Below are 57671 nucleotides of genomic sequence, written 5' to 3'. Positions count from 1 at the left end.
TTCTGTATCGCATCAAACACTGGTTGCGAGATAACAGCAAAACTGGCAGCCGTAAGAATATTCATGCGCACTATGACTTAGGTAATGCCTTCTATACATTGTGGCTAGATCCCACCATGAGCTACTCTAGCGCCTGGTTTTCAGAGGGTGAGAAACAATCTCTTGCTGATGCCCAGCGCGCCAAAATCAGTCGTATTCTGCAATCTCTTGATACCAAACCGGGTGACCATATTCTAGAAATTGGCTGTGGTTGGGGTGGCGTCATGGAAGAGGCGCTTCGTAGTAATACTGCCATTACCGGCCTCACACTTTCGACAGAGCAAAAGGCATTTGCCGAAGATAGATTGAAAAAAGTTCAATCGCAGGTTGAACATTCAAAACCCTTTGAGGTTCGATTGCAGGACTATCGGGATTGCCAAGAACAATTTGAAGGTATTGCCTCGGTAGAAATGTTTGAAGCGGTTGGGGAAAAGCATTGGCCTGAGTATTTTCAGACTATCGCCAAATGTTTAAAGCCTGGTGGAAAAGCATGCATCCAAACGATCGTGATTGCTGAAGAACTATTTGAGCGCTACTGCCATAACACCGACTTCATTCAGCAATATGTTTTTCCAGGCGGTATGCTGCCCTCCCGAACCAGTTTTAAAGAAAGCGCTGCCAAGGCAGGACTCCAAATTGAAGGAGAATTTGCTTTTGGGGCTGACTACGCTAAAACACTGTGCCTCTGGCGAGACAATTTCAATCAGAAACTCGATGAAGTTCATAGCCTAGGCTTTGATGAGGCTTTTATAAGACTCTGGAATTTCTATCTCATGTATTGCGCAGCCGGATTTGAAGAGCGCAATATTGATGTTGTGCAATTCACCCTAAGCCATCATCCAAAAAATGCATCGCCGGATGCCCTGAGTGCATGAAGCAAAAGGGCATATCTAGCTTCTTAGGTCAACGCGTATGGGTCATTGGGGCCTCGAGCGGGATCGGTGAAGCTTGTGCTAACGCACTAATTAAGGCTGGAGCTAAAGTAGCACTCTCTAGCCGAAGAGAAAAACGACTTAACCCAATCGCATCATTGGGAAATCCTGGGCAAACTTTGGTATTACCATTAGATGTAACCAATGATGCTCAATTAAAAAATAGCTATCAATCGATTTTGAGCGCATGGGGTGGGATTGATTTATTACTGTTTGTATCTGGGGTATATGTGCCACTCCGGGCAGACAACTTTGATATGGCTGTGGCAGAACACACTATCGATGCAAATCTACTAGGCCCAATGAGGGCAGTTGCACTCGTACTGCCTGAGATGCTCAAAGCTCATGCGGGGCATATTGCCATTGTAGGAAGTGTCGCAGGGTATAGCGGCCTTCCCAAGGCCTTGGCATATGGCCCAAGCAAGGCTGCCATCATTAACTTCTGTGAGACGCTCTACTACGACTTACTCCCGCAAGGAGTGTGTGTGCACATGATTTCTCCCGGATTTGTGGCCACTGAAGCAACTGCTCAAAATGATTTTGAGATGCCGGCCTTAATTAGCGCTGAAGAAGCTGCTAATCAAATTTTGAGCGGGCTGGAAAAGGGAGAGTTTGACATTCACTTCCCTAAAAGATTTTCAGGATTCCTAAAATTTCTCAGAATCCTACCTTATCCAATTTATTTCTGGATTGTGCGCCGCTTCGTCAAAATCTAAGCAACGCCCCAAAAGTGATTATTTGTATTTATCTTTACGAATTTTTTCTTCGAGAAAGTCCATTACCGCTATAGCCTTAGCCTTCGTACCAGCAATAGAAGGTGATGTAACGTATTTACCCTGCATCACAATTGTTGGCACACCATCAATGCGATAGGCCTCTGTCATTTGTTTTGCTGCACGAGCTTTTGAAATCACAGCAAAAGATCGATAGCTCGCCAAAAAGGTATTGCGATCAATTCCCTGGGAGGCAACCCAATCGGCAATCTCCGGCTCAGTCAATAAACGCTTGTTCTCTTTATGCATGGCATACATGACTTTCTCATTAAGCGCGTCTCCTTTACCCATTGACTCGAGCGCATAAAACAACTGACTGTGTGGCATAAAGTCATCTCGAAATGCTACTGGCACTCTGCGGAAAACAACATCCTTAGGTTGGCGCTTTACCCAGCTACTGAGCTCAGGCTCAAAGTCATAGCAATGTGGGCAGCCATACCAAAAGAACTCAATCACCTCTACCTTGCCCTTGGTCTCAACGGGTTGAGCAATTGGCAGAATGCGGTAGTCAAACCCCTCTTCAATCTTTTGAGCTTGTGCAGAAACAATTCCGCTTAGACAAAATATTGTCAGCAATGTAAATAGTCTTTTGCTAAATGAAATCATGATTTGCTAGATTTAATTAGAGTTGGTTTAATGCCCATGCTGTTTAATTTATCTCGCACAGAATTACTTTCTTCAGGGCTGTTATAGGGGCCTACGCGGACACGCCATAAGGTATTACCGTCTGCAGTAACCTCGCTTAATTGAGCCTGAATTCCTTGAATTGCTAAATTGGCTTTTTGTGCATCCGCATCAGCTCGCTTTACAAAGGCGCCCACTTGCAAGAAATAAATAGCGTCTGATTTTGCTGTTGGTGCAGGTGCATTTTCAGTCGGCTTCTTGCCGCCAACTAAATCGGCAATTGGGTCAGATGCAACAGGCGCCTGTGATTTTCCTTGCAAAGGCTTATTCAAATCCAATTGTTCGACTGGAGCAGCCGGATCGCCTTCAGCAGGAACTGTAGCAGGCTTAATTGTCAGCGGTAAGTTTGGTGCGCGCACCCCAGGTCTCTCTTGGGGTGTATTTTTGGAAAGGTAGAACGCAATCACGAAGGCAATGCCTAAACCAGCACCCAAGCCCAATACAAAACCCAAGATGGTGCCTCCGTATTGGGAGTTGTTGCCATCAATCTTCATGAAGCCAGTTTGTTGATTCGGTTTTTTCATTATTTCCTCATCTTACATTTTCACTTCATACGCCGCTATTACATCTTAACGGGTGCAGATACCCCTAATACTTTTAACCCATTTTGCAACACTTGGCGGGTTGCCAATAGTAGCGCCAAACGAGCTGCTTTCAGATTCTGATCGTCTACCAATACACGGTCTGCGTTGTAAAAGGTATGGAAATCTCCTGCAAGGTCGCGCAAATAGAAAGCAAGCGCATGAGGGGCTAGTTCAGCCGCAGCATCAGTCAGCACCTCAGGGTACTCAGCCAAACGACGCAATAGATGGTCTGATGCTTTGCTTTGCAATAAAGATAAATCGGCTGAGGCTAAATCAGAAATTTTTCCACCCCACTGTTGCAGGATGGAGTTGATACGCGCATGCGCATACTGAACATAGAACACAGGGTTCTCATCATTTTGCTGCAAGGCCAAATCAATATCGAATACAAATTCAGTATCTGCTTTACGTGAGATCAGGAAAAAACGTACTGCATCACGACCGCGTTGCAAGGCCAATTCCCTCTCTTCGGGCTTCATTTCAGGAGTCACACCACCAGACCATTCCACTAAATCACGCACGGTGACATATGAACCTGCACGTTTAGAAATCTTTACCTCTTCACCATGACGCATCACGGTCACCATCTTGTGCAACACATAATCTGGATAAGTCTTTGGAATATCCCAGCCACGCTTTTGCGCCACGCCTTGTAAGCCAGAGCGGACGCGGGCTATCGTGCCATGGTGATCACTTCCCTGCACATTAATTACTTTATGAAAACCACGATTCCACTTACTGGTGTGATATGCCACATCAGGAACGAAGTAAGTAAAACTACCATCTGACTTGCGCATGACGCGATCTTTATCATCGCCATCCTCTGTAGTTTTTAACCACAATGCGCCCTCAGACTCATAGGTCTTACCAATACTTTGTAAGTCACCGACAATTTGCGCCACACTGCCATCGGCATACAAAGAGGACTCTAGATAGTAGCAATCAAATTGCACGCCGAAGGTTTTTAAATCAATATCTTGTTCATTGCGTAAATAAGCAACTGCAAATTGGCGGATAGCTTCAAGATCTTCTTGATATTGTGAAGAGGCTTTAAAAGCGGCTGCAATTTCGGCAATATATTCACCGTTATAAGCCTGCTCTGGCCAGGCTGCATCGCCAGGCTTTAAGCCATTCAAACGGGCTTGAACCGATAAGGCCAGATTCGCAATTTGCACACCAGCATCGTTGTAATAAAACTCACGATGTACTTTGATTCCCTGGGTGGCTAATAAATTTGCTAGCGCATCGCCAAGTGCAGCTTGTCTGCCATGACCAACATGCAATGGACCCGTTGGATTTGCTGAAACAAATTCAATCATGGCGCTGGCCACTGAAGCACTCCCTTTTGGCAACTCTCCAAAATGAGTGCCTTCCGTCAAGATTTCATTGACTACTGCCGTTTTGGCAGCATTACTTAAGCGGAAATTGATAAATCCAGGTCCCGCTATTTCACATGATGTGATCAGCTGGTCAAATCCGGACTCTTTTTGCAAGCGCTCCACCAAAGCCTGGGCCAGCTCTCTCGGATTGAGCTTCCAAGCCTTAGATAACTGAAGTGCAATATTGCAAGCGACGTCACCGTGATCAACCGCCTTAGGGCGCTCTAAACGAGGTGGTAGTGGCTGGTCGAAGCCGCGCTCCTGAGCTAGGCTCCCAAGCGCACTACTAAGCATCTCAATTAAACGATTTTTATTGGTTAACAACATAGAAGAGTGAGTTTATCAGGTGGTAAGCTATTGAAATGATCTATCAATTTCGCTCAAAAGCTGGTCCAGACGTCATTATGCTGGGGGATTTGGCCAAGCGAATTTTCGATATTTTGGGTCGTCCGCTAGAGCCCCGTGGAATCCTCACGGTTGAGCATCTCCCTGCGCTTATTACAGCTCTAGAGACTGCCATCCTGAAAGACCTTGAAGAGCGCTCTAAAACGCAGGATGAAGCCAAAGAATCTACTGAAAAACCAAAACTGACTGATCGTCTTGGGCAGCGGGCCTATCCATTCCTAGAACTAATGAAGCAGGCTAAAGCTAAAGACGAACCCGTGATGTGGGGCGTTTAATCTATTAAGCTTGCTAGTTGACGACGTATATCTTCGACGGACTCGCTACGACGTTTAGCTAAATCTTCAATCTGATCGACTGAGATTTTCCCCACATTGAAATAGCGCGCATCTGGATGAGCGAGATAAAAACCGCTCACACTAGAAGCGGGGTTCATGGCCATTGACTCAGTTAAGGTCATACCAATATCTTCAGAGCCAATCACTCTTAGTAAATCTTTTTTGACTTCATGAGCCGGGCATGCCGGATATCCTGGTGCAGGACGAATACCACGGTACTCTTCATTGATCATTTGATCATTCGTCAAAATCTCATCTGTGGCATAACCCCACAAATCAGTGCGCACACGGTGATGCATCAGCTCAGCAAACGCTTCAGCCAAGCGATCAGCTAAAGCCTTCAACATAATCGCACTGTAGTCATCATGCTTGGCTTGAAACTCTGCAACTTTCTTCTCTACACCATGGCCGGTTGTCACTGCAAAACAACCGAGGTAGTCAGCGATACCAGAATCTTTTGGAGCAACATAGTCTGCTAAAGAACGGTTAGGTCTGCGCACTCCATCGACCACTGGACGCTCAGCCTGTTGGCGCAAGTTATGCCACACGAATAGTGGATGTTCGCGCGCCTCATCGCTATACAAAACAATATCGTCACCAATCGTATTGGCAGGATAGAAGGCGACTACTGCATCGGCCTGTAACCACTGACCTTTAATCAATTTATCGAGCAATACCTTGGCGTCTTCATACACTTTACGCGCTTCAAGGCCCACAACCTCATCATCCAAAATAGCTGGAAACTTACCAGCGAGATCCCAGGTCTGAAAGAATGGCGTCCAGTCAATATATTTGGCAATATCGCTTAGTGCAAAGTTTTTAAACACGCGACGGCCAATAAATTTTGGTTTTTCTGGAACATAAGAAGACCAATTAATAAGCTCACGATTTTTACGGGCGGCTTCTAAAGAAATTGTTGGGGCTGCCTTCTTATTAGCATGCTGCTCACGAATGCGTACATAGTCATCGCGCAAATCTTGAATAAATTTCTTAGCGCTCTCATCAGAAAGCAAACTTGAAGCAACTGATACTGAGCGAGATGCGTCTGGCACATAAACCACGGGGCCATCATAATGTGGAGCGATCTTCACGGCAGTATGCACACGTGAGGTTGTTGCGCCACCAATCATCAATGGGATCTGACGCTCACGGAAATAATCATCACGCTGCATCTCTTGAGCAACATAAGTCATTTCTTCAAGTGACGGTGTAATCAAACCAGAAAGGCCGACGATATCGGCATTTTCTTCCTTAGCGCGCTTCAGAATTTCGGCACAAGGAACCATGACACCCATATTGGCAACTTCAAAGTTATTACATTGCAAGACCACAGTCACAATATTTTTACCAATATCGTGCACGTCACCTTTCACAGTAGCCATCACGATCTTGCCTTTAGCCTTAGCTTCACCGCCAGCAGCAACATGTTGGCGCTTCTCTTCCTCAATATAAGGAATCAGAATCGCAACTGCTTGCTTCATGACGCGTGCACTCTTGACTACTTGAGGCAAAAACATTTTTCCGGCACCGAATAAATCACCAACGACATTCATGCCATCCATGAGTGGGCCTTCAATTACTTCGATTGGTCTACCGCCTGAGCCCATGATTTCAGCACGCAGCTCTTCTGTATCTTCTTCGATAAACGTAGTGATGCCGTGGACTAGTGCATGCGTTAAGCGCTCACGCACTAGTGCCTCACGCCATGCTAAGTTCTCTACCTGCTTAGCGCCACCGCCTTTAAATTGATCGGCGATATCTAACAAACGCTCAGTTGGTGTTTTGCCATCCTTCTCTTTAAAGCGGTTCAGGACCACGTCCTCAACGCGCTCACGCAGCTCTGGATCTAAATCAGCATAAACGCCCAGCTGACCAGCATTCACAATGCCCATATCCATGCCAGCTTGAATAGCATAATACAAAAACACGGTATGAATAGCTTCGCGCACACGATCATTACCGCGGAATGAGAAGCTCACATTAGAGACGCCACCACTGACTTTAGCACCCGGAAGATTCTCTTTAATCCAACGCGTAGCGTTAATAAAGTCAACCGCATAGTTATCATGCTCTTCAATACCGGTAGCAATCGCAAAAATATTCGGGTCAAAAATAATATCTTCTGCAGGAAAGCCAAGTTCATTCACCAGGATGTCATAGCAACGCTGGCAAATTTCTGTTTTGCGTTTGAATGTATCGGCTTGACCAAGCTCATCGAAGGCCATGACTACAGATGCGGCGCCGTATCGACGAATCAAACGCGCCTGTTGTCTGAAAGGCTCTTCGCCCTCTTTTAAGGAGATTGAATTCACAATCGGCTTACCTTGAATACATTTCAGGCCAGCCTCAATCACACTCCACTTAGATGAGTCGATCATGATTGGAACCCGAGCAATATCAGGCTCGGAAGCAATGAGATTTAAGAAACGCACCATGGCCGCCTCAGAATCTAACATCGCTTCATCCATATTGATGTCAATCACTTGCGCACCATTCTCAACCTGTTGGCGCGCTACTGCGAGTGCATCATCAAATTGATTGTTCAAAATCATGCGAGCAAATGCTTTGGAGCCTGTTACGTTAGTACGCTCACCAATATTCACAAAACCAACATTTGGTGTAACGTTAAATGATTCCAGGCCGGAAAGCTTCATCGCTGGCATTGATTTTTTATCTAGCTTACTCATGCCGCCGCCTCAGAATCTTCGCGATAAAAAGCGCGTGGCTTGCGTTTCGCAACTGCATTGGCAATTGCTCGGATATGATCAGGCGTTGTACCGCAGCAACCACCAACCAAGTTCACCAGTCCATCTTTAGCAAAACCATCGACTAGGCTTGAAGTAATGTCAGGCGTTTCATCAAAGCCGGTATCACTCATCGGATTCGGCAAGCCAGCATTGGGGTAACAAGAAATTGCAGCATCACAAATGCGTGAGAGCTCAGCAATATAAGGGCGCATCAAAGCAGCGCCTAGCGCGCAGTTCAGGCCAAATGTTAGGGGCTTAATGTGGCGCAAGCTATTCCAAAACGCCTCCACTGTTTGACCAGAAAGAATTCGTCCGGAGGCATCGGTTACTGTTCCAGAGATCATTACAGGCAAACGCTCACCCGTTTCTTCAAAGAATTCATCTAACGCAAACAATGCCGCCTTAGCGTTCAACGTATCAAAAATAGTTTCGACTAAAAATAAATCTACGCCGCCTGCAAACAAACCTTCAATCTGTTCACGATAAGAAGCCCGAAGAGCGTCAAAGGTGACGTTACGCGCGCCCGGATCATTGACATCGGGAGAAATACTGGCTGTCTTTGGTGTAGGACCAATTGCTCCAGCAGCAAAACGGGGCTTATCGGCCGTACTATATTTTTCACAAGCTGCGCGAGCAAGTTTTGCGGAAACCTCATTCATCTCGCGCGCAAGTCCAGCCATTTTGTAATCTTCTTGAGCAACTGAGGTGGCGCCAAAAGTATTGGTTTCAATAATGTCGGCACCAGCATCTAAATACTGCTCATGTATCTTGCTAATAATTTGAGGTTGGGTCAAAACCAAGAGCTCGTTATTGCCTTTGATATCTCCAGGATGATCAGCAAATCGGGTGTTACCAGGTAAACCACGGTAGTCAGCCTCAGTCAATTTGTATTGCTGAATCATGGTGCCCATGGCGCCATCCAAAATCAGGATACGCTGCTTCAATAGCTCGGGAAGTGCCTGACCACGGGTGTAAGGCTGGGACATACCATTAGATTGCATTGATTAACCGGGATAAATCTCTAGAATCCCTTATTCTATTGGAAAAGCCACTTTTCATTTAACCCGGAGTAGGTATGTTTGGAACAATTCCAGAATTTAATCAAAGCCTTGAAATGTTTAAAACCATGTGGGGACAGGGTGCCGCAGGTCAAGCTGGGCAATTTCCATTCACCACAGATGCCTCTAAAGCCGCTGGCGGCTTTGCCTCAGCCTTTCCAGGCCTAGACATTGACGAGCTAGAAAAACGCATTAAGGACCTCAAAAGTGTTGAGAATTGGCTCAATTTGAACCTCAACATTCTCAAGTCCACTATTCAAGGCTTAGAAGTACAGCACGCCACGATGATGGCCCTAAAGTCATTTGGAGATGCGGTATCCGCAGCGGGCGCTGCAGCAACAGCACCAAATGAAGAATCAAACACTAAAACAAGCAATGTGAAGGCTAAACCACGGAAAACCTCAACACGCCGTCCTCGCAAAGCCGGCGATCCAACTTACCTCGACGAAGTAGGTAATTCAGATGGGCAATAGCTTCACCCATAGCAAAAGTAAGTTGATGAATATCTAGTTCACGCTTAAATAAAACCGGCACTATCTCTCTAGCATGTGCCGGTTTTTTACATGCGCCAAGCGTGTCTGCCAAACGGTCGTCATGATGCGCCTTCAGCTGTGCAATGCGTGGCTTCATCCCTGTAAATGGTTTGCCATGCGACGGCAATACTAAAGTGTCATCAGGCAGGGATAAGTAATCATCAAGAGAATCCAAATAGAGCCCCAATGGATCAGCATCTGGGTCAGCATCAAAGACACTGACATTCGTTGAGATGCGTGGCAAGAGCATATCTCCGGAAATCAACACTCCTAAGTCTTTGCAAAAAAGTGAGGCATGCTCTGGTGCATGTCCATATCCCATGATGACCTGCCATTTTTTTCTGCCAATCAAAATAGTCTCGCCATCCATAATGCGACGATATTGACGAGGCATACCGGGGACCATATTGCTGTAGTAATTAAAACGTGCCCGAATTTTTTCTAAATCTTCTGGTGCAGTTAAACCATGCTTCTGAAAATGATCTGCAGATCCACCGCCGCCGGCACGTGCCCCAATAGCAGCACCGCCCTCTTTGCAGCTTAGCCACTGGGCAGTTAAAAAATCAGTCATGGAAATCCACAAAGGTGCTTTCCACTTCTCACACAACCATTGGGATAAACCTACGTGGTCTGGATGCATATGTGTCACAAGCACCCTAAGAACAGGTAAACCATCTAACTGAGTCGCAAAAATCTTTTCCCACGAAGCTTTGGTATCTTCATTTGCAATGCCGCAATCCACAATCGTCCATCCAGCAATGCCATCGATTTCATCACGTAAAAGCCAGAGATTGATATGGTCTAAGGCAAATGGCAGCTTCATTCTGAGCCAACGAACCCCTGGCGCAATCTCAATGGTGCTGCCAAGCTCAGGTAGCGCCTCTCCTAATGGATAATGAATAGCACTTTCTGCTTTTGCCTGATTTTGAGTGCTCATGGTCTGAATTTTTTCTATTGAATTGCTATTAGGTTTATTTTGACAACTGTCCCATCACCCTGCATCAATTGGTGCGATATCAATCCTGAAAACGGCTACTGCCGCGGATGCTATCGCACACTTACGGAAATTGCAGATTGGTCTGATCTTTCTAATCCCGAGAAGCTTGAGGTTTGGTCCAAACTGAATTCACGCAAACCTCAAACACCAGAGTAAATTTATAGGCGCTTACTTATTTACATCCACAATTAAGCGACCACGTACATTACCCGCCATTAACTCTTGCGCATACTTCAAAGATTCTTCTAAAGTAATTTCGTGAGAGATTTCATCTAAAGTTTTTAGATCAACTAATTTGCTCAATTGCTCATAAGCAGCGATTCGTTTTGCACGCGGTACGGTTACGCTATTGATGCCATAGAGGGTCACACCACGCAGAATAAATGGTGCAACACTGGATGGGAAATCCATACCTTGAGCAAGCCCGCAAGCTGCCACCGCACCATCGCTCTTTGTTTGTGCACAAGCATTGGCCAGGGTATGACTGCCAACGCTATCGACTACTGCCGCCCAACGCTCTTTTGCTAAAGGCTTGCCTGGGGCAGATAAAGTAGTGCGGTCAATCACTTCAGCTGCACCCAATTTCTTTAAATAATCTGCCTCAGCCATTCGGCCAGTACTAGCGACAACAGTAAAACCGAGCTTACTTAATAAGGTAATAGCAAAACTTCCAACGCCGCCTGCGGCACCAGTCACTAACACCTCGCCATCACTCGGCTTAAGGCCATGTTTTTGCAATGCCATGACACACAGCATGGCGGTGTAACCAGCCGTGCCAATCGCCAATGCTTGCTTAGCCGTAAAGCCTTTAGGAAGTGGAATTAACCAATCAGCCTTGACTCTAGCCTGCTGCGCCAAACCACCCCAATGTCCCTCACCCACTCCCCAGCCATTTAAGAGCACCATCTCTCCCGTCTTGAAGTCTGGGCTAGTACTCTCTACCACCTCACCAGCAAAATCGATTCCTGGAACCATTGGAAAGCTTCTCACCACGGGACCTTTACCAGTGATCGCTAAGCCATCCTTGTAGTTCAGGGTGGAGTAAAGAACCTTAACTCGAACTTCCCCCTCCGGTAGGCTAGCCTCATCAGCCTGTCCCAACTCTGCGCGATAGCCCCGCTCATCCTTATTCACCAATATTGCTCTAAACATGTCTCTTCCTTTTATAACGGGGCATTTTCCCGCAACAAATGCTTAATAGGTTTATCCTAACGAGCATTGCTCATTATGGAGGCTTCCATGAAAAAAATTCTACTATTAACTGCGATTTCTGGCTTGATGCTCACAGGGTGCTATTCGACTCAAATCAATATGTCTATGGGTAATATGCGCTTAATTTCTTCCAGCGCTGATCCACAGGATGTCATGGACTTTGCTAGCAAAGCCTGTAGAAATGATTTCTATGAAGGTGCTAGCTTCTTATCTAAAGCAGGCAAGGAATATCGCTTTAAATGTGTGAAGGCCCAAGATAATGAAATATTAATTCCTATCCCAGGGACAACTATCGCTCCTGCAGCTAAAGTAGAAGCAAAGTAAGCAAAGTTTGATGGCCCCATTTACCTCACAAGAGCTACGCAAAGGATTCGCATCATTTGCTACTGGGGTCACTGTCATTACCTGCATTGATGAAAATCAAGGTCATCACGGAATCACCATCAGCTCATTTAACTCAGTTTCTCTTGAGCCACCCCTCATCCTGTGGAGCCTTAAGAGGCATTCTCGTTTAATGCCTTGGGTAGAGGTGGGAAAGAAACATCTTATCCATGTACTTGAACGCTCACAAGAAAATTTAGCCATGCATTTTGCTACCGTAAAGCAGGAGCAATTTGTCAATGTTGGACATCAGTTAGCTGCTAGCGGGCTTACTCAGATTAATGATTGTGTTGCTTACTATGAATGTGAAACTGTTTCCGTGCATATAGGCGGAGACCACAACATTATTGTTGCCAAAGTGATTAACTTAAAGAATCATCCAGATAAAGAGCCGCTCATTTTTGCTCGCAGTAAATTTGTTGGCCTTGATTTCACAGAAACAAAAATTACTTAAATGGTCTTTAAGGAACTGTCATGATGCGTTTATGGGGTCGTAAAAGTTCTATCAATGTTCAGAAAGTGTTGTGGTGTTTTGCTGAGTTAGGCCTAAAAGAAGGTCAAGACTTTGAACGGATTGATGCTGGACTTCACTTTGGCATCAACCGTACCCCTGAATTCCTAAAAATGAACCCCAACGGCCTTGTGCCTACTTTAATGGTGGGCGATCTCATTCTTTGGGAATCGAATACCATCTTGCGCTTCCTTGCCAAAGAGCATGACAAAAACAAACGGTTCCCAACAGATATTAATGCTCAATACAGCTCCGAAAAGTGGCTAGACTGGCAACTCGGAACAATGTGGCCTGCCTTGCGCGTTGCATTTTTGGGCCTCACTAGAACGCCCGAAGCGGAACGTAATGATGTCGCCATTCAAAAAGCGTATCAAAATACAAATCAATTACTAGGTCTTCTTGATCAAACTCTGAGCACGCAACCGTATTGCTCTGGCAATCAATTTCATATTGGTGATATTGCCCTTGGACTTTCTGTGAGCCGCTGGATTCTCCTGAATAACACTTTCCCAAAGCAAACTGGCGCACGTGCAGATCTCAAAAATATTGATGCATGGCTTAAGCGTTTAGAAAAAGAAACTTACTTTAATGATATTGCTGAAAAAGAGCTCAACATCATTAAATAGGCGATATTGAGCAGTCGTCACTTGCTGCACTTTACTCTTGTTTAAATTTCTTCTGGTGGTGATCAGCACCAATAAAGAGATACATTGCAGGCACGACAAACAAAGTAAATAGCGTGCCAATTGATAGGCCAGTAAAGATCACAATACCCATGGATTGCCGGCCTGCAGCACCTGCGCCAGAGGCAATCACCAAAGGTAATACGCCCAATACCATCGCCGCAGTAGTCATCAAAATTGGCCTTAAACGCACGCTACTTGCCTCAATAATTGCATCGAGTTTGCTGCGACCCGCTTCTTGTAGCTCATTAGCAAATTCAACAATCAAAATACCGTGCTTACTTATCAGGCCCATGAGTGTCACTAAGCCTACCTGGGTATATACGTTTAAGGTAGTAAAGCCCAAGTTAATAAAGATGAGTGCACCAAAAAGGGCAAGCGGCACTGATACCAAGATCACAATCGGATCACGGAAACTTTCGAACTGGGCAGCAAGAACCAAGAATACGATCAAGATCGCAAAGAACATAGTGACCAAAAAGCCGCCGGACTCAGCCATGAATTGACGTGATGGACCAGCATAGTCCATGCTGTAACCATTGGGCGCAACCTCTTTTAAGCTTTGACGCATGAACTCCAATAAATCTGCCTGTGAAATAAATGGGGTGCTGACCCCTGCAATCGTGGCAGAGTTCAATTGCTGAAAGTGGTTGATTGACTGAGGAACAACACGCTGCTTAATGCTGGCAATCGTACGAGCCTGAATCATTGCCCCGCTTGGCGTACGAATGTAGTAATCCAAAATCTGGTCTGGGTTTAAACGGTCCGTCTGCTTTACTTGCGGAATCACGCGATATGATCTACCCGCTACTGAAAAGTAGTTCACATAACCGCCACCTAAAGCAGCAGACAATGCTGAGCCAACCTGTTGCTGAGTCATTCCTAAAGCAGCAACTTTTTCGCGATCAATCACCAAAACATCTTGTGGCTTATCAATCTTCAAATCTGAATCTACATAGAAAAAGTTTCCGGAACGACGTGCTTTATCTAAAACTGCCTGAGACACCTCGTTCAGTTGCTCATACGATTCAGTGGTATTGATGACTACCTGCACCGGGAAACCTTGGGCTCCAGGCAAGGCGGGAAACTGGAAGGCTGCCACCCGAGCGCCGGCAATCGTATTCCACTTCTGCTGCATATCTTCTTGGAACTTTGTAGCATTACGAGACCGCTCACCCCAATCCTTCAATAAGATACCGCCGAAGCTTGAAGTTGGGCTGGTGATTTGGAAGGCTTGCTCATATTCTGGTTCAGCGCTAGCAATCGCATAAATCTGATCTGCGTAAGTCTGCATTTGATTGACCGTACTATTCGGTGGGCCAGATGCCTGCATCAATACAATGCCCTGATCTTCAGTCGGGGCTAGTTCTGCACGTGCCGTAGCGTAAAGATACGCGACACCGCCTAGAAGAATTACCCCCATCACAATAATCACTTGCCACGTACTAAGTAAGTTACGCAGAGTACTTTGATAGCTGTGATGAACCTTATCAAAAACCCGGTCAATCTTTTGTACAAAAGAAGATGCTTCTTGCTCTTCAGTAAAAATGCGCGAACACATCATCGGTGAAAGCGTTAATGCAATCAGACCTGAGACAGCGACTGCACTAGCTAAAGTAAAGGCAAACTCCGTAAAGAGCGCACCAGTCAATCCACCCTGAAAGCCAATTGGGATATACACCGCAATCAAAACTACTGTCATCGCCAAAATCGGACCACCTAATTCACGAGCGGCAATTAGTGAAGCCTCTAATGGAGACTTACCCTCTTTCATGTGTCGATCAACGTTTTCAACCACGATGATGGCGTCATCAACCACTAAACCAATTGCCAACACTAAAGCTAAGAGGGTTAGCAAATTAATAGAGTAACCCAGCACTTGCATTAAGAAGAATGTACCAATGAGTGAGAGTGGCATTGCAATTACCGGGACTGCAACTGCACGCACACTTCCCAAGAAGAGATAAATCACGATGGTCACAATGACCAAAGCCTCTATCAAAGTAGAAACTACCTCATCAATTGAGCTCGTGATGAACTTGGTAGAGTCATAGACAATCTTGCCAGTCATACCAATGGGTAATTGCTTCTGAATACCAGGAACTACATCGCGCACTCGCTGAGCGACGTCTAATAAATTGGCTTGAGGTGCAACCTTGATAGCAATAAATACCGACTTCTTACCGCTAAAGGCAACATTGGTGTTGTAGTCTTCAGATCCTAAGGTGACATTTGCCACCTGATCGAGATACACGATATTCACGCCATCTTTTTTGACTACTAGCTTACGAAACTCCTCTAGCGTGTGTAAATCAGTGCCTGCAACCAAATCGACCGCCACCATATCGCCTTTAGTGCTGCCTACTGCTGATAAATAGTTATTAGCAGACAGTGCGCTATAGACATCATCAGCACCCACTCCGAGACCAGCCATCTTCTCGCGATCTAGCCAAGCGCGTAGGGCAAATTTTCTGCCGCCTGTGATTTCTGCATTCTGTACGCCCTCAACCGAATCTAGTTTGGGCTTTACAACTCGTAACAAATAATCAGTAATCGCATTGTTGGGTATGTCATCGCTATAAAAACCCATGTACATTGCAGCAGTAGACTGACCTACTTGAACCGTCAATATCGGCTGCTGGGCTTGTGGTGGCAATTGATTCTTAACCGCGCTAATTTGTGTCTGAATTTGCGTTAATGCCGCATTAGAGTCGTAGTTCAACTTGAGTGTGGCAATAATCGTTGAAACGCCACTGACACTGGCTGACGATAAATAATCAATCCCTTGCGCCTGCGCAATAGAAGCCTCAAGTGGCTGCGTAATAAAACCTGCAATGGTTTCTGGGTCAGCGCCATAGTAAGCGGTAGTAATGGTGACAATCGCATTCTGCGTTTGCGGATATTGATTGACTGGCAAAGATCCAATAGCCTTTAAACCAAACACCAAGACGAGCGCACTCACGACCAGTGAAAGCACTGGTCTGCGAATGAATATGTCAGTCCAATTCATCTACTCACTATTCCTGTGGCTTAGGGTCAGGTGAATTCGATGGTTGCACCTTGTTATTAATGATGAGTGGCGTGCCATTCTTCAGCTTTAGCTGACCACTGGTCACAATCGTCGCGCCCTCTTCAACCCCCTTGAGAATTGCTACCTGATCACCTCGGGTTGCCCCGGTGGTAACAAAGACTTGTTGAGCCTCTAATGCTGGATTGCCTTGCTTATCCTTCTTGCCTGTAGGCTTGGCAATGAATACTGTTGAACCATATGGGTTATAGGTCACTGCTGTTTGAGGCAAGGTTAATAATTTCACTTGTTCGCCAACCTTAATATTTACATTAGCAAACATTCCGGGAAGAATTTTCTTATCGGGGTTAGTAAGCTGTGCCTCAACTTGAAGATTACGAGTATTGGTATCGACTTTTGGACTAACGGCAGTAATCTTGCCAGTAAAGCTTGCATCTTTAAATGCATCCGTAGTGACAGTCACCTCTTGGCCCACTCGAATTTGCTCTGCATTACTTTGTGGCAAATTAAAGTCTACAAAAATAGGATCTAAGGTTTGCAAAGTTAAGAGCTTGTCGCCCGGATTAACGTACTGACCAGGGTTGATCGACACAATTCCTACACGCCCACTAAATGGCGCCTTCAAATTCTTTTTAGCAACCAGAGCTGTTTGAGACTCAACTTGTGCCTGCTTAGAATTTGCATCAGCCGTACTAGTATCAAATACATTTTTACTAATTGCCTGAATAGCAAGCTGCTGTCTATCACGCTCATTAATGACTTTGGCAAGATCAGCCATTGCCTTTAAGGATTTGAGTTGTGCCACATCAGAGGCGTCATTCAATTTAATTAATAACTCACCCTCTTTAACATCTTGCCCAGATTTAATGGGCACGGTTAATACTAGACCGCCAATCTCCGTACTCAACTCCACCCCTCTAAAGGCACGCACGTTACCAACGCTAGTGAGTTTAGGCTGCCATTCAGAAGTAACGACCACCATTGTTGAAACTGTTGCTGGGGGTAATCCCATTCCTGAAATGAAATGCTTAATCATGAAAGTCTTGAATTGATTAAAAGCAAAAATCAATCCCAGCAATAATAAAACGCCACACAACATAATAGTCATACGTCGCGGCAATGGTTCCATAGCCATCAACTTTGCATATATCTTGGTACCGCGCCATTTCTGACCCATGCGGGCATAAAAAGCTTTAGCTTTTTCCCACAGCGCAATTACTCTCTCACGTAATTTCCACTCGACCGCCTTTAACTTCATCCATGCCCACAAGGCAAGAACGATAGCAATGACTTTGTTCTTAATTGTTTCCAGAAGTTTCATTTTGATTTTTGTTCGCTATGTCTTTTCGTTTAAAAGCGGGGCCCTCACGATTCCACCAACCACCACCCAATGCTGTAAATAATGCTGCTGTATCAGAAAAACGAGTTGCTTGAGCCGCGACTGATTTCACTTTTGCCTGTTGATACTGATTTTGGTAATACAGGACTGCCAAATAACTAGCAGTACCTAATTTATATTGCTGCTGAACTAAGTCGAGTGTTTCAAAGGCGTAACGCTCTGCGTCTGATGCTGCCTTTAGAGCTTGTGCACCTGTCTCGAGGGCGCGTAATGAGTTAGCCACTTCTTGAAAAGCATTTAAGACCGTAGACTGATACTGAAAAGCTGCTTGCTCATAATTTGCGATTGCGCCACGACGCTGCGCTAATAACTGACCACCCTGAAACAGGGGCTGCAAAATTCCGCCGCCAATAGACCACAATGCCGAGTTGGGGCCAAATAATGCAGCTGAGGTCAGCGCAGCGGAACCAATTGAGCCAGTGATATTAAACTGCGGTAATAAATTTGCTGTAGCCACGCCAACAAATGCGTTCTGCGCCTTGAGTTGAGCCTCTGCAGCCCGTACATCGGGGCGCTGACGCACTAGACTTGACGGAACAGAGAGCGGTAACTTTTCAGGCAAGTGCAAATTTGAGAGATCAAACTTTGCAACATTGGCGTTGCTAGGCAGCTCACCAACAAGTACTGCCAACTGATTACGAGCAAAGGCTAAATTTCTTTCATAGTTAAATAGATCAACTTGTGAACTTGCCACTAAAGTTTGCTGGGAAGTCAAATCAACTTTATTAACCGTACCAATCTTGAGTTGCTTCTCTGTTACTTCTGCCAAATTGATTTGGGCTTTTAAGATTTCTTCTGTCGCCTGCATTTGCGCACGCAAGGCTGCCTCTTTAACCGCGCTTGTGACTACGTTAGCGGTTAGAGAAAGATATGCTCCCTCTAGTTGAAACTGAGCAACTTCAGCCTGGGCTCTCGCACCCTCGACTGCACGGCGCGCACCCCCAAAGACGTCTAACTTATAAGTTACATTTACTGAGGTGTTGTAAAGATTATAAGTGTCTGAACCATACGGCAGGCCATAAATTCCGGCTGGCTGAAGTTGTCGATTAGCTGCGCCACCAACACTTACTGCTGGAAAATATTGGCCGCCAATTTGAGCGCTCACATTTTCTTGTGCGGCACGCAATGCTGCATCTGCTGCACCTAAATTTGGGTTTTGCTCAAGTGCTTTTTTGATCAGAGCATCTAGCTCTGGAGACTTATAAAGCTCCCACCATTGCGCCTCTATATCTGCCCCCTCGGCAAATTCTTGAGGAGTGCCACCGGGCACTCCAGGAGCAGTGGTTAATTTTGGAGAGAGAGGGCCCTCTGTATACGTCTTAGTCTTTGGAGCATCAGGTTGCTTAAAATCAGGACCGGCCGCACAAGCAGACAGCACTCCTGTACAAATCAACAGAAGTAAGTTCAAACGTGAGAGTGGAAACACTTTCGACAGAAACATGAATTGCAGCAAATATCCTCTTTTACAAGACTTATTTGAACACAGAAATACAATCGGAGCCCTGCAAAGCCCTGATTTAACTAATTAAATTTGTTCACAGCTTTGAGCAAATGTCAAACTTGGAAATTATTCGACGGTAACGCTCTTTGCAAGATTTCTTGGCTTATCTACATCAGTGCCGCGTGAACAGGCTGTGTGATATGCCAGTAGCTGTAGAGGCACTACATGCAGAATTGGAGAAAGGTTGCCATAGTGCTCCGGCAAGCGAATGACATTAATGCCATCGCTACTGACAATCTCAGTATCGTGATCAGCAAACACATAAAGTTTACCGCCTCGCGCTTTGACTTCTTGCATATTGGATTTGAGTTTTTCAAGAAGCTCATCTTTTGGAGCAACCGTTACAACTGGCATTTTGTCAGTTACTAATGCCAAAGGGCCATGCTTTAACTCGCCAGCTGGATAAGCCTCAGCATGAATGTATGAAATCTCTTTTAATTTCAATGCCCCTTCGAGTGCGATTGGGTAATGCAGGCCGCGCCCTAAGAAAAGCGCATTCTCACATTTAGAAAAAGCATCGCTCCAAGCGATGATTTGCGGTTCCAGCGCTAATACGGCATGCAGTGCTTTAGGTAGGTGACGTAATTCACGAAGTAGCTCTTTTTCTTTTTCAGGAGAGATTCTCCCTGCACGCTTGGCTAATGAAACTGCCAAGAGGTAAAGTGCCAATAACTGTGTAGTAAAGGCTTTTGTCGAGGCAACACCAATTTCAGTGCCGGCTTTAGTTAAAAAGTGCCAACCCGTTTCACGAACCATGGCGCTACTAGCAACGTTACAAATTGACAGGGTGTACTGATGCCCAAGACTCTTGGCATGACGCAGGGCCGCTAATGTATCTGCTGTCTCGCCTGATTGAGATACGACCACAATCAAAGTTTTTGGATTTGGAACAGTGGTGCGATAACGATACTCGCTTGCAATCTCAACTTGAGTTGGAATACCAGCGATATCTTCGAGCCAATATTTACCAACACATGCCGAGTAATAACTGGTACCACAGGCCAAAATTAAGATTTGATCAAATTTCTTCCAGTCACCAGCATTTGCATTGAAGAGTTCTGGGCCAAAAGAAGCAATATTAGCCAGCGTATCGCCAATCGCCCGAGGCTGCTCAAAGATCTCTTTTTGCATGTAATGCTGATAAGGGCCAAGATCCACAGAGTCTGCCTGCGTAGGCATTGGCTTGCGCTCTCTTTGAACGGGTCTACCGGCTTGATCGGTCACCTCTACACTTTCTGCTTTAAGAATGGCGACATCGCCCTCTTCTAAGTACATCATTGAGCTAGCACGCCCAGCCAAAGCCAGTGCGTCTGAGGCTAAAAAGTTTTCATGATCACCTAAAGCTATTACCAATGGCGAGCCAGCTCGTGCACCAATTAAGGTTGTAGGCTGAACTTGAGTAATTACGCCAATCGCGTATGCACCATGTAATTTAGGTAAAACTATTCTGACTGATTGGGCGATGTCTTTTTGGCCATCAGTAACGTATTGTTGATGAATCAAATGGGCAATCACCTCAGTATCGGTCTCTGAAGTGAACACATAGCCCGCAGCTTTTAATTCTGAGCGCAAGATTTCGTAATTCTCAATAATGCCGTTATGTACAACAGCGATCAGGTCATTCGAAATATGCGGGTGAGCATTTTGCGTATCTGGCTTACCATGCGTAGCCCAGCGTGTATGGGCAATACCGACCGTGCCCATAAACCCTTTGCCCTGCTCAGCTAACTCAGAAACGCGGGCTGTAGTGCGAGCCCTTTCGATTGGATGCTTGGCATCATCTCCATTAATGACCGCAAATCCACATGAATCATACCCGCGGTACTCAAGGCGACGTAAGCCTTCAACTAGAACATCAACAATATTTTGATGGGATGCTGCACCAACAATTCCGCACATTATTTTTTACCCTTTGCGGTTTTTTTAATGGTCACCTTTTTCACGGCGACTTTCTTGCTAGTGGCTTTCTTTGCAGCAGGCTTTTTCTCTTGCTTAACAGGGCGCTTCCACTGTAAAGAAACTTGCCTTGCTCTGGATACTGTTAGCTGATTTGCTGGCGCATCTTTTGTCAGGGTTGTGCCTGCACCTAATGTAGCGCCACGGCCAACACGCACAGGAGCAACTAGCTGTGTATCGGAACCAATAAAAACATCATCCTCAATAATGGTTTGGTGCTTATTCACGCCATCATAGTTACAAGTAATGGTACCTGCACCAATATTAACTCTCGAGCCCACAATAGAATCGCCGATATAAGCTAAATGATTTGCTTTGCTATTAGCCGCGATTTTGCTGTTCTTTACTTCAACGAAGTTACCAATATGAACATCGTTTGATAAATCAGCGCCGGGGCGTAAGCGTGCATATGGCCCAATCACTGACTGGTTGCCAACTTTAGCCCCATCAATATGGCTGTAGGCATTTACTGCAACTCCTTTACCAATCACACTGTTACGAATCATGCAGTAAGGGCCAATTGTTGTTCCCGCTGCCAGGGTGACGCAGCCTTCAAAGACACAACCTACATCAATAAAAACATCGGTACCGCACTCGAGTGTGCCGCGCACATCAATGCGAGCAGGATCAGCAAATGACACACCAGCATCCATCAATTGATTAGCAATATTGAGTTGATGAATGCGCTCTAAGGAGGCTAATTGGTCGCGACTATTCACGCCAACTGTTTCAAATTCATCATCTGCTTGTGTCGTGCGAATGGGAACGCCATCTTTCACGGCCATCGCAATCACATCGGTTAAATAATATTCGCCTTGGGCATTGCTCGCGCGCAAAGCTTTTAGCCATTTCTTTAATACATTGGTTGGCAACGCCATGATGCCAGTGTTAATTTCATGAATCGCTTTTTGTGCTGGTGTTGCATCTTTCTCTTCAACAATCTCCTGCACTGAACCATCGGCGTCACGAACAATACGGCCATAGCCCTTTGGGTTTTCTAGAATCTGAGTAAGTAATGCAAGGGCAGAATCTTGGCCACGCACACCGTCTGCTAATTTGGCTAATTTACTTAAAGTTTTTTTACTAGTCAGCGGGACATCGCCATAGAGAACCAAAGTAGGTTCTTGCATATCTAATTTTGGCAGTGCTTGCAGCAGAGCATGGCCTGTTCCTTTTTGCTCAGCCTGGAGTGCAGTAGAGACTTTGCTAAAGGTCGGATCAACTTTACTTACATTGGCTAAGAATTCCTTTACATCGGCAGCACCATGACCAACCACCACGATTGGACCGTTTTTGGTCTGCTTGTTTTGTAGTGATAAAGCAGTAACAAGGACGTGCTGGAGGAGAGGCTCCCCTGCTAGCGTTTGCAGAACCTTAGGCAGGGCGGATTTCATCCGCTTTCCTTGCCCAGCAGCCAAGATGACGATATTCATAAGGGGGGATTATAAGTCCCCTGAATGAGAGTTCCACAAGCCAATTCGTCTAATTCCGCCTCATCAATCGCTTTATCGCCGGATGATCTAGCGGCAATGCCAGATAGCTCGGTAGAAATCTCTAGGTTTTGGAAATCAAAGGCCTCGCCATCCATTAAATGGGATGGAACGATATGGTGCATTGAGCGAAAGAGATTTTCTACTCGGCCAGGGTGCTTCTTTTCCCAGTCACGCAACATTTCCTTCATTACCTGACGCTGAAGATTGGGCTGACTACCGCAAAGATCACAAGGAATGATCGGGAAATTCATATCGCCCGCATAGCGCTCAAGTAATTTCTCGGGAACATAAGCTAAAGGACGGATAACAATATGCTTGCCATCATCGGAACGTAACTTAGGGGGCATGCCTTTTAATTTGCCTGCATAAAACATATTCAGCATCAAAGTTTCTAAAATGTCATCGCGATGATGGCCTAAAGCAATCTTTGTTGCACCCAATTCATCTGCCACGCGATACAAAATACCTCGGCGTAAACGAGAACATAAACCACACGTTGTTTTTCCTTCAGGAATAACGCGCTTGACAATACTGTAGGTGTCTTGCTCTTCAATGTGAAACTGAACGCCCAAACTCTTTAAATAATTGGGCAATATCTCCGCAGGAAAGTTAGGCTGCTTCTGATCCAAGTTAACAGCAATGATCTCGAAATGAATTGGAGCTCGCTCACGTAACTTCATCAAAATATCCAGCATGGCATAACTATCTTTGCCACCAGAAACACACACCATCACTTTGTCGCCATCTTCAATCATGCCAAAGTCACCGATGGCTTGACCTACTAAGCGACAGAGTTTTTTCTCTAGCTTGTTCTCTTCAAAGACGACTTTACGAATATCACCCATAGCAACTCACTTACGCTTGCTTAATCCGAAATACTTCGACACCAACAGAATGACAATCTGGATATACGTCTGGCTTGGCCGTACTAACTCGCGCTGCCAATACCTTAGGATGTGCCAGCATTGCAGCTACGATGTCATCACAAAACGTTTCTTGAAGATGAATATGACCTTTAGAAGCCCGCGCCTTAATGGTTTCGCGCATAAAGTCGTAATCAACCACTTCATCTAACTGATCATGCGTTGGAGTATTCATCGCCAATGGAATGTAAAGATCGACATTTAGAGTCACGCGTTGCTCTGCTTTTTTCTCAAAATCATGAACACCAATATTGATATAGATTTCATAGTCGCGCAAAAATAAACGGCGGCAATCTACAAGAGCTGGATGAGAAAGAATTGCGTGCATGAATAACCTACTTAATTTGTCTTGAACATCACATCACGTGATGAGGGTAATAAATGTTGGCCACCATCAACATATAAAGTGGTGCCAGTAACGGCATTCGCTTGCGCCAAAAATACAGCTGCTCCTGCAACATCATTTGGCGTCGATGACTTTCCCAATGGCGTCATTTGATGCGCTTTTGCAAATCCGTCATTAGTTTGATCGCCAGAGGGCAAGGAAATTCCAGGTGCCAAGCCAACCACCCTGAGGTGAGGAGCAAAATCTAACGCCAGTACCTCAACGGAAGTTGCTAAAGCTGCTTTAGACAAGGTATATGACAAATAATCTGGATTGAGATTAATTAACTTTTGATCAAGCAATTGAATGACCGATGGCAAGTGATCACCATCTGTTTTATTTGAATTATTTTGCTGATATTCAAACATTAGCTGAGATAGCAAAATGGGCGCAGTTAAATTGACCTGCATGTGATTTTGCAAGCTAGTCGCACTCAACGGTGCATCCGAATTGGCGCGATCGTACTCAAAAATAGATGCGCTATTGACTAGGCAATGCAAGTTTGGAAATTGTTTAGTAACTGCGGTAAAGAGTATTTTGATAGCACCCTCATCTGCCAAATCGGCCTGAAAAGCTTGAGCCTGGACCCCAATAGCCTGAATTTGTTTGACGGTTTCCTGAGCATCTTGCTCGGATCGCCCATAATGAACTGCCACATCCCATCCCTGGCGTGCAAACTCCAAAGCAATTTCTCGACCTAGGCGCTTGGCTGCGCCCGTCACTAAAACTGCTTTCTGTTGGCGGGATGAGGGTGAGTTCAATTAAATTCTCTTAGACTAGCGAGCTATGGATATTACCTTGACCAGCCTTGAAACGGAGCATAGCGAGCTCCTCAAGGCCAAAATTGCGTCTCAGATCGCCTCTCAGGGCGGCTGGCTGCCATTTTCTCGGTATATGGAGATGACCTTATATGAGCCTGGAATGGGCTATTACAGCGCCGGGGCTCATAAATTAGGCGCTAGTGGGGACTTCACCACGGCCCCTGAGCTAAGCCCCCTCTTTGGAGCGGCAATTTGCTCTACCTTATTGCCGGTTTTTGAAGGTCTCCAAGAAAAAGGTTTGCCGACCCAAATCCTTGAATTTGGCGCTGGGACAGGAAAGCTTGCTGCCTCGATTCTGAGTCGACTTCATGATCTTGGCTTTAGCTTGGATCGCTACGACATCATCGAGATCTCTCCTGATCTAGCACAGCGTCAGCAAGAACGCATTGATGGCCTTGTTCAAAAATTAAATTTATCCACTCAATCTTGTTGGCTTAGCGAATTACCAAAAGAATTCAAGGGCATCATTCTTGCTAACGAAGTCATCGACGCCATTCCCTGCGATGCGATCATTTATCAAAATGGATGTTGGTATTGGTATGGCGTTGGCTTTGAAAATCACAAGCTACTTTGGAAAGTTGGCTCACCCGTAGCGCAAGATCTATTGCCTGAAAGCCTCTTAAGTGGGAATTTTTCCGAAGGCTATGTCACTGAATTACATATGCCTGCTAATGCATGGATGCGGCAAGTTGCCAAGCAACTAGACACTGGTCTATTTTTGACTTTCGACTATGGCTTTCCAGAAAGCGAGTACTACCACTCACAAAGACTGGAAGGTACGCTAATGGCACACCATCGCCATCATGCAATTCAGGATCCCTTTTACCTTCCAGGCCTTTGTGATTTGACGACCCATGTAGAGTGGTCACAAATTGCGCGTAACGCACTTGTGGAAAATGCTGATGATGTGTATCTCACTAATCAAGCCGCGTATTTATTAGATGCGGGGATTGGTGATATTGCATTAGAGATTGGCAATCCGAGCGATCCTGAAACCTTTTTACCAATCTCAAACTCACTACAAAAACTACTGTCCGAGGCCGAAATGGGTGAGCTCTTCAAGGCGTTTGCCTTCTCAAAAAATTTAGGTAACTTATTGCCGGAACATTCTCTAGAAGACCTACCTGGACTTCGGGGCAGAAATAGACTCTAAAGTCTAAGACTGAAGTACAGCAGTAATTGCAGCGAGTCTTGCAGATTCAAATGCACTACCAATCCGCTCACCATTCGATCGATCTTGCGCCTCAACACCAGCAATAATCTCTGCTGTATTTAATGCTAGGGCCTTACGCATCGCATTCGTCAACACAGAAACATTCAATCCAATTTTGTCGGCAAGGCTCAGCAATAGCTGGGCACGATCTGGTTTGCGCCAAACATCTGCGCGATTAAACCAAGCTAAGACATCAACAGATTGATAAGGGGTGTGCGCATACTTCTGAACCAATACCCTCAGCTCACTAAAAATTTCACTGAAGTCACGTAATTCAATGGGCATACGTACACATTGAGCCCATGAGCGAATTTCAGTCGCAGGAAGATCCATCAAAGTAATGGCGCAACGCTCTTCTAATCCATTGCCACTTGCTTCGTAATGCGCAATCAATGTCTCACGAAAAGGTTCATCCGCAAGCTTTACGTTGAGCAATGCGGGTAATAAACTTTTGCTAGCGCCTGTATTTAATAGGACCTGAAACATATGCATGGGCCTGGAAGAAATCAAGCCTCTAGCCAGCTCCTGCCAAATCCGCTCTGCTGAAAGTGTGCTTAACTCACCAGATTGAACAATCGCTTTTAACGCTGCCATCGTCTCATTAGCAATACTAAATTCGGGGAAGCGTGCAGCAAAACGTGCAATACGCAGTAAACGCAGTGGATCTTCGGCAAATGCATCAGATACGTGACGAAATACTTTGCTAGCCAAATCTTCTTGGCCGTTATATGGATCAATGATGGGGCCAAATTGTTTTCCATCGGCATCAATTTCTTGGGCCATCGCATTGATGGTTAAATCACGGCGCTCTAAGTCTTGCTCTAAGGTCACTGAAGGGTCTGCATAAAAATGAAAGCCTTTATAACCTTGGCCCGTTTTTCGTTCAGTACGCGCTAAGGCATATTCAGCTTGAGTTTCTGGATGCAGAAAGACTGGAAAATCCTTACCCACAGGACGAAAACCTTTGGCAATCATTTCATCCACGCTAGAGCCAACAACTACATAGTCGATGTCGTGCACAGGCAAACCCATTAGGGTGTCCCGTATTGCACCACCAACTGCGTAAATTTTCATTACCGCATACCCTCTAGAGTGCGTCGACTAACGCCAAACACTTCGCTTAATGCATCCTGACCATTTACAGGCAATACATTAGGCAATTGCATCGAGGCAATATTGTCACGCGACATCAAGGTAGGCCCTGGCAAGAATTCAAATGCAAGGGCTTGGAGATACCCTACAAAGGCAGGCACTGGAATAATGGTGCAAGAGGTTTTGGCTTTGCGTGCTGCAAACTCCACAATTTCTTTCATGGTGTAGACCGTAGGCCCAACTAAATCATATGATTGATGAATAGTCTGCAGCATTGTTAGTGCCATGACAAAAGCTGTTGCAACGTCATCTACACTCACTGGCTGAAATTTAGCCTGATGATTTGCCAAAGGCATTGCTGGAAACAATTTAGTAAGCTTTGCAAATAAATTAATAAATTGATCTTGCGCGCCAAAGATGACTGATGGCCTAAAAATGGTCCAATCTAAATTACTCGCCTTGACTGCGACTTCACCATCGCCTTTGCTACGCTGATACATAGATGGCCCATTCGCATCCGCACCCAATGCACTCATATGTAGATAACGCTTAAGACCATGCATTTGCATCGCAGTGATAATATTTTTTGGCAAGTCTACGTGGGTCGCCTTAAATACCTTTCCATAAGGCTGCGCAGGCTTATCGTGCAAGACACCCACCAAATTAATCACGGCCCCATTGGTTTCAATGCGCGCACATAGAGATTGCAGCTCATCAAAATCATGTACATCAGCATCTTCCAAATGTACCTTAGGTAGCATGCGTAGTTCACGACCAGCAGCAAGATGGCTTGTAGGCAAAAGAACGGAATAACCCTGCATTTGTAATTGCGCAGCTATTACCCGCCCAACAAATCCATTACCGCCAATCAAAAGTATGTCGTATTTCATGAGCTCTCTTATTAATGAATGCTAATTAAGGTAATTCAGATTGAGTTGCTGCTTTAGGGGAAATGACCCCTAAGCGTTGCTTCAAAGATGGTGTTTGCCCATTCATCACAGAGGAATAGTAACTGGCATTTGAGAGGACATTTTTCACGTAAGTCCGCGTTTCATTGAAGGGAATAGTCTCAGCAAAGATCGCGCCCTCTGTTGGGCTAGTTAACTTCTCACGCCATGCTTTTGAGCGTGAGGGGCCTGCGTTATAGGCAGCAGATGCCAGCACCCAAGAGCCATCTAAGTCAACTAAAACCATATTCAGGTAATTACTTCCTAAAGTTAAATTGGTATTGGTATCGCTCAGCTTGTCATTAGTGTAGTTATTCATGCCAATCTTTTTAGCAACATACTTTGCTGTATTTGGCATTACTTGCATCAAACCTGAAGCACCAACCGATGAAGATGCATTCATGATGAAGCGTGACTCCTGACGAATGAGTCCATAAGCCCAGGCCAGATTCAAATCAATCTGTCTAGCAATGGGTGAAAGCTCATCCCTGAAAGGAGTTGGATAGCGCAAACTAAAGTCATGCTCTTGTTTTGTGCGATCCGCAGTATTGACGACGCGGTCATATAAATGAATACGTTTGGCGTATTCAGCGGCGGCGAGCAACTGCTTATCTGTCATATTACGCAGCTCCCAATTCCACTCGCGATTACCTTCAAAGCGCAGATTCATGGCATACAAACGCTCGCCCCTGATAAAGCCCTTGCGACTAGCCATCACATCAATCTCTTGCTCAGTCACTTTAGTTCGAGCTGGCGCATGATTCGATCTACCCAACTCTTCACGTGCTAGCTGACCATAAAAGTTGTATTGGTCTGCAATCAACTCAAAACTCTCTTTGGCCTTTGCATCTTGACCTTCAGCTTTTAAAGCGCGGCCGTACCAATAAGTCCAAGCAGGATCTTTACTTCGAACTACAGGGTTCATACCCTCGATAGCATTTTTTACTAAAGGCCAATCCTTGGCGCGCAAGCCTGCGCGAACCTTCCACTCTTGCGACTCTATTGAGAGTAATTCGTTATAGCCGAGGTCTTGTTGCAAGCGATAAGCATCATCAGCATTTGGATCTAATTTCTTCGCCAGAAATTGACCAATGACAGCCCAAGCAACAGCCTGATTCTCTTTACTGTAGCGTGAGGAGGTTTGCAAAAAATCACGGTAGGTCCTAGCAGGATCGGCCTTGGCAGCCTTGACGATTTCTGCAATAGGATCTTCACCGCCCAAGCGACGTGCCATGCTGTCAAAACCTCTTTCGCTTGCCGCGCGGCCAATTGCCTTTGCCTCGCTAGGCGTCATACCACCGGCAGCAACTAAGGAAGGAACCAGCTCTTGGCAAGCTTGTCCAAAATAGCTTGGATCCAACAAGATTGAGCGGGAGTCGATTGCTAATTTAGTTGGATTCTCGCCTTGAGATAATTTTGATAGCAAGGAATAGCACTTCACCTGAGTGTCATCATCCAAAACAAACTTGGCATACTCCAAATCAAAACGAGCCCAGTCTTTTCGCTTACCCAAGACTAATAACCAATCATTACGCATGCGATCAGCCAAAGCAGTGCCTTGATACTGATTTAAAAACGCAACCACCTCGGCATCAGCACTGTAATCACCACGGGGCCCACCACCACTATCAAATAATTGGGGCTTAATTCGAAAATACGCCACATAGTCATCAAATGGATAGGCTGCCAAGCTGGATGAAAGCTGTTGCGTGCGAAAGACATCATTCTTCCTGGCAGCTTCTCGAAGATCAATAAACATTCGATCGGTATCTGTAATCTCAGCTGGGGCAGCCTTGCTCTCATACGACTTTGGCATGCTCGGTTTTTTTGTCTTTTCTGCAAAAGCGCTTGGCATAGCCAAGGCTAGCCCTAGAACCAATATCTTGGTCCAGTGGAGCTGATTAATTTTGATCATTTGAGACTTCTTTTTCACCATCTAGCCTTATACAGATTTGCCAGTATTTGCCTGGTATTAAGTTGTTTACTATATCTTCTAATTTTCGCCTGATAATGGACGATATGCACGGTAATTCATCAAAAACTCTTCGTCAAGATTTGTTAAAGCAACGTAAAGAATTTGCTGCTGGGCAAAATTATGGCCAGACTAAAGATCTCCTGATTGCTAGTCTCAATCAGTTTTTAACTGAGGATGGCAATTCACAGCGGGTTATAGCGCTTTATTGGCCAATTCAAGATGAAATTGATTTACGCCCTGCATTAATTGCTTGGGCGCATCAAAAGGCTGAACGCCGCCTTGCACTCCCATTTGCTCGTGCTGATAAACACCTCAACTTTTATGAATGGCAAGAAGGTGATAAGTTAATCCTAAGCGAATATGGCGTACCCGAACCAAACCCAAACAACCCCTCAAGACCAGCAGTCAATCCCGATTACATCCTGATTCCCTGCGTAGGATGGTCAAGCTCTATTAAGAATGGCAAAGCTCAATATTGGCGACTAGGTTATGGCGGCGGTTACTTTGATCGAACTCTCGCCGAACTCAGAAAGCACAATCCCAAGCTTGCTTGTATTGGGATCGGTTTCGATTGGCAAAAACTCAATGATGCCCAGTGGGTGGCTCAAACTCATGATGAGCCTTTAGATATGCTAATTACAGAGTCTGGCTTATTTCGTTAAATCTAAGTTGTCAGCGATTGCTAAAACAGCATCTGCCTGATTCAAAGAATAGAAATGCAATCCTGGGGCGCCTGCAGTTAGTAACTGATCACACAAATCCGTCACCACTTCTTCGCCAAATGCTCGGATAGAGGCAATATCGTCACCGTAGGATTGAAGGCGCAAACGAATCCAACGGGGAATCTCAGCGCCACAAGTGTCTGAAAAGCGCAATAACTGGGTGCTATTGGTTATTGGCATAATGCCTGCAATGACGGGTTGGGTCACGCCTAAGTCATAAGCCTCATCAACAAAACGGAAGTAAGCATCACTGTTATAAAAATACTGAGTCACAGCTGAATTAGCGCCAGACTTCATTTTTTGCACAAAGAAATCTATATCGCTCGCAGGAGACTTTGCCTGTGGATGCGTCTCTGGATAGGCGGCTACATCAATATGAAACCAATCGCCAGTTTCTGTCCGAATAAATTCCACTAACTCATTGGCATGATGAAACTCGCCATACTGACCCATACCAGACGGCAAGTCGCCTCGCAAAGCCACAATACGCTTCACGCCCAATGCTTGATATTGTTTCAACATTTCGCGCACGCTTTCACGTGAGCTACCAACACAGGATAAATGAGGGGCAACTACTGCACCAGCAGCATGAATATCACTCACTACCTTCAATGTGCCAGACTGAGTAGATCCACCGGCACCAAAGGTCACGGAAAAAAACGCAGGCTTAAGCGTTTCACTAAAACGCTCGCGTACAAGATGTAGCTTCTTCTCACCTTCAGGTGTTTTTGGAGGAAAGAATTCGACGCTTAATTCCATGATTTTGGGCCTAGGTATCTATTAAAAAATGGATTAATAACGATAGTGGTCAGCCTTGTATGGGCCTTCCTTTGTTACGTTGATGTAGGCGGCCTGCTGATCAGATAACACAGTGAGCTCAGCATTTAAGGTCTTGAGCTGTAAACGCGCAACCTTCTCATCCAAATGCTTAGGCAATGTGTATACGCCGACCGGATATTTATTGCTACCAACCGCATTCCATAATTCGATCTGAGCAATCACTTGGTTTGCAAATGAAGAGCTCATTACGTAGGAAGGGTGACCTGTACCGCAACCCAGGTTTACCAAGCGGCCTTTGGCCAGAATGATGATACGCTTTTCAGGCTGACCATTGCTTGCCGGGAAAATCACATGGTCAACTTGTGGCTTGATCTCTTCCCACTTGTATTTTTCAATACCAGCAACATCAATCTCATTATCGAAGTGGCCAATATTACAAACGATGGCTTGATTTTTCATCTTAGCCATATGGTCATGCGTAATCACGTGGTAGTTGCCAGTAGCGGAAACAAAAATATCTGCTTTATCAGCAGCGTAATCCATCGTTACAACGCGATAACCTTCCATCGCAGCTTGGAGTGCGCAAATTGGATCAACTTCAGTCACCCAAACTTGAGCAGAAAGAGCGCGCAAGGCTTGAGCTGAGCCCTTGCCCACGTCACCATATCCACAAACTACCGCAACCTTGCCTGCCACCATGACATCAGTGGCACGCTTAATTGCATCAACTAAAGACTCACGGCAACCATAGAGATTATCGAACTTGCTCTTGGTTACAGAGTCGTTCACGTTAATTGCTGGGAACTTCAGCTCACCTTTAGCAAACATTTGATATAAACGGTGCACACCAGTAGTAGTTTCTTCAGTAACGCCTTTTACTTTTTCTAAACGTGTTGAATACCACGTTGGATCTTGTGCTAATTTTTTCTTAATAGCAGCAAATAAAATCGTCTCTTCTTCGCTAGTTGGGTGATTCAAGCAAGCCTGATCTTTTTCAGCACGTGCACCGAGGTGCAAAAGCAAAGTTGCATCGCCACCATCATCCAAAATCATATTGGTGAAGCCGCCATCAGCCCACTCAAAAATACGATGGGTGAAATCCCAGTATTGCTCAAGAGTCTCGCCCTTGATAGCAAATACAGGCGTGCCGTTAGCAGCGATTGCTGCTGCAGCATGGTCTTGTGTTGAGAAAATATTGCAAGAAGCCCACTGAACTTCAGCACCCAGCGCCTCAAGGGTCTCAATCAGTACAGCAGTTTGAATGGTCATGTGCAAGGAACCAGTAATACGTGCGCCACGCAGCGGTTGTTGTGCAGCAAATTCATCACGAATGGCGATCAAGCCAGGCATCTCAGTTTCAGCAATCGCAATTTCTTTACGGCCAAAATCAGCTAAAGAAATATCAGCAATCGCGCAACGAGTTGCAACAAAGTTGTTTAAATCAGAAACGGTATTCATTAATGCTCCAGCTAAATACGATCCAATGCTGGAGTGCAAACTCGCTAGCCGTTGAATCATGGGTTAGCGAGCGCGGTTGCAATTAGCAAGCTCTGATTAAGAGCCCGCTCCCTTCAAGCCTGGGGAAATACTGGGTCTCAGCATTCCTTGCAACGCTCCTTGAAGGTATGGCGTAATTGTAAACAATTACGCCATATTTCGCCTCAATACATCTACAAACGGCTTTTTTACTACTTACAAGCCCGCTGCAGCACGTAATGCTGCCGCTTTATCTGTTTGCTCCCAAGTGAATTCTGGCTCCTCGCGCCCAAAATGACCATAAGCAGCCGTCTTGCGATAAATAGGGCGCAAGAGGTTAAGCATCTTCACAATTCCTTTTGGACGCAAATCAAAGTGCTCAGAAACCAATTGCGCAATCTTTTCATCGGAGACCTTTCCGGTGCCAAATGTGCTCACCATCACTGAAGTTGGTTTAGCAACACCAATCGCATAAGAAATCTGAATCAAGCACTTGCTTGCCAAACCAGCAGCAACCACGTTCTTCGCAACATAACGACCGGCATACGCAGCAGAGCGATCAACCTTAGAAGGATCCTTGCCGGAGAACGCACCACCACCATGAGGAGCTGCGCCACCGTAGGTATCGACAATAATTTTGCGGCCAGTTAAACCGCAATCGCCTTGTGGGCCACCAATAACAAAGCGACCCGTAGGGTTCACTAAGAAGTTAATCGCGCCTTTAATCAAATGCTTAGGTAATACCGGTTTGATGATCTCTTCGATCACTGCTTCACGTAATTTTTCAAGAGAAATATCTTCATCGTGTTGAGTAGACAACACAACTGTGTCGATCGAGTCAGGCTTGCCATCAACATAGCGCAAGGTGACTTGTGACTTTGCATCAGGACGCAACCAATTGAGACGGCCATCGCGACGCAATTGTGATTGACGCTCTACCAAGCGATGTGACAAATGAATAGGCAAAGGCATGAGCTCTGAAGTTTCATCGCAAGCATAACCAAACATCAAGCCTTGGTCACCAGCGCCCTGATCTAGGCCATCGTCATGCGCCTTATCGACGCCCTGAGCAATATCTGGACTTTGCTTGTCATATGCAACTAAAACTGCGCAACCTTTGTAATCAATGCCGTAGTCAGTATTGTCGTAGCCGATTTCACGTAAGGTATTGCGGGCAACTTGAATATAGTCAACGTTTGCATTGGTAGTAATTTCACCAGCAAGAACTACCAAGCCGGTGTTACATAAAGTTTCTGCTGCAACACGTGCAGTTGGATCTTGGGCCAAGATGGAGTCCAAGATGGCATCAGAAATTTGGTCTGCTACTTTATCGGGGTGACCCTCAGAAACTGATTCTGAGGTAAAGAAGTAATCGTTTGCCATTGCCTATTCCTTTAATAATTAACACGATTTATTGGACAACTCTACGTGCCAGGAACCACAACGGCGACGCTTTAGCAGAATTTTTGAATCGCCCTGCAAGTTGTCTTAACTCAGCGATGATTCGATTTTATCCGAAAAGGGCTTAATCCATCAAGACGAACTTAAATTTGGCCCCGATGGCAGCATTGAATATCATTGGGGGGTGCGAAAACTCCTTCTTCAGCTTAGCCTCAATAGCCTTACCGCCCTTCCACTTGCTCTCATGCAAGTAATTGGAGCGTGTATGGGCATGCTGGCCTATATAGGCTCTAAGCAATACCGCTCACTCTTTCGCCCGCAATACGAAGCTGTAGTTAGCGCCCACAAACTCCCCATGAGGCTTTGGGAGGCCATTAGAGCCTCTGGAATGCTGTTTTCAGATAGCTTATGGATTTGGCGTAACCCCCAGAAAGCACTCAAATTAGTTGAAGTGCAGAACTGGGATGCAGTCGAATCAGCAATCAATGAGGGGCATGGCTTGGTGATGCTGACACCCCATCTTGGTGGCTTTGAAATCATCCCTCGTGTGTTGGCCCAACATTTCACTGCAACTATTTTGTATAGACCCTCGCGTCAAGAATGGCTCAATGAAGTAGTCGAAGAAGGTCGCGCCTATCCGAATATGCATTTTGTTCCCACCAATCTCAATGGTGTGCGTCAGATGACCAGGGCACTCACTCGCGGCGAGGCCATTGGCATTCTTCCTGATCAGGTTCCTAGTGGTGGCGAGGGTGTTTGGGTGCCATTCTTTGGGCGACCCGCCTACACCACTCCACTACCTGCACGCCTAGCAAATCGCAACAACACGCCAGTAGTCATGTTTACTGCGAAACGCAAAGGTATTGGCAAGGGTTGGTTAATGCAGGCCACTAGACTGGCTACCTTATCTGAAGATGCCAATATTGCAGCTACTCAGATCAATGTTGCTATTGAGAATGCGGTGCTCGTTGCCCCGGAACAATTTATTTGGTCTTATAACCGCTATAAGCATCCCGCTGGTGCAGAATTGCCGCCAAGCAATTAGTTATAAAATTTTGTAATGGCCTGGTTGTCCAACCTCTTCAATTTTCTAGCGCTGAATGTATTGCGCCTCTTTGCCTTTTTGCCATATACGATCACAGTCCATGTAGGCTACGGCCTTGGCTGGCTTGCTGCTCATATACCCAATAGTCGCAGTCATGTAGTGAAAACCAATCTTCGCTTATGTTTTCCCAATCTGAGTGAAAAAGAAATTGATGCGCTAGCACTGGAACATTGGAAATTATTTGGTCGTAGTGTTTTGGAGAGAAGCCGTATTTGGCTTGGCAGTGGCAAACAAATTACTGATATCGTCTCCATCAATTCTGAGATCACTCTGGGCGATCGCAAGCCACGCTTACTGATTAATCCACACTTCGTAGGGCTAGAGGGCGGGTTTATGGCCCTATCGGTTTTGGCCAGCCAACATGACTGGCCAAGAGGTGCAGGCCTTTATCAAAATATGAAGAATCCATTTTTTAATCAAAAGATGATTGAGTGGAGAAATCGCTTTGGCGGCAAATCTATCGAAAGACAAAGTCGCTTACGCGATCTCATTCGTGAAATTCAAACAGGAAACTTTATCTTTATTGCCCCTGATATTGATTTGGGCCCACGCGACTCTGTTTTTGTTCCCTTCTTTGGTATTCAAACCAATACTATTACCTCGGTTTCACGCTTAGCCAAACTCAGCGGGGCAGAGGTCTGCTTGATGACCACGACATTAAATCAAGATCGCAAAGGCTACACCTGCCATATCAGCAAGCCCTTACCAAACTTTCCAAGCGATGATGTTGAAAAAGATACAGCACTCCTCAATCACTATATTGAAGAGCTTGTTCAAGAAAGACCAGCGGAGTACTATTGGGTACATAAGCGTTTTAAACATAGACCTCCTGGCGAAGCCAGTCTTTACGATTAAGCGGAAACATTTTGAGCACACATTCACCAGCACGCAAATTACGCTTCACCAAAATGCATGGTGCTGGCAATGATTTCATTGTGCTCAACGGCATTGATCAAGACCTCAGCTCTATTACACGCGAGCAATGGCAGGCATTAGCCCATCGTCAATTTGGTATTGGTGCAGATCAAATTCTGATTGTTGAAAAAACTACGCGTCCAGATGCTGATTTTCGTTACAGGATTTTTAATGCCGATGGTGGCGAAGTAGAGCAATGTGGTAACGGCTCACGCTGCTTTGTGCGCTTCGTATTGGATCAGGGTTTATCGACTAAAAATCCATTGCGTGTTGAAGTTGCACATACTGTGCTTACTCTCAAGTCACATCCTGATGGCCAAGTAGAAGTGGATATGGGAGCACCCATTTTTGATCATAGCCATATCCCCTTTAATGAAAACGGATTAGCCAGCATGCAAGAGTTTCAAGAAACTCTTTACTCACTTCCTTTAAGTCGTCCTGCGACGCATGATAGTTTTGTTAGCGTACTTTCAATGGGTAACCCGCATGCAGTCCAAGCTGTTGCGGACGTTGAGAGCGCTCCTGTTCTTGAAGAGGGGGCTGAAATTGAACAATATTCCGCTTTCCCTAAAAGAGTAAATGCTGGCTATATGCAAGTCATGAATCGCAATGAAATCAAGTTGCGTGTCTATGAACGTGGCGCTGGAGAAACGCTAGCTTGTGGCACAGGCGCTTGTGCGGCGGTAGTCTCAGGGATTCGCAGAGGCTTGCTGGATTCGCCTGTCAAAGTGCATACCCGTGGTGGCGATCTTCACATTGCCTGGGGCGGCACTGTCGATAGCATTATTCAATCCGTGATCATGACCGGGCCGGCAGTTACTGTCTTTGAGGGCGAAGCAATAATTTAAATGCCGTATTTCTCGCGGTAAGCCTTTACCGCAGGCAGATAGTTTGTTAACTGCGCATCGCTAGAAAAAGTTAAGAAAAACATTAAGTCGGCTAGATTTGCAATCGCGATGACTGGCAAACCAAACTCTTGTTCAACTGCCTGCACTGCAGACTTCTCACCAATCTCCACTGCATTGCCAGAGCGCTCCATCCGATCTAATGCAATCAATACTGCGGTTGGCTCAGCGCCTGCACCACGAATCAGGTCAACCGATTCTCGTACCGAAGTACCAGCAGAAATCACATCATCAATAATCACTACTTTGCCTTTAACAGGGGCACCCACTAATGAACCGCCCTCACCGTGGTCCTTAACTTCCTTGCGGTTGTAGGCATAAGGAACATTAATGCCGATGTCAGCTAATGCGATGGCTGTAGCTGCAGCTAGCGTGATACCTTTATAGGCAGGGCCATAGAGCATGTCGAACTGAATATTCGATTCCTGCAAGGCCTTAGCGTAATAACGACCTAGCGCACTTAAACGTGCACCATCATTAAATCCACCCGCATTAAAAAAATAAGGAGAGAGTCGCCCCGCTTTAGTTTTAAACTCCCCAAAGGACAAAACCTTTGCCTCTAAGGCAAAACGAATGAAGTTATCTTGATTTGAATTATTTGAGCTCATAGGCCTACATGTTACGCATCATTTCAGCGAACCTCAACGGTATCCGTTCAGCAGTCAAAAAAGGCTTTCTGCCCTGGGCCATTAAGCAAAAAGCAGACTTCATCTGCATGCAAGAGCTGAAGGCCCAACGCGATGACCTAGAAGACGCCATTCTGAATCCAGACGGCATGCATGGCTATTTTCACCATGCCGAGAAAAAAGGCTATAGCGGCTGCGGCATCTATACACCCCATAAACCAGATGAAGTCTTATATGGCTATGGCAATACAGAGTTTGATGCTGAGGGGCGCTATGTAGAAGCTCGCTTTAAGGGGCTTTCGGTGATTTCGGTTTATATGCCCTCAGGCTCAAGCTCACCCGAGCGCCAAGAGGCTAAATATCGCTATCTCGATAGCTTCTTACCCCACCTCATCAAGCTTAAAAAATCTGGCCAAGAAATTGTGCTCTGTGGTGATGTCAATATTGCCCATCATGAAATCGATCTTAAGAACTGGAAGGGCAATCTCAAAAACTCTGGCTTCTTGCCAGAAGAGCGAGCATGGCTTACCAACTTATTTGATCGGGTTGGCTACGTAGATGTGTATCGCAAATTAGAGCCAGAAGCAGGAGAGTCTTGCTACACCTGGTGGAGCAATCGTGGTCAAGCCTATGCCAAGAATGTTGGATGGCGAATTGACTATCACATCAGCACACCTGGCATAGCTAAGACAGCAAAGAAAACTGCCGTGTATAAAGATGAACGCTTTTCAGATCATGCGCCACTTACTGTGGACTATGACTGGAAGCTTTAAACAATGTAGGCGGCGAAATTACTCGTCTTCTTTTTTGATCTGAACAATTTTGAAATGAATGGTTGCCCAAATCAACAGTAGAACTGGGGCGCCAATAATCGCTGTTCCGAAGAAAAATGTTTGATAACCGAAGGTATCTACGAAGACTCCTGAGAAGCCCGCTAACCATTTTGGCAAGAGCAACATCATCGAACTAAACAAGGCGTATTGCGTTGCTGAATAACGAATGTTCGTTAGGGCAGATAAGAAGGCGATGAATGCCGCACTGGCAATACCTGAGCTCAAATTGTCAGCAGAAATTACCCAAATCAAGCCATGTAAATCATGACCTTGTGTTGCCAACCAAGCAAATAATAAATTACTAGCTGCAGATAACACTGCGCCCACAAACAAAATACGCAAGACACCAAATCGTAAGGTGAGGACACCGCCCACAAAAGCGCCTACCAAAGTCATGACCACACCAAACACTTTGCTCACCGCTGCCACTTCATCCTTGGTGTAACCCATGTCGACATAAAAGGGGTTGGCCATAATGCCCATCACCACATCGCTAATACGATAGATTGCAATTAAAGACAAAATCAATACTGCATGCCAGCGATAGCGAGTAAGAAACTCAGCAAATGGCTCAATCAAGGTTTGATGGAGCCATGCTTTGACATTGCGTGCTTTTGCCAATTGAATTTGCACTGGCTCTTTACTCAATAGAGTCGTGATTACTCCAACCCCAATAGATGCAGCCATACACAAATAAGCAAACTGCCACGCGCCAGCATCATAGCCACTGCCTGTCTCAGCCCTGGCAGCCAGCCACAAGACGCCTGCGCCTGACCAGATCAAAGCCAATCGGTAACCCGTTTGATACGTAGCCGCTAAGGCTGCTTGATAATCGCTATTGGCTGATTCAATCCGGAATGCATCTAATGCAATATCTTGCGTAGCTGAACCGAATGCCACTAATAAAGCGCACCAAACAACTGAGTTCAGGGCCAGCTTAGGATCAAGCGTAGACATTCCTACGAGACCGAAAATAATGAGTGCTTGCGCAAACAGCAACCAACTACGACGCCGACCAAATAATTTCGTTAGCAGAGGAATTTGCAAGCGATCAACAAGCGGAGCCCACATCCACTTGAATGCATAGATGAGTCCAACCCAAGTTAAGTAGCCAATAGTGCTGCGATCAATGCCTGCCTCACGCAACCAAAAGCTGAGTGTTCCAAGTATTAATAGAAGAGGTAGGCCAGCAGAAAACCCAAGAAATAACATTCGAAGGCAGGGCCATTCGAGATAAACCCGAAAATCAGCAAGCCAAGACTGCGCTGCTTTCAGCACAGTTCTAGGCGCTACGGACGCGGAACAGCGCCAAGCTACCAAAGAAATTAGGCATCAAGGTCACTTGTTGACCATCATGCAAGATGCATTGATCAATCACCTTGAGACCAAGACTGGAAGCCAGCTTTTCAAAATCGTCCACAGTGAGTACGCGCACATTGGGTGTGTTGTACCACTGATAAGGCAAGCTCTTGGATACCGGCATACGACCAAGCCCTACTGCCAAACGATGTGACCAGTGGCCAAAGTTCGGGAAGGATACGATAGATTCTTTACCAACACGAACCACTTCACGCAAGATCTTTTCAGTCTGATGAATAGTTTGCAAGGTTTGTGAGAGCACTACGGTATCAAAACTATTGTCTTCAAAAAGCGCTAGGCCGCCCTCCAAGTCTTGTTGAATTACATTCAGACTTTTTTGTACGCAAGAGAGAACACGTGCATCATCGATCTCTACGCCATAGCAATGAACAGGTTTTTGTTTCTGCAAGAACTCCAAGAAACTGCCATCGCCACAGCCCAAGTCGAGTACCTGACTATTTGGGGCAATCCATTTAGCAATCGCTGCAAAGTCTGCGCGCTTATTGATGTTACTCATGACTGAGCCTCCAACATTTGCGCAAAATAAGCTCTTACTAGATTGTGATAGCGCTCATCATCCAATAGGAATGCATCATGCCCATGAGGAGCATCGATCTCCGCATAAGTCACTTCACTCTTATTGCTCAATAAAGACTGGATGATCTCACGGCTACGATTCGGCGGGAATCGCCAATCCGTTGAGAAGCTCACTACCAAGAACTTAGCCTGCACCTCTGCTAAAGCACGGTTCAGACTACCGTCATAGCGGCGTGATGGATCAAAATAGTCCAAGGCACGAGTAATCAGCAAATAAGTATTGGCATCAAAGTACGTTGAAAACTTATCACCCTGATGACGCAAATAGCTTTCAACTTCAAACTCCACATCAAAGCTGAAGCGGTAGTCATTTGATTCGCCGTTAGGGCGTTGTAATTCACGCCCAAATTTTTCAGCCATATCATCATCAGACAAATAGGTGATATGACCCACCATGCGAGCTAAACGCAAGCCACGCTTTGGCACTACGCCATGCTCGTAGTAATTACCGCCATGAAAATCAGGGTCCGATAAAATCGCATTGCGCGCCACTTCATTAAATGCAATATTTTGTGCACTCAATTTCGGAGTAGAAGCTACCACCACGCAGTGATCTATGCGCTTAGGAAACTGGATTGCCCAAGCCATTGCCTGCATGCCACCCAGACTACCGCCCATGACTGCAGCAAATTTCCGAATGCCCAACTTATCAGCAAGCCGTGCCTGGGTGTTCACCCAATCTTCAACTGTAACTACTGGAAAGTCAGCGCCATAAGGCTTGCCGGTTTCTGGGTTGATGCTCATTGGTCCGGTAGAGCCAAAGCAAGAGCCCAAATTATTTACGCCGATCACAAAAAAATGGTTTGTATCTACAGGCTTTCCGGGACCAATCATGTTATCCCACCAGCCGATATCCTCTGGATTATCGGGACTAGGGCCTGCTACGTGATGAGAAGCATTGAGCGCATGGCAAATTAATACTGCATTACTTTTATCAGCATTGAGTTTGCCGTAAGTTTCAATCACTAAATCATAGCCAGATAATATGGCGCCACTCTGCAAAGGCAGGGGCTCGGCAAAGTGGATAGTGTTTCTAGAGAGGTGTAACTCGCTCATTCTGAGAGGAGGATACGCAAACTAATATCAGAAGCTTCGGTTGGCAATTTCTTAAAGCCGCTGCGGGCAAATCGATGCCAACGACCCAAAACAAAACTCATCAACATAGCAGCACGAATGCTGACTTCTTCTTGACCAACCTGAGCCCAGGACCCACCTTGGGTCTGAGCAATTCGGAGTGCCTGCTTCAATGAAGCTTCAACGCGATCCAGAACCTGCGTAATCCGCTCTTGCAAACGATCATCTTCTTGTAATAAGGCATCGCCTAATAGCACTCGGGTCATGCCAGGATTCTTCTCGGCAAAGAACAACAGCATTTGCAAAATTCCGCGGGCTTGAGCAAGACCAGATTCTTCTTTTTGATTGATCTGATTAATCAAGCCAAAGACGGTTTGCTCAATAAAAGAAATAAGTCCCTCAAACATCTGCGCTTTACTCGCGAAATGACGATAAAGGGCTGCTTCAGATACTTGAATTTTGGCAGCTAAGGCCGCTGTTGTTACCCGCTCACCCTTAGGGTTTTGCAACATTTCTGCAAGTACTTGCAAAATCTGCAGGCGGCGTTCGCCAGGACGTGGGCGTTTGCGAGTCTTACCAGCTTCAGCGTTGCTGTCATTGATATCTACTGGCTGCAAAGCTTCGCGCATGTCTTTACTTACCTCGAACGAATCATCGTACCGAACGCTTGCTCGGTCAGAATTTCTAGCAATAAGGAATGCTCAATACGGCCATCAATGATGTGTACTGAATTCACGCCACTTTTTGCAGCATCTAATGCAGAAGAAATCTTCGGCAACATACCGCCAGAGATCGTGCCGTCAGCAAACAAGGCATCAATTTCTCTTGCAGTTAAATCCGTTAATAACTTGCCATTTTTATCCATGACTCCAGGAATATTAGTCATCATGACCAATTTCTCTGCATGCAAGATTTCGGCCATCTTGCCAGCCACTAAGTCGGCATTGATGTTGTAAGCCTGACCTTCGGCACTAAAGCCAATCGGCGAAATCACCGGAATGAACGCGTCATCTTGCAAAGCTTTCACAACAGCTGGATTAATAGCCTCAATTTCACCCACAAAACCGATATCTATTTTCTTGCCTGGCTCTGTATCGCTGGGAATCATCATTTTCTTAGCATGGATTAAGCCGCCATCTTTACCAGTCAAGCCGACAGCCTGACCGCCAAAGTGGTTAATCAGCATGACGATATCTTGCTGCACTTCACCGCCTAGAACCCACTCCACAACTTCCATGGTTTCTTCATCGGTCACGCGCATACCCTGAATAAAAGTTCCGGTCTTGCCGATTTTTTTCAGGGCCTCATCAATTTGTGGGCCACCGCCGTGAACCACAACAGGATTCATGCCAACCAACTTCAGCAAGATGACGTCGCGCGCAAAACTTTCTTTGAGACGCTCTTCAACCATTGCATTCCCGCCGTACTTAATCACGATGGTCTTACCGTGATACGCGCGGATGTAAGGTAAAGCTTCAGCAAGAATCTCTGCCTTTAACAAAGGTGAGATGTCACTAAGGGCAGGTAATTGCTTGGTCATCGCAAATAAAAATTATTCGCCAAATAATTTTTGGCGGAGTTCGCGACGCTCTTGAGCCTCAAGAGATAAATTGGCTGTAGGTCTTGCAATTAAACGGTTCAATCCGATTGGCTCACCAGTCTCTTCGCACCAACCATAGTCGCCAGACTCGATACGAGCCAAGGCTTGCTCAACCTTTTTAAGCAATTTACGCTCACGATCACGTGTACGCAATTCCAATGCATGCTCTTCTTCAATCGTTGCACGATCAGCCGGATCTGGTACCAAAATATTTTCGCGAAGATGCTCGGTGGTCTCCGAAGCGTTCTTTAAGATATCTTCTTTAAGAGTGAGTAATTTTTGACGGAAAAAATCTAACTGCGCAGCACTCATGTAGTCCTTCTCGGACATTTTGAGCAATTCTGCCTCAGTTAAAGGTGCGCCCTTTACAGTCTTAGGGCTTGCAGCTTTGCTACTCGCTTTTGTAGTAGCTGCTGGTTTTGTTGCTGTTTTCACCGTCATCTCATTCTTTCCTAGATTTGAAGCATTATTGCCTCATTCTGCCAAACTTTTACAGCTCTTTTATCAATATTTATCAATATTGACCGTGGCCGCGGATTGTACCCGAATCTTCCTAGACCAAGCATCCCTCAAGCCCAGCCAGTAAGGTGTCCTTAGGTAAATCAATGCCTATGAAGACCATCCGGGTTTGCTTGGGTTCAGCACCCCATGGGCCAGCCATATCGCTGCCCATCATCTGATGAACCCCCTGAAATACCACTTTTCGGTTACTTCCCTTCACATAGAGCACCCCTTTGTAGCGCAGCATCTTTTCGCCAAAGACCTCCAGAATGCCGCCAAGGAAGTCTTCCAATTTTTTGTGATCAAAGGGTTTATCACTACGAAATACGAAGGATTGGATACGATCTGTGTGCCCCGCATGACCATGATGATCATGGCTATGGTCATGACCGCAAGTGCTGTGATCATGGTCGTGGCTGTAATCATGGCCACAATGTTCATGATCATGATCTTCCTGCTCTAAGAAATGAGGGTCAATATCTAACTTCGCATTGAGATTAAAGCCCTTGAGATCTAAAACTGCATCGAGAGAAACCACGCCCTTAGAGATTCCTGTAATCGGAGCTCTTGGGTTCATATGCATCAGGCGCTTACGTAAAGACTCAACTTCAGCTGGCGTTACCAGATCGGTCTTGGTAATAAAGATCTGGTCGGCAAAGCCAACTTGACGCTGCGCTTCCTCATGCTCATCTAGCTGATGCGGGCCGTGCTTGGCATCCACCAGGGTTACAACAGCATCTAAAACGTAATGGTCAGCAACGTCGTCATCCATAAAGAAGGTCTGAGCTACTGGGCCAGGATTGGCTATACCGGTTGTTTCAATCACCACACGATCAAAACTAATCTTCTTATCTTTGCGTTGCTCCCACAGCTCATTCAAAGCCTCAACCAGATCGCCACGAATCGTGCAACAAATACAACCATTGCTCATCTGCACAATATTTTCTTCGTGATCTTGAACCAAGATGTCGTTATCAATATTCTCTTCGCCAAACTCGTTTTCAATCACAGCAATTTTTTTGCCATGATTTTCAGTCAGAATATGTTTGAGCAAAGTCGTTTTACCGCTTCCTAAAAAGCCAGTCAAAATAGTTACCGGAATTAATGCCATGAATGATCCAATCAAAATCTAGAACGCATGCGTTCCCAAAGTGGGAAACCCACTATCTTACCGAGTTCCTCAGCCTTTACCAGCCTTTGCGCGCGGATGCGCTTTATCGTATGCCTGAGCGAGGTGCTGAAAATCTAAAGAGGTATAAATCTGAGTGCTGGCAATGCTGGCATGCCCCAACATCTCTTGCACGGCTCTAAGGTCCTGTGAGGATTGCAAAACATGGCTAGCAAAGCTGTGACGCATCATGTGAGGGTGCACATGAGTAGGCAAGCCAGCGCGCATTGCTAAAGTACGAAGGTGGGCTTGGACAGTACGGGGTGATAAGCGTTTTCCAGTTGCCGACAGAAAAAGGGCATTCGAATGCTCAGCAAAACTACTGGTATCTCGGATCTGTCGCCACACATTCAACGACTGCATTGCGGGTTTGCCAACGGGCACCGAGCGCCGCTTGCCTCCCTTGCCTAAGACCGTCACTTCTGCAGCATCCCAATCCAACCACCCAGCTGATTCATTTTGACGATCCTTACTTTGCATCACATCAATACCCAGTAACTCTGAAAGACGTAAGCCCGAGGAATACAGCAAATCAATAATAGCTGCATCCCGAATCGATTCCAAATCCTTTTTCTCTTCCGCCTCTTTGACCGCTTGATTGACCAAGGAAAGTGCCTGCTCGACTGACAAGGCCTTAGGCAGCGACTTTAAGCGCTTAGGGGCCTTCACATCATCTACTGGATTGGCCACTAAATTACTGGTTACCTTACCAGCACGCGCATCTCGCCTGGCATCCTTTTCTGTTAGCCAGTCATACCAACCACGCCATGCTGAAAGTGCTCTGGCAATACTTCTAGATGACTTACCTTTGGAATGTAAACGACCAGCCCAACGACGCACATGACCGTTACTAACTTTTAGTAAATCAATCGAATCTTCAAGAGCAAAATTTTGGAGATCACTCAGATCCATTCCATACGCCTTTAGGGTATGCGGCGATAGTTGGCGCAATACGTGCAACTCATGCAAATACTCCTGCATGAGCGGATGAAGATCAGTCGCTTGTAATTTCATAAGCCTGGATACGATCCAGAGCTGCAGCAGTTAGTTCGGCAATCTGGCGCAAATAGAAAGCTCCCATATCTGCGGTGAAACGCATTTCATCCTTGCTCGCTAAGAGCAGCACTGCTGGTGATTGGATGGCACCAATGCTCTTACCTAGCGGTAGACCAATAGCAACCATGCTTTGCCAGCCTGGATTAATGGTAGTTTGACTCGCCAATAAAGCAACACTAGCAACAGCTAATTCTTTAGCTGACCCGCAGAGCGGTGTATCTACCCATGGGCCAAACGCAGAATTTGGTGACAATAATTGCGCAGACTCAACCTCAAATACCTCAGCTAATCCAGAAGTAATTGCTCCCTCAGCATCGGCTTTATTGTTGGCTTTCATTAAGCGCAGCAACCAAGCAACCAAGCTTTGTTGAGTCTTATCGTTACGGCTACCAAAGTGCAGCATCTCGCTTAGGCGACGATTGAGCTCTTGATTTTGAGTGCGCAATACTGTCATCTGACGCTCTTGCAATGAGATCGCACGATCTTCATGTGGATGTTTAATGCGAATCTCATTAAAGAGATCCGCATAGCGATCGAAGAAGCCAGGGGTAGCTCTCAACCACTCAGCAACTAACTCTTCTTGTTCTGCCTGCTTTGGATCTATTGCGCTCATGAATTTCTTTCTTAACTTAGTTTTTTTCGCAGGAGTTCATTTACTTGGCCAGGATTCGCCTTGCCTTGAGAAGCCTTCATAATCTGACCAACAAGGGCATTGAATGCTTTTTCTTTACCAGAGCGGAACTCTTCAACCGATTTCTGATTGGCCGCCAGGACTTGATCAATGATTACCTCAATAGCGCCGCTATCGCTAATTTGCTTGAGCCCTTTAGCGTCAATGACTTGATCAACAGTACTCATTGCCTTACCGGCAATAGCCTCATCCCACAAAATTGCAAAGATATCCTTAGCGATCTTATTGGAGATAGTGCCGTCTGCCACGCGAGTGAGTAATGGGGCCAAATGTTCTGCCTTAAGAGGTGCATCAGCGGTTGCAATGCCGGCACGATTTAAAGAGGAAGCAAATTCACCAGCAATCAAGTTTGCAGCTGCTTTAGCCAGGGGTTTGCCGACTATGGTTAGCAGCTCTTCGAATACTTTTGCAGTATCGCGGTCTTGTGTCAGTAATTGCGTGTCATAAGCACTCAAGCCATAATCCGCCTGCCATTGCCCACGTAATTGCGCAGGGAGGGCCGGCATCCTAGTGCGCACTTCGGCAATCCACGCATCATCAATCACGACCGGCAATAAATCAGGATCTGGGAAATAGCGATAGTCGTTCGCATCCTCTTTGCTACGCATACTGCGTGTTTCACCGCGATCCGGATCATAGAGGCGAGTCTCTTGAACAACGGTACCGCCATCTTCGATTAATTCAATTTGACGACGCACTTCATATTGAATCGCCTCTTCCAAGAAGCGGAAAGAATTTAAGTTCTTAATCTCACAACGCGTCCCAAATTCTTTTTGCCCCATAGGGCGAACAGATACGTTGGCATCGCAACGGAAAGAGCCTTCTTGCATATTGCCGTCGCACACCCCCAACCACACTACAAGGGTATGCAAGGCTTTTGCATAAGCCACCGCCTCCGCAGCGCTACGCATAACCGGCTCTGTAACAATCTCTAAAAGTGGAGTGCCAGCACGATTTAAGTCGATGCCACTGGAGGATTCGCCATGAGGGCCAATAAAGCCTTCCTCATGAACAGATTTACCGGCATCCTCTTCCATATGGGCGCGAGTTAATTCAACCACTTTTACTTCCTCGCCCACCAGAATTTCTAGAGATCCGCCAACAACCACTGGAATCTCCATTTGGCTGATTTGATAGCCCTTAGGGAGGTCTGGATAGAAATAATTCTTGCGCGCAAAAATACTTGCCGGTGAAATCTTCGCTCCCACTGCCAATCCAAAACGAATCGCATGTTCAACTGCTTGGCGATTAAGTACTGGTAATACACCGGGTAAAGCTAAATCCACTGCACATGCTTGAGTGTTGGGTTCTGCACCAAAGCGCGTGCTGGCACCACTAAATATTTTGGATTGGGTTTGTAGCTGTGCGTGGGTCTCAAGACCAATGACGACTTCCCATTGCATCATGCCACCCCACTAGCTTGGCGCAAATGCCAATCGGTAGCTTGCTGATATTGGTGTGCTACTTGCAATAAGCGCGCCTCAGAAAAGTAATTACCGATTAGTTGCATACCGATTGGTAAATTATTTGTATTAAATCCACACGGTGCGCTCATTGCTGGCAAGCCTGCTAAATTAGTTGAAAGCGTATAAATATCTTCCAAATACATTTGAACTGGGTCTTTTGACTTCTCCCCCAGACGCCACGCCACATCAGGCGCAACAGGCCCTAGAATGACATCACACTCTTTAAAAGCCGCTTGAAAATCCGCTGCAATAATGCGACGAATTTTTTGTGCCTGCAAATAGTAAGCATCGTAGTAGCCGTGACACAAGACATAGGTGCCAATCAAAATACGACGCCTTACTTCAGCACCAAAACCTTCAGTGCGCGACTTCTGATACATGTCGCCCAAATCTTTGTACTCACTAGCACGATGGCCATAACGTACACCATCAAAGCGACTCAAGTTGCTCGAGGCTTCCGCTGGCGCCAATACGTAATAGACCGGAATAGATAACTTGGTTTTGGGTAAGCTCACTTCAACCAACCGCGCACCTAATCCTTCTAAAGTCTTTGCTGCCTCATTGACCGACTTAGCAACATCACTTGCTAAACCGTCAGCAAAAAATTCTTTAGGCAAACCAATACGCAATCCTTCTAATGGTTTAGCGGGATTTTTGCCGCCTTCTTGCCAACCCTGATTGAGATAGCGACCATAGTCCTCACCGGAGTCCGCAAGAGAAGTTGAGTCACGCTGATCATGTGATGACATTGCGGAGAGAACTAAAGCGCAGTCCTCTGCTGATTTACCCATGGGGCCAGCTTGATCAAGTGAGGAGGCGTAAGCGATCATGCCGTAACGCGATACGCGTCCATAGCTGGGCTTAATTCCGGTTAGGCCACAAAATGCCGCTGGCTGGCGAATTGAGCCGCCAGTATCAGTGCCGGTGGCAATCGGGGCTAAGCCGGCAGCAACTGCAGCAGCAGAACCACCAGAAGAGCCGCCGGCCACATAAGAAGCATTCCAGGGATTTAATACTGGGCCATAGGCAGAGTTTTCATTAGAAGAGCCCATGGCAAATTCATCCATATTGGTCTTACCAAGGCATACCATGCCCGCACCATGGGGATTGTTTTCATCTGGAATCCCCAAATTGGAGACAACCGTTGCATCGAAAGGACTCTGATATCCAGCCAAGATTTTGGAGGCAGCAGTCGACTTCCAACCGCGGGTAACGAAGACGTCCTTATGGGCAACTGGAATGCCGGTCAATTTGCCAGCTTTACCAGCGGAAATTAATTTATCTGCCATAGATGCTTGCTCTAAGCTTAAGTGAGCATTCACATCAAGATATGCATTCCACTGCTTTCCAGCCTCAATACGCTCTAAAAAGTACCGGGTTAATTCAGCGCTAGAGACCTCCTTAGCAGCTAGGGCTTTTGCCATAAGCATGATGGGAGCGTTGTGCCAACTCATTCAATCACCCTCGGTACCAGGAAGTAACCATCCTGTTGAGCTGGAGCAGACTGCATGTTCTCAGTGCGGTGATCGGACTCACTCACTTGGTCAACGCGCATGGGCTGAGCTAAATCACGTAGAAATAGGATAGGGTGAGCAAGTGGCTCTAACCCAGTGGTATCAACAGCCTGCATTTCCTCAACCAGAGAAAAAATAGCCTGTAATTGAGGCAAAACAGCCTCGGCTTCTGCCTGATTTAACTCAAGCCTAGAAAGGTGCGCAATGCGCTGGACATCATCAAGATTCATGGGGCGCTAGAGTATCATTCCTATATATTTTTTATTAACAACTTCTATTTTCCCACTACATCATGTTTGGTTTTTTCCGCAGCTACTTTTCCAATGACCTAGCCATCGACCTAGGAACCGCCAACACCTTAATTTATATGCGTGAGCGGGGTATTGTCCTCGATGAACCCTCGGTTGTGGCAATTCGCCAAGAAGGTGGTCCAAACGGCAAAAAGACCATTTTGGCCGTCGGAAAAGAGGCAAAAGCGATGTTGGGTCGCGTTCCAGGAAATATTGAGGCAATTCGCCCAATGAAAGACGGCGTTATTGCCGACTTCACCATCACCGAACAAATGCTCAAGCAATTTATCAAACTCGTGCATGAAAGTAAATTATTAAAGCCAAGTCCACGCATCATCATTTGTGTTCCTTGTGGATCTACTCAAGTTGAGCGTCGTGCAATTCGTGAATCTGCATTGGGTGCTGGTGCATCACAAGTATTTTTGATTGAAGAGCCAATGGCGGCTGCAATCGGATCTGGCCTACCAGTTTCTGAAGCTGCAGGTTCAATGGTGGTTGACATCGGTGGCGGTACAACTGAAGTTGGTGTGATGTCATTGGGCGGCATGGTTTACAAAGGATCTGTTCGCGTTGGTGGCGATAAGTTCGACGAAGCGATTACCAACTACATTCGTCGTAACTATGGCATGTTGATTGGTGAGCAAACTGCTGAGTTGATCAAGAAAACCATTGGTTCTGCTTTTCCAGGCGCTGAAGTACGTGAGATGGAAGTCAAAGGACGCAATCTTTCAGAAGGGATCCCACGTAGCTTCACAGTAACCAGCAATGAAATTTTGGAAGCATTAACGGATCCATTAAATCAGATCGTGACTGCCGTTAAAGCTGCTCTTGAGCAGATTCCACCTGAGTTGGCGTCTGATATTGCTGAGCGAGGCATGATGCTCACTGGCGGCGGCGCCTTATTGCGTGACCTTGACCGCCTCTTGCTAGAAGAGACTGGTTTGCCAATTCATGTAGCAGAAGATCCATTAACTTGCGTGGCTCGCGGTTGCGGTATCGCACTGGAGCGCATGGATAAGTTAGGCGGAGTGTTCTCGCACGAGTAAGCGACATACACGTCGATCAGGGAATTGCAACATAGCGCTCCACCACTTTTCAGACAGGGCATTCCGGCCTTACTCAAACTGATTGTCTGTCTGTCGATCAGCATCTCTCTGATGCTGATCGATTTTCGTTTTAAAGCACTCGATCCAATTCGTAACAACATCAATTGGGTTTTGCGTCCTCTTGAATATGTGATGATGGCGCCACGGAATTTTTTTGAAGCAGGATCGGAATATTTCACGACTCGGTCCACGCTTGATCAAGAAAACCAAACGATGAAGGTGCGGCAAGCAGAACTCTCCCTGTTAGCAAATCAGTCTGAATTTTTGATGGTAGAAAATCAAAATTTGCGTGATTTAATGGCGCTGCAAAAACAGGTGCCATTCAAAACATTGCCTGTCGAGATTCTCTTTAATCCTCCCAATCCGATTTCACAGCGCATTGTGATTAATCGTGGTAGCAATGATGGCCTCAAGCTGGGCAATCCAATCGCTAATGATTCTGGGATATTGGGCCAGGTTGTCCGCCTGTATGAACGCTCTGCTGAGGTTTCCCTGCTGGAGGATCGTGACTTTGCGGTTCCGGTCCAGGTTGCCCGTAATGGCTTGCGTGCTGCCGTTTTTGGAGCTGGACGAGGCAACCCCCTGGAGCTACGCTACTTACCAGTAGCCAGCGATTTAGAGGTTGGGGATATTTTGATTACCTCCGGTATTGATGGCGTATACCCACCAGGATTTGCAGTGGCTGTTATTAGCAAAATTGAGCGCAACGCCGATAAGAATTCTTCCAATGTATTTTGCGTACCAGTTGCAGCAGTGAATCGCTATCGCCAAGCCTTGGCTTTTTTATACGATCCACAGTTTGATGCAAAGGCACCAACGATTACTAACAAATCTAGTAATGGCGCGCCTTTAACAAATACCCCTGGTAGACGCCAAACTCGCGCGCGAGGAATGCAATGATTGATTTCCAGAGCGGCTATATATTGCGTCCGGTGAATCCGGTCTTCATTTATTTCAGTCTATTTTGTGCGCTGTTATTAAATCTCTTGCCAATCGGAAACTATGGCTGGGTACCGGACTGGTTAATTCTTTGTATTGTGTTTTGGAATATTCATCAGCATCGCTACGTGAGTGTCATCTGGGCTTTCATACTCGGACTCATGATGGACGTCCATAACTCTGATCTTTTAGGTCTACACGCATTTAGCTATTCAGTAGTGGCATACCTAGCAATCTCTTGGCACCGACGCATTGTGGCGCTTACCGTTCTATCTCAAGCCTTGCACCTCTTGCCGATCTTTTTGCTTGTGTCTTTATTTCCAGTATTAGTTCATTGGCTACTCAGCGGAGAGCTCTATTGGTGGGCCCTAACCGGCGCCATCCAAGCCATCATTGAGGCAATGCTTTGGCCGCTAGCAACTCGCGTACTGTTGGCGCCTCAACGTCGCCCAATTGACGTCGATCACAATCGCCCACTCTAAGAAGCTGCATGGTTTCTTTTAAAAAGCCTGACCTCGACTCATTTCAAGAGCGCATCCATATTGCGACCTTGTTCGTCACTTTTTGTTTCTTGCTTTTGGTGACTCGCCTAGTCTGGCTTCAACTTGTTAGTCATGGCAAATATGCCCTACTCGCAGAAAGCAATCGAATAGCGCTAGTCCCGGCACCAGCAAATCGCGGTCTTCTGATTGACCGCAATGGCATCGTGATTGGCAGAAACTACTCTGCACTCACCCTAGATGTAAATGCCGAAGAAGTGAAAGGCAATGTTGATCAGCTCATCAATGAACTTTCCGAGATTATTGATATTTCACCCAGAGATCGCCGCAATTTCAAGCGCTCCCTAGAGGATTCCAGAAATATGGGTACGTTTCCCTTGCGCTCGATGCTCAATGAGGCCGAAACAGCCCGTTTTATGGCTAATCGCTACCGGTTTCCTGGGGTAGAAATCCGCGCTAGAAGCTTTCGGGAGTATCCCTACAACGAGCTAGCCTCCCATCTGATTGGCTACATTGGTCGCGTTTCCCAAAAGGATAAGGAGCGCATGCAGACTGAAATCGAGGGCGCCAAAAGTAACGATCCCGAGGCTTTGCAGGCCTCTTTTTTGCCTGGTATTCAATACGTTGGCAAGATTGGTTTAGAGCAAAGTTATGAAAGTGTATTACGCGGTGTGCCAGGCTACGATCAAGTAGAAATTACTGCCGGCGGAAAACCTGTACGCACTCTCTCTAGCTCACCTTCCGTCCCCGGTAAAAATGTAGTGCTCTCTGTTGATATCAAATTGCAATATCTAGTTGAGCAACTCTATGGTAATTTTCGCGGGGCATTTGTTGCGATCGAGCCAGAGACTGGTGACATCTTGGCATTCGTATCGAAACCCAACTTCAACCCAAATGACTTTGTTGAAGGCATTGATTCAGTGACGTGGAAAGAATTGAATGAATCGCCACAAAAGCCACTCTATAACAGACCACTCAAAGGCATTTATCCACCGGGATCAACCTATAAACCTTTTATGGCGCTTGCTGCACTAGAGCTTCAAAAGCGTACACCTTCTCAAACAATTTCTGATCCAGGTTATTTTGAGTTTGGTAATCACACCTTCCGGGATGATAAAAAAGGTGGTCACGGTATTGTTGACATGCAAAAGTCAATCGTTGACTCTTGTGACACATATTACTACCTGCTTGCTCGCGATATGGGCGTCAACATGATGCATGACTTTATGAAGCCCTTTGGCTTTGGACAAATCACTGGCATTGATTTACAAGGCGAATCCAGAGGCGTACTACCGTCAACAGAATGGAAGAAAAATACCTTCAAGAAGCCTGAGCAGCAAAAATGGTACGAAGGTGAAACGATTTCATTGGGCATTGGCCAAGGTTATAACGCTTTCACTATTTTGCAATTGGCACACGGAATGGCAAACATAGCGAATAACGGCATTGTGATGAAGCCCCACTTGGTAAAAGCCATTGAAGATCCTTTTACTCGCAATAGAGTGCTAACTACGCCAAAAGAAAGCTATCGCATTGACCTGAAACCAGAAAATATTGAGTTCATCAAAAAAGCAATGGTTGAGGTAAATGTTTCTGGAACATCTACAGCAGCTTTTAAGGGTGCTGGATACGTTGCTGGGGGTAAGACTGGTACTGCGCAAGTCTTTAGCTTAAATTCGAAAGAATATAAACACAGCTCTACAGCCGAGTTCTTGCGAGATCATGCTTTATATATTGCATTTGCTCCAGCAGACAAACCCACCATCGTGATTGCAATGGTGGTCGAGAATGCGGGCTTTGGCGCTCAATATGCAGCGCCAATAGCACGAAGAGCGTTGGACTACTACATTGAGGGCAAGTGGCCTAAGGAGATTCCTGAATGGAAAAGAGCCCCTTAATCAAAATTAAAAGTTTTTTCTTTAGTATCTTTTCTGGACTAGATCGCCAGCTAGGCCTAATTCTACTTGGCTTAGCAGCCATCGGCTTTTTTACTTTTTTATCTGCAAGTCAAAATACACCTGTCCAAATCGCTGATGAGTTACGCAATCTTGCACTGTCATTCTTGGTGATGTGGATTGTTTCTCGCATACCACCGAAATGGTTAGAGACGGGCGCTGTTTGGGTTTATGGATTTGGTATTGCATTACTGATTGCAGTAGCTGTATTTGGCCTAATCAAAAAAGGTGCACGTCGCTGGTTAAATATTGGCATCGTTATTCAACCCTCCGAGCTTATGAAGATTGCAATGCCCCTCATGTTAGCGTGGTACTTTCAAAAGCGTGAGGGGATTCAGAAAGGTTGGGACTATGCTGTAGCGGGAATCATTCTAGTGATTCCGGTTTTTCTGATTGCACGTCAACCCGACTTAGGTACGGCTCTTCTAGTATTTGCAGCTGGCTTATATGTGATTATTTTGGCGGGGCTACCATGGAAGTGGATTTTGCCTTTTGTGGGGATTGGTGTTGTAGGCATTCTGCTGATCATTATTTTTGGCAGCACAATTTGCGCACACGATGTTGCATGGCCGTTTGTACACAACTATCAAAAACATCGTGTTTGCACTTTGCTAGACCCCAGTAGCGATCCGCTTGGAAAAGGTTTTCACACAATTCAATCCATGATTGCTATTGGCTCGGGCGGATTTTTTGGCAAGGGTTGGTTTCAGGGAACACAAGCGCATTTGGAATTCATTCCAGAAAAGCATACTGACTTTGTATTTGCAGTCTTTTCAGAAGAGTTTGGTTTGCTTGGTAATCTGATATTGATTGGACTTTTCTTTGCCCTGATCAAAAGAGGCTTGGCAATCTCAGCGAGTGCGCCAAACTTGTTTACCCGCTTATTAGGCGCAGCGGTAACACTCATTTTCTTTACCTATGCATTTGTGAACATTGGCATGGTCAGCGGCCTACTTCCCGTTGTTGGAGTGCCCCTGCCATTTATTAGTTATGGTGGGACTGCTTTAGTTACCCTTGGATTTGGTGCGGGCATATTGATGAGCATTCATCGCCATCGCCGACTGGTACAAAGTTAATTAAAGAAATAAATCTTCAGGAAATAAAAAAGCCCGGCATGCCGGGCTTTTTTATCAACAGAGTAAAAATTACTTCTTACGCTTGTTAACTGAATCTTTAAATGCCTTACCAGCAGAAAACTTAACAGTTTTTGCAGCAGCAATTTTGAGTGGCTCGCCAGTTTTTGGGTTACGGCCCATACGTGCAGCACGTTTGCCGGATGCAAATGTACCGAAACCGATCAGTTGTACTGAGTCGCCCTTGGTAACAGCTTTGATGATATTCTCAATTGCTGAATTCAATGCGAATTCAGCTTTTGCTTTAGAGATCTCCGCGTCGTCAGCAATCGCTGCGATTAGTTCGGCTTTGTTCAAGTGAAGCTCCTTATAGATATTGATGTCAGCGCACATTACGCTTACATGATTTTAACCACAAAAAATTACAAAAATAAAGCTGCGATACAGCAATTTTTACTACCACTACAAATTACTCATCCAAAACCACTATATCGGAGACAAAATACTCTGTATCTCCAAAACAGTTTGTAGGTAGGCCAATATGCTGTTGATATTTTAGTGCTACCTTTTTGCCTAAATTAGCATTTATTTTTTGCGCCACAGCATCTTCACGCACCGTAAAGAGGAATTTTTCTGACATGGTGCCAGGCATCGAAACCATCGCCAACTCTCCCTCCCAAGTCTTGCAAATGTAGCCACGATTGGAGAATTTTTGAACATATCCTGCTCGTTCGCCATTTCCATAGCTCCAAGTCAGCATTGCCCATGTATATACTGAAATACCCACTAAGCCAATTAAAACAAGGCTTAAGAGCCACTTTGTAAACCTATTCATACGATCATCCTTGATCAATTTCCACATAAACCCTTACTGGGTAACAAAAGCTATTCTTGCCAAGTATATGAGGATCCTCCCTCAAGAAATAGCCAACCGAGAGCTTGTCGATAAATAAAAATTAGTAGTTACACCAGATTTAATCATTCCACTAAAAACTAAAAAGCCATCTTTTAGATTTTTTTGAGACTCAGTCATTTTCTATATTTCAGAGGCAAAAGTTGGTGATCTTCCAAAAATTTAGGGCTTAAGCGCTTGAACAATTTGCTCGGGACTAATAGGGCCCCAGACCTCTACCCGTTTCTTTCGGCTATTTTGTCCAGAAATGAACTGAATCTGCTTTTGGGGAACTTTTAATTGTTTCGAAAGCCAGGCCAATAGAAGCTCATTCGCCTTATTTTCTAAGGCAGGCGCCTGCAAAGAGATTTTTAGACAACCGTCATGTAGGCCAACCACTTTGGTGATTTTTGCACCTGGCTGGCAATGCAAACTAAGAGTAATTCCGTTTGGGGTTTGTTTTAACCAATTAGGCGTCATTAAAGTACTTTAAACTTAAACCATGATTATGAAGAGTTCTAAAACGCTAGACCACCTATTTGCAAACAATCGCGACTGGGCTGAAGGCATGGTCGCTAAAGATCCTGAATTCTTTAAGCGCTTAGTGAATCAACAAGCCCCAGAATACCTCTGGATTGGTTGTGCCGATAGTCGCGTCCCAGCAAATGAAATTGTTGACCTTTTGCCAGGCGAACTATTTGTTCATCGCAATGTAGCTAACGTTGTTGTGCATACCGACTTGAATTGTTTGTCCGTGATTCAGTTCGCCATTGATTTACTTAAAGTGAAGCATATTTTGGTCGTCGGTCACTATGGTTGTGCGGGTGTGCATGCCGCACTGAGTGATCGCCGCATAGGGCTTGCTGACAATTGGTTGCGCCATGTCAAAGACGTTCACCAAAAGCATGAGCGCTATTTAGGAGAGGTCTTGCCAACGCCAAAGCGTCAAGATCGCTTATGTGAATTAAATGTGATTGAGCAAGTAGTGAACGTCTGCGAAACCACTATTGTTCAAGATGCCTGGAGCCGTGGCCAAGATCTCACCGTGCATGGCTGGACATACCGTCTCGATACGGGTCTCGTAAAAGACTTGGGAATGTCTTGCAGTTCCATTGAAGAAATGGGTGTTCGTTACAAAAAA

General features: G+C 45.7%; 57 protein-coding genes and 1 riboswitch (2 of these 58 only partly in view). Of the genes, 20 read left to right on the top strand and 37 right to left on the bottom strand.

What is annotated here, in order from left to right; genetic code table 11:
• Together ICN17_RS03585 and ICN17_RS03580 are read left to right on the top strand one after the other, a co-directional pair.
• Positions 1-914, top strand: partial view of a cyclopropane-fatty-acyl-phospholipid synthase family protein gene (locus ICN17_RS03585; protein WP_216236165.1) — the 3' portion only. 379 nt of this gene lie to the left of the window's left edge; 914 of the gene's 1293 nt are visible here — the last part of the coding sequence; the start codon falls outside the window, past its left edge; its stop codon occupies positions 912-914.
• Positions 911-1687: an SDR family oxidoreductase gene (locus tag ICN17_RS03580; protein ID WP_216236164.1), complete on the top strand. Its 777-nt coding sequence runs from the start codon at positions 911-913 to the stop codon at positions 1685-1687. Before ICN17_RS03585 ends, ICN17_RS03580 begins: the two co-directional genes overlap by 4 nt.
• 18 nt (positions 1688-1705) lie before the next feature.
• Here the strand turns inward: ICN17_RS03580 and ICN17_RS03575 are convergent, their stop codons facing one another.
• The 3 genes from ICN17_RS03575 to argS are packed head-to-tail and all read right to left on the bottom strand — an operon-like array spanning position 1706 to position 4718.
• Positions 1706-2350, bottom strand: coding sequence for a thiol:disulfide interchange protein DsbA/DsbL (locus ICN17_RS03575; RefSeq protein WP_216236163.1), 645 nt, complete (start codon positions 2348-2350; stop codon positions 1706-1708).
• Positions 2347-2952 (bottom strand): SPOR domain-containing protein, encoded by a 606-nt coding sequence (locus ICN17_RS03570; RefSeq protein ID WP_216236162.1) that lies wholly within the window; start codon positions 2950-2952, stop codon positions 2347-2349. Before ICN17_RS03570 ends, ICN17_RS03575 begins: the two co-directional genes overlap by 4 nt.
• Before the next feature lie 38 nt (positions 2953-2990).
• Positions 2991-4718: an arginine--tRNA ligase gene (gene argS, locus ICN17_RS03565; RefSeq protein ID WP_216236161.1), complete on the bottom strand. Its 1728-nt coding sequence runs from the start codon at positions 4716-4718 to the stop codon at positions 2991-2993.
• A 35-nt stretch (positions 4719-4753) separates the two neighbouring features.
• Here argS and ICN17_RS03560 point away from each other — a divergent pair, with 35 nt between their 5' ends.
• Positions 4754-5071 carry a DUF1840 domain-containing protein gene (locus tag ICN17_RS03560; RefSeq protein ID WP_216236160.1) on the top strand — a complete coding sequence of 106 codons (318 nt, stop codon included), beginning with the start codon at positions 4754-4756 and terminating at the stop codon, positions 5069-5071.
• On the opposite strand, the gene metH is transcribed toward ICN17_RS03560, so the two are convergent.
• Both metH and ICN17_RS03550 read right to left on the bottom strand, forming a co-directional pair.
• Positions 5068-7818, bottom strand: coding sequence for a methionine synthase (metH, locus tag ICN17_RS03555; RefSeq protein WP_216236159.1), 2751 nt, complete (start codon positions 7816-7818; stop codon positions 5068-5070). The two genes, ICN17_RS03560 and metH, sit on opposite strands and share 4 nt — an antisense overlap.
• Positions 7815-8879: a homocysteine S-methyltransferase family protein gene (locus ICN17_RS03550; RefSeq protein WP_370625941.1), complete on the bottom strand. Its 1065-nt coding sequence runs from the start codon at positions 8877-8879 to the stop codon at positions 7815-7817. The genes metH and ICN17_RS03550 overlap by 4 nt, the downstream gene beginning before the upstream one ends.
• 74 nt (positions 8880-8953) lie before the next feature.
• Here ICN17_RS03550 and ICN17_RS03545 point away from each other — a divergent pair, with 74 nt between their 5' ends.
• Positions 8954-9409 carry a PhaM family polyhydroxyalkanoate granule multifunctional regulatory protein gene (locus ICN17_RS03545; RefSeq protein WP_216236158.1) on the top strand — a complete coding sequence of 152 codons (456 nt, stop codon included), beginning with the start codon at positions 8954-8956 and terminating at the stop codon, positions 9407-9409.
• On the opposite strand, the gene ICN17_RS03540 is transcribed toward ICN17_RS03545, so the two are convergent.
• On the bottom strand, positions 9321-10406 hold the full coding sequence (locus tag ICN17_RS03540; protein WP_216236157.1) for an MBL fold metallo-hydrolase: 1086 nt from the start codon (positions 10404-10406) through the stop codon (positions 9321-9323). The genes ICN17_RS03545 and ICN17_RS03540 overlap by 89 nt on opposite strands.
• Positions 10407-10445: 39 nt before the next feature.
• On the opposite strand from ICN17_RS03540, the gene ICN17_RS03535 reads away from it, so the two are divergent.
• Entirely contained in the window at positions 10446-10622 is a 177-nt protein-coding gene (locus tag ICN17_RS03535) for a DUF1289 domain-containing protein (protein ID WP_087908686.1), read from the top strand.
• Positions 10623-10634: 12 nt separating this feature from the next.
• Here ICN17_RS03535 and ICN17_RS03530 read toward each other — a convergent pair whose 3' ends face one another.
• Entirely contained in the window at positions 10635-11618 is a 984-nt protein-coding gene (locus ICN17_RS03530; protein ID WP_216236156.1) for an MDR family oxidoreductase, read from the bottom strand.
• Between the two features lie 87 nt (positions 11619-11705).
• Between ICN17_RS03530 and ICN17_RS03525 the strand changes: the two genes are divergently transcribed.
• From ICN17_RS03525 to ICN17_RS03515, 3 genes are read left to right on the top strand one after another with little or no spacing between them, the layout of a single operon-like run.
• A complete protein-coding gene (locus ICN17_RS03525; RefSeq protein WP_216236155.1) occupies positions 11706-12002 on the top strand; it encodes a hypothetical protein in 297 nt (98 codons plus the stop codon).
• Between the two features lie 10 nt (positions 12003-12012).
• The gene (locus ICN17_RS03520; protein WP_216236154.1) at positions 12013-12513 is read left to right on the top strand and encodes a flavin reductase family protein; all 501 of its coding nucleotides are present in this window, start codon (positions 12013-12015) and stop codon (positions 12511-12513) included.
• 20 nt (positions 12514-12533) lie between these two features.
• Positions 12534-13196, top strand: a complete 663-nt coding sequence (locus ICN17_RS03515) for a glutathione S-transferase family protein (protein WP_216236153.1) — start codon at positions 12534-12536, stop codon at positions 13194-13196.
• A gap of 31 nt (positions 13197-13227) precedes the next feature.
• Here the strand turns inward: ICN17_RS03515 and ICN17_RS03510 are convergent, their stop codons facing one another.
• The 8 genes from ICN17_RS03510 to ICN17_RS03475 form a co-directional block, all read right to left on the bottom strand.
• Positions 13228-16263 (bottom strand): efflux RND transporter permease subunit, encoded by a 3036-nt coding sequence (locus ICN17_RS03510; RefSeq protein WP_216236152.1) that lies wholly within the window; start codon positions 16261-16263, stop codon positions 13228-13230.
• Positions 16264-16270: 7 nt separating this feature from the next.
• The gene (locus tag ICN17_RS03505; protein ID WP_216236657.1) at positions 16271-17410 is read right to left on the bottom strand and encodes an efflux RND transporter periplasmic adaptor subunit; all 1140 of its coding nucleotides are present in this window, start codon (positions 17408-17410) and stop codon (positions 16271-16273) included.
• Positions 17411-17579: 169 nt separating this feature from the next.
• Positions 17580-19121: an efflux transporter outer membrane subunit gene (locus ICN17_RS03500; RefSeq protein WP_216236151.1), complete on the bottom strand. Its 1542-nt coding sequence runs from the start codon at positions 19119-19121 to the stop codon at positions 17580-17582.
• 126 nt (positions 19122-19247) lie between these two features.
• Entirely contained in the window at positions 19248-21080 is a 1833-nt protein-coding gene (gene glmS / locus ICN17_RS03495) for a glutamine--fructose-6-phosphate transaminase (isomerizing) (RefSeq protein WP_216236150.1), read from the bottom strand.
• On the bottom strand, positions 21080-22570 hold the full coding sequence (glmU, locus tag ICN17_RS03490; RefSeq protein ID WP_216236149.1) for a bifunctional UDP-N-acetylglucosamine diphosphorylase/glucosamine-1-phosphate N-acetyltransferase GlmU: 1491 nt from the start codon (positions 22568-22570) through the stop codon (positions 21080-21082). The genes glmS and glmU overlap by 1 nt, the downstream gene beginning before the upstream one ends.
• Complete coding sequence (gene ttcA / locus ICN17_RS03485; protein WP_087908695.1) at positions 22567-23475, bottom strand: tRNA 2-thiocytidine(32) synthetase TtcA; 909 nt, start codon at positions 23473-23475, stop codon at positions 22567-22569. Before ttcA ends, glmU begins: the two co-directional genes overlap by 4 nt.
• 10 nt (positions 23476-23485) lie before the next feature.
• Positions 23486-23881 (bottom strand): dihydroneopterin aldolase, encoded by a 396-nt coding sequence (locus tag ICN17_RS03480; RefSeq protein ID WP_216236148.1) that lies wholly within the window; start codon positions 23879-23881, stop codon positions 23486-23488.
• An 11-nt stretch (positions 23882-23892) separates the two neighbouring features.
• On the bottom strand, positions 23893-24699 hold the full coding sequence (locus ICN17_RS03475) for an SDR family oxidoreductase (RefSeq protein ID WP_216236147.1): 807 nt from the start codon (positions 24697-24699) through the stop codon (positions 23893-23895).
• 25 nt (positions 24700-24724) lie between these two features.
• Between ICN17_RS03475 and ICN17_RS03470 the strand changes: the two genes are divergently transcribed.
• Positions 24725-25912 carry a class I SAM-dependent methyltransferase gene (locus ICN17_RS03470; protein WP_216236146.1) on the top strand — a complete coding sequence of 396 codons (1188 nt, stop codon included), beginning with the start codon at positions 24725-24727 and terminating at the stop codon, positions 25910-25912.
• Between the two features lie 3 nt (positions 25913-25915).
• Here ICN17_RS03470 and ICN17_RS03465 read toward each other — a convergent pair whose 3' ends face one another.
• The 3 genes from ICN17_RS03465 to ICN17_RS03455 are packed head-to-tail and all read right to left on the bottom strand — an operon-like array spanning position 25916 to position 29926.
• Complete coding sequence (locus tag ICN17_RS03465) at positions 25916-27046, bottom strand: polynucleotide adenylyltransferase (RefSeq protein WP_216236145.1); 1131 nt, start codon at positions 27044-27046, stop codon at positions 25916-25918.
• Entirely contained in the window at positions 27046-27954 is a 909-nt protein-coding gene (locus ICN17_RS03460; protein WP_216236144.1) for a complex I NDUFA9 subunit family protein, read from the bottom strand. The genes ICN17_RS03465 and ICN17_RS03460 overlap by 1 nt, the downstream gene beginning before the upstream one ends.
• A 25-nt stretch (positions 27955-27979) precedes the next feature.
• Positions 27980-29926 carry a lytic transglycosylase domain-containing protein gene (locus ICN17_RS03455; RefSeq protein WP_216236143.1) on the bottom strand — a complete coding sequence of 649 codons (1947 nt, stop codon included), beginning with the start codon at positions 29924-29926 and terminating at the stop codon, positions 27980-27982.
• Between the two features lie 104 nt (positions 29927-30030).
• Between ICN17_RS03455 and ICN17_RS03450 the strand changes: the two genes are divergently transcribed.
• Positions 30031-30648 (top strand): 5-formyltetrahydrofolate cyclo-ligase, encoded by a 618-nt coding sequence (locus ICN17_RS03450; protein ID WP_255538273.1) that lies wholly within the window; start codon positions 30031-30033, stop codon positions 30646-30648.
• Here the strand turns inward: ICN17_RS03450 and metF are convergent.
• From metF to metK, 3 genes are all read right to left on the bottom strand, one after another.
• Positions 30637-31467 carry a methylenetetrahydrofolate reductase [NAD(P)H] gene (gene metF / locus ICN17_RS03445; RefSeq protein ID WP_216236141.1) on the bottom strand — a complete coding sequence of 277 codons (831 nt, stop codon included), beginning with the start codon at positions 31465-31467 and terminating at the stop codon, positions 30637-30639. The two genes, ICN17_RS03450 and metF, sit on opposite strands and share 12 nt — an antisense overlap.
• 33 nt (positions 31468-31500) lie before the next feature.
• On the bottom strand, positions 31501-32946 hold the full coding sequence (gene ahcY, locus ICN17_RS03440) for an adenosylhomocysteinase (protein WP_216236656.1): 1446 nt from the start codon (positions 32944-32946) through the stop codon (positions 31501-31503).
• Positions 32947-33007: 61 nt separating this feature from the next.
• Positions 33008-33113: riboswitch (S-adenosyl-L-homocysteine riboswitch) on the bottom strand.
• A gap of 67 nt (positions 33114-33180) precedes the next feature.
• The gene (gene metK, locus ICN17_RS03435; RefSeq protein WP_216236140.1) at positions 33181-34347 is read right to left on the bottom strand and encodes a methionine adenosyltransferase; all 1167 of its coding nucleotides are present in this window, start codon (positions 34345-34347) and stop codon (positions 33181-33183) included.
• A 202-nt stretch (positions 34348-34549) separates the two neighbouring features.
• Here metK and ICN17_RS03430 point away from each other — a divergent pair, with 202 nt between their 5' ends.
• Genes ICN17_RS03430 through dapF form a run of 3 tightly spaced genes read left to right on the top strand, consistent with a single transcriptional unit; the run spans position 34550 to position 37233 of the window.
• The gene (locus tag ICN17_RS03430) at positions 34550-35410 is read left to right on the top strand and encodes a lysophospholipid acyltransferase family protein (RefSeq protein WP_370625940.1); all 861 of its coding nucleotides are present in this window, start codon (positions 34550-34552) and stop codon (positions 35408-35410) included.
• Between the two features lie 15 nt (positions 35411-35425).
• Positions 35426-36325: a lipid A biosynthesis acyltransferase gene (locus ICN17_RS03425; RefSeq protein WP_216236139.1), complete on the top strand. Its 900-nt coding sequence runs from the start codon at positions 35426-35428 to the stop codon at positions 36323-36325.
• A 53-nt stretch (positions 36326-36378) separates the two neighbouring features.
• The gene (dapF, locus tag ICN17_RS03420; protein WP_216236654.1) at positions 36379-37233 is read left to right on the top strand and encodes a diaminopimelate epimerase; all 855 of its coding nucleotides are present in this window, start codon (positions 36379-36381) and stop codon (positions 37231-37233) included.
• Here dapF and pyrE read toward each other — a convergent pair.
• Positions 37230-37898 (bottom strand): orotate phosphoribosyltransferase, encoded by a 669-nt coding sequence (gene pyrE / locus ICN17_RS03415; protein WP_216236138.1) that lies wholly within the window; start codon positions 37896-37898, stop codon positions 37230-37232. The genes dapF and pyrE overlap by 4 nt on opposite strands.
• 8 nt (positions 37899-37906) lie before the next feature.
• Here pyrE and ICN17_RS03410 point away from each other — a divergent pair, with 8 nt between their 5' ends.
• On the top strand, positions 37907-38689 hold the full coding sequence (locus ICN17_RS03410) for an exodeoxyribonuclease III (protein ID WP_216236137.1): 783 nt from the start codon (positions 37907-37909) through the stop codon (positions 38687-38689).
• 18 nt (positions 38690-38707) lie between these two features.
• Here ICN17_RS03410 and ICN17_RS03405 read toward each other — a convergent pair whose 3' ends face one another.
• The 12 genes from ICN17_RS03405 to gatC all read right to left on the bottom strand — a co-directional run bounded on the left by ICN17_RS03405 (position 38708) and on the right by gatC (position 50005).
• On the bottom strand, positions 38708-39961 hold the full coding sequence (locus ICN17_RS03405) for an AmpG family muropeptide MFS transporter (RefSeq protein ID WP_216236653.1): 1254 nt from the start codon (positions 39959-39961) through the stop codon (positions 38708-38710).
• 70 nt (positions 39962-40031) lie between these two features.
• Positions 40032-40625, bottom strand: a complete 594-nt coding sequence (gene metW / locus ICN17_RS03400) for a methionine biosynthesis protein MetW (protein WP_216236136.1) — start codon at positions 40623-40625, stop codon at positions 40032-40034.
• The gene (locus tag ICN17_RS03395; RefSeq protein WP_216236135.1) at positions 40622-41761 is read right to left on the bottom strand and encodes a homoserine O-acetyltransferase; all 1140 of its coding nucleotides are present in this window, start codon (positions 41759-41761) and stop codon (positions 40622-40624) included. The genes metW and ICN17_RS03395 overlap by 4 nt, the downstream gene beginning before the upstream one ends.
• The gene (slmA, locus tag ICN17_RS03390; protein WP_216236134.1) at positions 41758-42408 is read right to left on the bottom strand and encodes a nucleoid occlusion factor SlmA; all 651 of its coding nucleotides are present in this window, start codon (positions 42406-42408) and stop codon (positions 41758-41760) included. Before slmA ends, ICN17_RS03395 begins: the two co-directional genes overlap by 4 nt.
• Before the next feature lie 8 nt (positions 42409-42416).
• Positions 42417-43319, bottom strand: a complete 903-nt coding sequence (gene argB / locus ICN17_RS03385; protein WP_216236133.1) for an acetylglutamate kinase — start codon at positions 43317-43319, stop codon at positions 42417-42419.
• A 12-nt stretch (positions 43320-43331) separates the two neighbouring features.
• The gene (gene dksA, locus ICN17_RS03380) at positions 43332-43709 is read right to left on the bottom strand and encodes an RNA polymerase-binding protein DksA (protein WP_216236652.1); all 378 of its coding nucleotides are present in this window, start codon (positions 43707-43709) and stop codon (positions 43332-43334) included.
• A 223-nt stretch (positions 43710-43932) separates the two neighbouring features.
• The gene (locus ICN17_RS03375; protein ID WP_216236132.1) at positions 43933-44991 is read right to left on the bottom strand and encodes a GTP-binding protein; all 1059 of its coding nucleotides are present in this window, start codon (positions 44989-44991) and stop codon (positions 43933-43935) included.
• 69 nt (positions 44992-45060) lie between these two features.
• Complete coding sequence (locus ICN17_RS03370) at positions 45061-46062, bottom strand: tyrosine recombinase XerC (protein ID WP_216236131.1); 1002 nt, start codon at positions 46060-46062, stop codon at positions 45061-45063.
• Positions 46043-46717, bottom strand: coding sequence for a DUF484 family protein (locus ICN17_RS03365; protein WP_216236130.1), 675 nt, complete (start codon positions 46715-46717; stop codon positions 46043-46045). The genes ICN17_RS03370 and ICN17_RS03365 overlap by 20 nt, the downstream gene beginning before the upstream one ends.
• 11 nt (positions 46718-46728) lie before the next feature.
• Positions 46729-48198 carry an Asp-tRNA(Asn)/Glu-tRNA(Gln) amidotransferase subunit GatB gene (gene gatB, locus ICN17_RS03360; protein WP_216236651.1) on the bottom strand — a complete coding sequence of 490 codons (1470 nt, stop codon included), beginning with the start codon at positions 48196-48198 and terminating at the stop codon, positions 46729-46731.
• Entirely contained in the window at positions 48198-49715 is a 1518-nt protein-coding gene (gene gatA, locus ICN17_RS03355; RefSeq protein WP_216236129.1) for an Asp-tRNA(Asn)/Glu-tRNA(Gln) amidotransferase subunit GatA, read from the bottom strand. The genes gatB and gatA overlap by 1 nt, the downstream gene beginning before the upstream one ends.
• Positions 49712-50005, bottom strand: coding sequence for an Asp-tRNA(Asn)/Glu-tRNA(Gln) amidotransferase subunit GatC (gene gatC, locus ICN17_RS03350; protein WP_216236128.1), 294 nt, complete (start codon positions 50003-50005; stop codon positions 49712-49714). Before gatC ends, gatA begins: the two co-directional genes overlap by 4 nt.
• A 62-nt stretch (positions 50006-50067) precedes the next feature.
• Between gatC and ICN17_RS03345 the strand changes: the two genes are divergently transcribed.
• From ICN17_RS03345 to rodA, 5 genes are read left to right on the top strand one after another with little or no spacing between them, the layout of a single operon-like run.
• On the top strand, positions 50068-51111 hold the full coding sequence (locus tag ICN17_RS03345) for a rod shape-determining protein (RefSeq protein ID WP_068319852.1): 1044 nt from the start codon (positions 50068-50070) through the stop codon (positions 51109-51111).
• A 24-nt stretch (positions 51112-51135) separates the two neighbouring features.
• Positions 51136-52071, top strand: a complete 936-nt coding sequence (mreC, locus tag ICN17_RS03340; protein ID WP_216236127.1) for a rod shape-determining protein MreC — start codon at positions 51136-51138, stop codon at positions 52069-52071.
• On the top strand, positions 52068-52592 hold the full coding sequence (mreD, locus tag ICN17_RS03335) for a rod shape-determining protein MreD (protein ID WP_216236126.1): 525 nt from the start codon (positions 52068-52070) through the stop codon (positions 52590-52592). Before mreC ends, mreD begins: the two co-directional genes overlap by 4 nt.
• An 8-nt stretch (positions 52593-52600) precedes the next feature.
• Positions 52601-54508 carry a penicillin-binding protein 2 gene (mrdA, locus tag ICN17_RS03330; RefSeq protein ID WP_216236125.1) on the top strand — a complete coding sequence of 636 codons (1908 nt, stop codon included), beginning with the start codon at positions 52601-52603 and terminating at the stop codon, positions 54506-54508.
• Entirely contained in the window at positions 54490-55641 is a 1152-nt protein-coding gene (gene rodA, locus ICN17_RS03325; RefSeq protein ID WP_216236124.1) for a rod shape-determining protein RodA, read from the top strand. The genes mrdA and rodA overlap by 19 nt, the downstream gene beginning before the upstream one ends.
• A 69-nt stretch (positions 55642-55710) precedes the next feature.
• On the opposite strand, the gene ICN17_RS03320 is transcribed toward rodA, so the two are convergent.
• The 3 genes from ICN17_RS03320 to ICN17_RS03310 form a co-directional block, all read right to left on the bottom strand.
• Positions 55711-55995, bottom strand: coding sequence for an HU family DNA-binding protein (locus tag ICN17_RS03320; protein ID WP_087908896.1), 285 nt, complete (start codon positions 55993-55995; stop codon positions 55711-55713).
• Between the two features lie 112 nt (positions 55996-56107).
• Positions 56108-56500, bottom strand: coding sequence for a hypothetical protein (locus tag ICN17_RS03315; protein ID WP_255538270.1), 393 nt, complete (start codon positions 56498-56500; stop codon positions 56108-56110).
• 213 nt (positions 56501-56713) lie between these two features.
• The gene (locus ICN17_RS03310) at positions 56714-57010 is read right to left on the bottom strand and encodes a DUF167 domain-containing protein (protein WP_216236123.1); all 297 of its coding nucleotides are present in this window, start codon (positions 57008-57010) and stop codon (positions 56714-56716) included.
• A 22-nt stretch (positions 57011-57032) separates the two neighbouring features.
• Here ICN17_RS03310 and can point away from each other — a divergent pair, with 22 nt between their 5' ends.
• On the top strand, positions 57033-57671 hold the 5' portion of the coding sequence (can, locus tag ICN17_RS03305) for a carbonate dehydratase (protein ID WP_216236122.1). Its footprint extends 27 nt past the window's final position; the window shows 639 of its 666 coding nt (coding positions 1-639); its start codon is at positions 57033-57035; its stop codon lies off the right edge, out of view.

Origin of the sequence: Polynucleobacter sp. 73C-SIWE, from assembly GCF_018882465.1 — a bacterium.
Taxonomy (GTDB): Bacteria; Pseudomonadota; Gammaproteobacteria; order Burkholderiales; family Burkholderiaceae; genus Polynucleobacter.
This window is presented reverse-complemented; position numbering and strand designations above follow the sequence as displayed.

Coding starts and splice junctions, on each gene's coding strand:
- ICN17_RS03470 (WP_216236146.1), top strand. CDS start 24,725: ATGGATATTACCTTGACCAGCCTTGAAACGGAGCATAGCGAGCTCCTC.
- mreD (WP_216236126.1), top strand. CDS start 52,068: ATGATTGATTTCCAGAGCGGCTATATATTGCGTCCGGTGAATCCGGTC.
- metH (WP_216236159.1), bottom strand. CDS start 7,818: ATGAGTAAGCTAGATAAAAAATCAATGCCAGCGATGAAGCTTTCCGGC.
- ICN17_RS03505 (WP_216236657.1), bottom strand. CDS start 17,410: ATGGAACCATTGCCGCGACGTATGACTATTATGTTGTGTGGCGTTTTA.
- ICN17_RS03545 (WP_216236158.1), top strand. CDS start 8,954: ATGTTTGGAACAATTCCAGAATTTAATCAAAGCCTTGAAATGTTTAAA.
- ICN17_RS03460 (WP_216236144.1), bottom strand. CDS start 27,954: ATGAAATACGACATACTTTTGATTGGCGGTAATGGATTTGTTGGGCGG.
- slmA (WP_216236134.1), bottom strand. CDS start 42,408: ATGCGCGAAGCTTTGCAGCCAGTAGATATCAATGACAGCAACGCTGAA.
- ICN17_RS03345 (WP_068319852.1), top strand. CDS start 50,068: ATGTTTGGTTTTTTCCGCAGCTACTTTTCCAATGACCTAGCCATCGAC.
- ICN17_RS03375 (WP_216236132.1), bottom strand. CDS start 44,991: ATGGCATTAATTCCGGTAACTATTTTGACTGGCTTTTTAGGAAGCGGT.
- ahcY (WP_216236656.1), bottom strand. CDS start 32,946: ATGAATACCGTTTCTGATTTAAACAACTTTGTTGCAACTCGTTGCGCG.
- metW (WP_216236136.1), bottom strand. CDS start 40,625: ATGAGTAACATCAATAAGCGCGCAGACTTTGCAGCGATTGCTAAATGG.
- ICN17_RS03365 (WP_216236130.1), bottom strand. CDS start 46,717: ATGAGCGCAATAGATCCAAAGCAGGCAGAACAAGAAGAGTTAGTTGCT.
- ICN17_RS03310 (WP_216236123.1), bottom strand. CDS start 57,010: ATGACGCCTAATTGGTTAAAACAAACCCCAAACGGAATTACTCTTAGT.
- ICN17_RS03530 (WP_216236156.1), bottom strand. CDS start 11,618: ATGTTTAGAGCAATATTGGTGAATAAGGATGAGCGGGGCTATCGCGCA.
- ICN17_RS03550 (WP_370625941.1), bottom strand. CDS start 8,879: ATGCAATCTAATGGTATGTCCCAGCCTTACACCCGTGGTCAGGCACTT.
- ICN17_RS03515 (WP_216236153.1), top strand. CDS start 12,534: ATGATGCGTTTATGGGGTCGTAAAAGTTCTATCAATGTTCAGAAAGTG.
- argS (WP_216236161.1), bottom strand. CDS start 4,718: ATGTTGTTAACCAATAAAAATCGTTTAATTGAGATGCTTAGTAGTGCG.
- mrdA (WP_216236125.1), top strand. CDS start 52,601: ATGGTTTCTTTTAAAAAGCCTGACCTCGACTCATTTCAAGAGCGCATC.
- gatC (WP_216236128.1), bottom strand. CDS start 50,005: ATGAATCTTGATGATGTCCAGCGCATTGCGCACCTTTCTAGGCTTGAG.
- ICN17_RS03370 (WP_216236131.1), bottom strand. CDS start 46,062: ATGAAATTACAAGCGACTGATCTTCATCCGCTCATGCAGGAGTATTTG.
- ICN17_RS03465 (WP_216236145.1), bottom strand. CDS start 27,046: ATGAAAATTTACGCAGTTGGTGGTGCAATACGGGACACCCTAATGGGT.
- ICN17_RS03410 (WP_216236137.1), top strand. CDS start 37,907: ATGTTACGCATCATTTCAGCGAACCTCAACGGTATCCGTTCAGCAGTC.
- ICN17_RS03425 (WP_216236139.1), top strand. CDS start 35,426: ATGGCCTGGTTGTCCAACCTCTTCAATTTTCTAGCGCTGAATGTATTG.
- ttcA (WP_087908695.1), bottom strand. CDS start 23,475: ATGGGTGATATTCGTAAAGTCGTCTTTGAAGAGAACAAGCTAGAGAAA.
- ICN17_RS03560 (WP_216236160.1), top strand. CDS start 4,754: ATGATCTATCAATTTCGCTCAAAAGCTGGTCCAGACGTCATTATGCTG.
- ICN17_RS03510 (WP_216236152.1), bottom strand. CDS start 16,263: ATGAATTGGACTGACATATTCATTCGCAGACCAGTGCTTTCACTGGTC.
- glmU (WP_216236149.1), bottom strand. CDS start 22,570: ATGAATATCGTCATCTTGGCTGCTGGGCAAGGAAAGCGGATGAAATCC.
- dksA (WP_216236652.1), bottom strand. CDS start 43,709: ATGTCCGAGAAGGACTACATGAGTGCTGCGCAGTTAGATTTTTTCCGT.
- ICN17_RS03570 (WP_216236162.1), bottom strand. CDS start 2,952: ATGAAAAAACCGAATCAACAAACTGGCTTCATGAAGATTGATGGCAAC.
- ICN17_RS03315 (WP_255538270.1), bottom strand. CDS start 56,500: ATGTGGAAATTGATCAAGGATGATCGTATGAATAGGTTTACAAAGTGG.
- glmS (WP_216236150.1), bottom strand. CDS start 21,080: ATGTGCGGAATTGTTGGTGCAGCATCCCATCAAAATATTGTTGATGTT.
- ICN17_RS03480 (WP_216236148.1), bottom strand. CDS start 23,881: ATGCACGCAATTCTTTCTCATCCAGCTCTTGTAGATTGCCGCCGTTTA.
- ICN17_RS03395 (WP_216236135.1), bottom strand. CDS start 41,761: ATGAGCGAGTTACACCTCTCTAGAAACACTATCCACTTTGCCGAGCCC.
- metF (WP_216236141.1), bottom strand. CDS start 31,467: ATGGAATTAAGCGTCGAATTCTTTCCTCCAAAAACACCTGAAGGTGAG.
- gatA (WP_216236129.1), bottom strand. CDS start 49,715: ATGAGTTGGCACAACGCTCCCATCATGCTTATGGCAAAAGCCCTAGCT.
- ICN17_RS03455 (WP_216236143.1), bottom strand. CDS start 29,926: ATGATCAAAATTAATCAGCTCCACTGGACCAAGATATTGGTTCTAGGG.
- rodA (WP_216236124.1), top strand. CDS start 54,490: ATGGAAAAGAGCCCCTTAATCAAAATTAAAAGTTTTTTCTTTAGTATC.
- ICN17_RS03525 (WP_216236155.1), top strand. CDS start 11,706: ATGAAAAAAATTCTACTATTAACTGCGATTTCTGGCTTGATGCTCACA.
- dapF (WP_216236654.1), top strand. CDS start 36,379: ATGCATGGTGCTGGCAATGATTTCATTGTGCTCAACGGCATTGATCAA.
- ICN17_RS03500 (WP_216236151.1), bottom strand. CDS start 19,121: ATGTTTCTGTCGAAAGTGTTTCCACTCTCACGTTTGAACTTACTTCTG.
- argB (WP_216236133.1), bottom strand. CDS start 43,319: ATGACCAAGCAATTACCTGCCCTTAGTGACATCTCACCTTTGTTAAAG.
- ICN17_RS03405 (WP_216236653.1), bottom strand. CDS start 39,961: ATGTTATTTCTTGGGTTTTCTGCTGGCCTACCTCTTCTATTAATACTT.
- ICN17_RS03540 (WP_216236157.1), bottom strand. CDS start 10,406: ATGAGCACTCAAAATCAGGCAAAAGCAGAAAGTGCTATTCATTATCCA.
- ICN17_RS03450 (WP_255538273.1), top strand. CDS start 30,031: ATGCACGGTAATTCATCAAAAACTCTTCGTCAAGATTTGTTAAAGCAA.
- ICN17_RS03520 (WP_216236154.1), top strand. CDS start 12,013: ATGGCCCCATTTACCTCACAAGAGCTACGCAAAGGATTCGCATCATTT.
- ICN17_RS03580 (WP_216236164.1), top strand. CDS start 911: ATGAAGCAAAAGGGCATATCTAGCTTCTTAGGTCAACGCGTATGGGTC.
- gatB (WP_216236651.1), bottom strand. CDS start 48,198: ATGCAATGGGAAGTCGTCATTGGTCTTGAGACCCACGCACAGCTACAA.
- ICN17_RS03575 (WP_216236163.1), bottom strand. CDS start 2,350: ATGATTTCATTTAGCAAAAGACTATTTACATTGCTGACAATATTTTGT.
- pyrE (WP_216236138.1), bottom strand. CDS start 37,898: ATGAGCTCAAATAATTCAAATCAAGATAACTTCATTCGTTTTGCCTTA.
- metK (WP_216236140.1), bottom strand. CDS start 34,347: ATGGCAAACGATTACTTCTTTACCTCAGAATCAGTTTCTGAGGGTCAC.